Origin of the sequence: Streptomyces sp. NPDC058086 (assembly GCF_042885015.1) — a bacterium.
GTDB lineage: Bacteria > Actinomycetota > Actinomycetes > Streptomycetales > Streptomycetaceae > Streptomyces.
Window position 1 is genome coordinate 282,004 of record NZ_JBHVST010000001.1, and the last position, 43,126, is coordinate 325,129.

Here is a 43,126-nt window from a genome sequence, read left to right on the forward strand (position 1 = left end):
CCGGGCCGTCGGCCGCGACGCGCACCGTGTGCGTGCCGGAGGCCAGCTCCATGAGCTTGGACTGCGGGTCGGCGGAGGAGCCGCCGGATCCCTTGGTGGCGCCGGACAGCATGCCGCTCTCCAGGCCGCCCAGGCTGGGCAGTCCGAGATCGGTGCTGACCTTGACCGTGCCGGACAGCTGCTGGACGTCCGATTTGGCGATCTTCTCGATGAGCTGCTCTGCGGTGATCTTCGGCAGGCTGGGGTCGCCGGAGTCGGCGAGCGCCGGGACGAGCCCGATGGTCGCGGCCGCCACCCCCACCACTGCGACCGGAACGACGTAACGAGCCGCCTTGCGCCGACCGGCGCGGACGTCGTCGGCCTCGTCGGGCAGCCCTTCCGCCCCGGCGGTCCTGTCGGATTCGTACGGTGCCATGTGTGCCTTACCTCCGTCGTCGGCGGCGGCCTACCGTCCTCACTTCTCCACCCCTATAGCCGCCATTCTCACCCGAACCGGTGAGGAGTGGTGTTCTCAATCTGACCAAATCGGCCGACGAGAAGCGTCAGACCCCGGACTCAACTCCACGTAGTCCTGCGGTATGACGTGAGGAGGCGGTGGCTCCCCCGACCCGTAGGGGTTGGGGAAACCACCGCATGAGCCTCACTGCGCCTCGGTACCCGTCAGCACCGCACGAAGCCCGTACCCGTCAGCGCTGCACGAAGCCCGTGTCCGTCGGCACCGCACGAAGCCCGTGTCCGTCAGCGCTGCACGAACACGTAGTCCGCCCGGTAGGGCACGCCCACGATCGTGCCCGGCGAGCAGGAGCCGGCCGGGGCGACGCCGCCCACGGTGTTGAGCCGCAGGATCTCCTGCGTGTCGGCCAGCAGACCGCGGTGCTTGCCGGACTGGGTGGCCTTGAGGTCCAGCTCGGCGATGTTCTTGTCCCCGTTCGGAGTCTTGGAGATCACCGCTCCGGTGACCGCGCTGCGGTCGGGCGCGACCCACTGCGGCGTACCGGAGTTGGGCTTCACGAACGTGTGCACGATGTCGCCACCGAGCAGCGCCGCGACGTCACGCTGCGCGAAGGCGTAGCCACCACCCTCGGCGGGCTTGCACTCGTAGATCTGCTTGCCCTTGACCACGGACGCCTGGAAGTTGTCGAGGGCGTCACGGAAGTCGAAGGAGCCGGTGACCTTGTGGAGCTGGCCGCGGACGGCTCCGCCCGGGAACTCGGCCGTGTGCAGATTGGCGTAGAACGCGCCCGGGTCGTTCTTCAACCGCTCCAGCAGCGCGGCGTCCTTCACCTTCACGGTGCCGACCACGTGGTGGCCCTTGATCTTGCCGAGCAGCTTGGTGAAGTCGATCTTGACGCCGCCGTTGGTGCCCTTGGCGCCCTGGTGGATGTGGAGCATGGTCGGCCTGCCGGTGCCGCGCCAGGTCACGGCGACGGACACCTTGTCCCCCTTGACCTTGATGAACTCCAGTGCCGCGCCGTCCTTGTCGCCGACGGCGGGGCCACCCTGGACGGGCACCTCGTTGGCGCCACGGAGGCTGGTGGCGAGGATGGTGCCGCCGCTGCCGCCGACGACTCCGCTCTGCGCGACGATGGTCTGGTCGCCGTGCGCCGATTGGCTCATGCCGCCGTGGTCACTGTGGTGGCTGCCGCCGGCGGCGACCGCCGGGATGACGGCGGCGGCCACACCGGCCGCGGCTGCCACCGCGACACCGGCCAGGACCAGGCCCTTGCGACGCATGTCCGACATGGCATTGAACGTGGCGTTCGATTCCATGATTCTTTTTTCTCCCCGTAATGCAGCTGACGCCCCCTGCGTCAGCTTCTGCACGGGAATACGGACCGATTCCTACCCTGGACTCAATCCAATAGTGTGACGTGCGTCACATCCGAGAGCGTGCGCGTCGACGCCGGGGAGGGCGTACGCCAGTGGCGCGCTCCGGGCGCCTATCCGGCCCGGTGCACCACCGCGTCCACCAGCTCCACGAGCGCGGCCTTCGCATCGCACTCGGGGAGCGGAACGAGCGCGGCCCGGGCCTCCTCCGCGTACCGCACGGTGTCACGGCGGGCCTGCTCCAGCGCGGGATGCGCCCGCAGCAGGGCCAGCGCCTCCGCGTGTCGGTCGTCGTCCGTGAGGTCGGAGTCGAGCAGCTCGCACAGCGCGATGTCCTCGGCGAGACCGAGCCGCTCCGCCCGCTCACGCAGCCGCAGCACCGGCAGCGTGGCGATGCCCTCGCGCAGGTCCGTACCCGGCGTCTTCCCGGACTCGTGCGAGTCGGAGGCGATGTCCAGCACGTCGTCCGCGAGCTGGAAGGCGACGCCCAGCCGCTCCCCGTACTGCGTCAGCACGTCCACGACCGTCTCGTCGGCGCCCGACATCATCGCGCCGAACCGGCACGCCACGGCGACCAGCGAGCCGGTCTTGCCGCCGAGCACGTCGAGGTAGTGGTCGACCGGGTCGCGCCCGTCGCGGGGCCCCGCCGTCTCCAGGATCTGTCCGGTGACGAGCCGCTCGAACGCCTCGGCCTGGATGCGCACGGCCTCGGGCCCGAGGTCGGCCAGGGTGTGGGACGCGCGCGCGAAGAGGAAGTCGCCGGTGAGCACGGCGACCGAGTTGCCCCAGCGGGTGTTCGCGCTGGGCACGCCGCGCCGCGCGTCGGCCTCGTCCATCACGTCGTCGTGGTACAGGGTGGCGAGATGGGTCAGTTCGACGACCACGGCCGAGGGCACGACACCCGGCGCGTAGGGGTCACCGAACTGCGCGGCGAGCATCACGAGCAGCGGACGGAACCGCTTCCCGCCGGCGCGCAGCAGATGCTGCGCGGCCTCTGTGATGAAGGGGACCTCACTCTTGGTGACTTCGAGCAAGCCCTCCTCCACAGCCGTCAATCCGGCCTGGACATCGGCTTCGAGAGCCTGGTCCCGCACGCTCAGCCCGAACGGCCCGACGACGGTCACGAGAGGTTCTCCTGTCTGCTGACGATCACATGGCGAACTCGGTCGATCATTCGGTCGATGACACGGTTTGTCGATGTGTCGCTGCCATCACTCAAGTCAGCGTATCCGGTCACGTTTCGATCACCACGAGCGCCCACCGTCCCCACTGCCGACTTCCTCCCGACTTCCCTCTCCCCCGCTACCCGATGTCCCCCGAGCGGCAGACAGTCCCACACCCGGGCGGTACGGGATCACGGACGGTATGTTCTTGATCGGTCGATTCGGCCGGATATCGGACGTATTGGCTGATCGGACAGGTTGAGAGCCGACCGCCGAAGACGACCGGGGCACCGAGGACGACCGCAGGGCGCTGAGGACGCAGAGGACACCGAGGACACCGAGGACACCGAGGACACCGAGGACACCGTGATGAGCATGCACATCCGTACGTCCTTCTCGCACGAGACGACTCACGAGGATCTGTGGATCCCTCTCCCGGACGGCACCCGCTTGCACGCGCGCGTGTGGCGCCCGCTGACCGACGCGCCCGTCCCCGCGCTCCTCGAATATCTCCCGGACCGGCTCACCGACCGGACCGCGCCACGCGACTGGCAGCGCCACCCCTGGTACGCGGGCCACGGCTACGCCTCCGTCCGGGTGGATGCGCGCGGTTACGGCAATTCGGAGGGCGTGCCGGCGGACCCGTACGGGGAGGGCGAGCGGGCCGACGGGGTGGAAGTGATCCACTGGCTGGCGGACCAGCCCTGGTGCAGCGGCGCGGTGGGCATGTTCGGCGTCTCCCGGGGCGGCTTCACCTCCCTCCGGATCGCGGCCCTCGCGCCCGAACCGCTCAAGGCGATCGTCACGGTCTGCTCGACCGACGATCCCTATGACAACGACGGGCACCGCATGGGAGGTTCCGTCCTCGCCCTCGAGACGCACGCCCGGGCGGCCACGGCGCTCGCCAACGTCGCCCGTCCGCCGGATCCGGCACACGTGGGCCGGGTGATGTGGCGCGACATGTGGGTGAAGCGCCTGGAGACGGTGGAGCCGTTCATCCATACGTGGCTGTCCCACCCGACCCGGGACGCGTACTGGCGCCACGCCGGTGTGCGCGAGGACGGGGGATACGGAGGGATCCGGGCCGCCGTGCTCGCGGTGGGCGGCTGGCACGACCCGTACCGCGACACGGTGCTGCGGCTGGTCGAGAGCCTTCCCGCCGACCGCGTGCGCGGCCTGATCGGCCCTTGGTGCCACCAGTACCCGGACCGGGGCCTGCCGCCGGGCCCGGCGATCGGCTTCCTCCAGGAGACGCTGAGGTGGTGGGACCACTGGCTCAGGCCGACCGATACCAGCGTCCCAGAGCCCGAGCCCGACGTGATCGGTCATCCCGACCTCTATGTGATCGGCAATCCCGACCTCGGTGCGATCAACAATCCCGGCCCCGACGGGACCGCCGATCGGGGCCCCGGCGCAACCGCCCACCCGAACCCCGGCACGACCCCCGAACCGGACCCCGACGCAACCGCCCACCCGAACCCCGGCACGACCGCCCACCCGAACCCCGGCGTGAACAACCGTGACGTGATGGCGCAGCCCCTCCTGCGCTCCTACGTCATGGCCGCGCACCCCCCGGCGACGACGTACCCGTCCCTCCCCGGCCGCTGGGTGGGCGACACCGCCTGGCCCTCACCTTCCGTGACCCCGATCGCGTACGCGCTGCGGGGCGCACCGGTGCTGGTGCGCTCCCCTCAGCACACGGGCGTGGACGCGGGCAGTTTCCATCCCGTCGGGAACGACGCGGACCTGCCGCCGAACCAGCGGGAGGAGGACGCGAGATCGGCCTGCTTCGAGTTCGAGGTCCCGGGGGAGACCTGGGTCCTGGGGCGCCCGAGGGTCCGCCTCCGTCTGACGTCCCGCTCCCCCCGGGGCCAGGTGATCGCCCGGGTGTGCGACGTCGCTGCCGACGGTTCCTCGACGCTGGTGACCCGGGGTGCTCTGAACCTGTCAGCGCGCTACGGCTCCGACCAGGCGGTCTCCTGGAAACCCGGCTCTACGGAGGACGTGGTTTTCGACCTGACCGCCATCGGCTACGCATTCCCGCCCGGCCACCGCATCCGGCTCTCCCTCTCCTCCGCCTACTGGCCGTGGATCTGGCCCCAGCCGGGCTCGGCGGTGGGGTTCATCCTGGACCCGGCGGCCAGTTCCCTCGAACTTCCGGTGCGAGCGCGGGAGTCGGACCCGGGGATCACCTTCGAGGAGCCGGAGCAGTCCGAACCCCTGGGAGTGACGTCCCCGGCCACCCTTGACGAACCCCGCCCCGAACGCCTGGTCGCCCGTGATGTGGCGAGGGGCGAGTGGCGTGTGGAGGTCGTCCCTCGCCAGGACGGCACCCGTGTCCACCCGGACGGCCTCGAATGCACGGAGGACGCCCTGGACACGTACACCATCGACGAGTCGGACCCGCTCTCCGCCCGCACCCGCTCGACGAGGTCGATCCGTCTGCACCGCCCGGAGCTGCCCTGGGACGCCCGGGTCGAGACACGCTCCGAACTCAGCTGCGACGCCCGGGAGTTCATCACCTCGAACGAGCTGATCTGCAAGGACGGCAACGAGGTGGTCTTCCATCGGACGTGGGAGAGGAGAATCCCCCGGACGGCGGACTCGAGTCCCGGCGGCGGCATGGGCAACCCTGAGGAGCATGGCGCGGACCGGTGAGTTCCTGATGGCCCTGGACGAGGGGATGCTCGCGTACTTCCGCGAGATGGCCGATGAGATGGTCACGCGCTTCGGGATCCCTCGGGCCGAGGCGGTGGCGAGGATCAACAGGGCTTACGCGGGGCAGGAGTTCGGCCCCTACCCGGACCTGATGTGCCACGAACTCCCCGAATACCGGGCCTACGGCCTCTACTTCAAGCCCAACGCCGGCCGGCTCCCCGGCGACGACCCCGACACGGACCTGTCCGTGTGGGAGGTGCGCCCGGCTCCGCCCGCGGCCTCACCGGCCCGGACACTCGAAGCCTGATGTCCGATTTGCCGCCAGTGCCGCTTTATTTCTGCTTGGTCGCGTGAGTTGGGTCACGCCCATGCGAGGTGGGCTCTTTATCCCCTCTTGACGACTTTCCCTTTGCGTAAGGCAAGTTGAGTGTCACGTTCCGGATTAATCGGGCATTTTCTCCCCCGTATTTCGCAGGTGAAAGCGATCTACACCGGGAAATCAGGGCTTGTTCCGGACATGTGCTCTCGCATACGTTCACGTCGATCCGGACGGACCGCCCAATCCTGCCGCCGACCGGAATCTCCCAGCCACCCACACACGCACGGCAGGAGCGGGGGACCCAGGTAAGCCGCCGATCCGGACACCGGAACGGCTAGGGGTGAAGTCGCACACACCGTGCGGCCGGGCAGCTCCCGCCCGAACCCGACAGCTCACCTCGCAGGCACCGGAGAGGAATTCGCCATGTCCGCACGAGGCAAACGCCACAGCTTCAAGACCCACAGCACCCTCACTCGGGGCATCCTCGCCGCGGGACTGGGCGGAGTCACGCTCGCCCTTCCGATCGTGGGCGCGACCTGCGCACAGGCCGCCACCCCCACCGCCGCCGCCACCACCACCAACGACGTCCGGCTCATCACGTACAAGGTGGTCGCGGGCGACACCCTGGCCAAGATCGCTCAGAAGTACCCCACGAGCGGTGGCGCGGCGAAGCTGTACGTCGCCAACCGCGCGGTCATAGGCCCCAACCCGACGACGCTCCGCCCGGGCCTCACTCTGACCGTGGGCACCAAAAGGGTCAAAACCCCCACCAAGGCGACCCCGGCGCCCACCGCCGCCAAGGCCTCCGCGAAGACGTACGCGAACAACCTCGACGGATGGATCAAGCACTCGCTGGACATCATGGCCCGCGCCAAGATCCCCGGCACCTACAACGGCATCCACCGCAACGTCATGCGCGAGTCCTCCGGGAACCCCCTGGCCATCAACAACTGGGACTCCAACGCCAAGGCCGGCATCCCCTCCAAGGGGCTCCTCCAGGTCATCGACCCGACGTTCAAGGCCTACCACGTGCCGGGCACGTCGATGAACCCCTACGACCCGGTCGCGAACATCACGGCGGCCTGCAACTACGCGGCGGCGAAGTACGGCTCGATCGACAACGTCAACGGGCCCTACTGATAGGACTGGTGGGGCTGGTTGGGCCGGTAGGGCTGGTACGACTGCCAGGGCTGATGGGGCTGATGGGGTCGAGGAGACTCGGACGGCTGCCGGGGCCCACGGGGCTCTCCGGACTCCCGGAACCGATCCGGCCGGCACGGGAACAACCGCTCCAGTACCACCGCGATACCGTCGTCCTCGTTCGACAGCGTCACCTCGTCGGCCACCGCCTTCAGCTCCGGATGAGCGTTGGCCATGGCGACCCCCCGGGCGGCCCAGTCGAACATGGGGATGTCGTTGGGCATGTCACCGAAGGCGATGGTGGCGGCGGGAGTGAGACCGAGGTGGGCGGCGGCGAGCGCCAGACCGGTCGCCTTGGTCACGCCGCATGGCTGGAGTTCGACGGTCCCGGGCCCCGACATGGTGACGGTGGCAAGCGAGCCCACCACACCGCGGGCCGCCGATGCCAACTCGTCGTCGGACAGCGACGGGTGACGGAGCAACACCTTGCTGATCGGCTCCGTCCACAGGTCGTCGCGGCGGTGCACCCGTACCGCCGGAAGCGTCGGATGCGGCATCACGTACCCCGGCTCGATGAGCGTCAGCCCGTCCACGCCGTCCTGGTCCACCGCGGCGTAGAGCAGCCCGACCTCCGCCTCGATCTTGCCGAGCGCGGTCTCCGCGAGTTCCCTGTCCAGGGTCACCGACCACAGCAGGCGGTCCGCCGCCGCGTCGTACAACTGCGCCCCCTGCCCGCACACCGCCAGCCCCGCGCCGCCGAGTTCGTCGAGCAGCGGTCGAACTCTCGGCGCCGGGCGCCCCGTCACGACCAGGTGCCGGGCGCCCGCCTCGGCCACCCTCGCCAACGCGGCCCGGGACCGGTCGGAGAGGGTGTCGTCGCCGCGGAGCAGCGTTCCGTCCAGGTCAGTGGCGATAAGTGAATATGCAGTCGGAGCGGCCATGATCCGAAGAATACGGATCGAACGACTCATCGGCCCGGCGGGAACCGGACGACGTCCGGTATCCCGTCAGCAACGCCGTTCACCGTACGGGGCGTTCCGGGCGTACAGAGTGCACTTCCGCCCCGCCCGCCGAAGCGGGCGGTACGAAAAGACTCCGAGCGGAATGTCACTCCAGAGGATGACGCGGCTGCGGTGACTGTGGCTGCCTGAGCCCAACACGAGCTCTGACGCGGCCGGTTGGGCCCGGCCCGGGGCGTGGCTCACGAGCCGCCGCCCCCTCGGCCGTACGGACCCTGGCCACCTCACCCGTGCGCGCCCGCCAAGTGCTTGGCAAGCCGCGGCGAAGCGAACTCCGTACCGCACACGAACCGCATCACCGGCCCGTAGGAAGCCGCCGCCGGCAACCCCGTGAAGTACAGCCCGGGCACCGAGGAGCAGTACCCGGCACCGAGCTTGGGAGTGCCGCGGCTCACCGCGAGTGCCGTACGCAACTCGTGTCCCAGGAAGTCCATCGCGGCGATGTCGACGCGGTAGCCGGTCGCCGCGATGACATGGTCGGCGGAAACCTCCTCGGTCCGGCCGCCCAGGGTCTGCACGGAGAGGACCGGACGCCCGTCGGAGACGTCGGCGCGAACGATCCCGGAGATCTCGCTGACCTCGACCTTGCCCTCGAAGCGGTCGCGCAGCCACCACGCGCCGAGCGGGCCGAGGACTCGGCGGACCAGATAGTGCCGGGTCTCGGCGGGCAGATAGCGGTAGGGGTGCGGGTAGTAGCTGAGCGCCCACAGGGACCAGGCGCGCCCGAAGGGCGACTCGGGGCGCAGCTTCGGCTGCTTCCAGGGCGGCGCGCCGAAGGCGACCCTGCCTCGTCCCCGGGACACCACCCGCACCTGCGCGCCCGCCTCCGCCGCGAGCGCGGCCGTCTCCAGCGCGGACTGGCCCGCGCCGACGACGATCAGCTCCTTGCCGGAGAACCGGGTGAGGTCGTGGTGCTGGGAGCTGTGCGAGACGGGGCCGGTGGGTGTGGGTCCGTCCGCCGCCGCGCCGCCGAGTTCGGGCGGCAGATGGGCGAGTCCGTACAGTCCCGTGGCCACGACGACCGCCCGCGCCGTGAACGACTCCCCCGAGTCCAGCTTGAGTTCGAAGCCCTCGCCGCCCCGGCGGTCGACGGACACCACCCGCACCCGCTCCAGCTCGGGCACCAGCTGCTGCTGGAACCACTCGCCGTACGCGATGAACGTCTCGACCGGAATGATGTCCTCGTCCGTGACGAGCCGGCGGATCCCCGCCGCGTCGCAGTAGTCGGCGATCGTGTGGCCGGGCTGCGGGGCGTCGAGGCTGGACGCGACCGGAGTCGACTTGAGAAGCATCCCCTCGGGCATGTGGTCACGCCAGCTCACCATGGGCTCGCCGAACACGCGCACCGGGATACCGCGCGCCCGCAGATGGGCGGCGGTGGACAGGCCGAACGGGCCGGCACCGATGACTGCTACCGGATGAATCACGAAGTCCCTCCCCAGGACGTACTTTCGTCACTTCGTGGTCGTACTGGTGCTGTTGCCACGGCGGTTGGTCCGCCACAGCTGATACAGATGCCTCGCGCCCGGCCGCACGAAGCGCGCGAGCATCGTGAAGAACGGCCGCAGGTCGTCACCCGCGAGCCAGGCCAACTCCGTACCGCTCGCGCGAGCCGGCGCGTGCGGGGTCGTATAACCGCTGCGCCGGTAGGCGAGCAGGGCCGGCAGGTCGATGTTCTCCACGATGTACCGGTGACCGGCCCGCTGTTCACCTTCGGGAACGGTGCGCCCGGTCAGGTCGAGATGCATGGCACGGACGACGTCGATCCCCGACTCGTTCTCGAAGAGCCGGAACTGCGCGCCCATCCGGGGGTTGAAGTCGAGAAGTTTGTACTGCCCGTCGCGCCGGTCGAAGCGCAGGTCGAGGTCGATGACGCCGCTGAAGCCGATCTGTTTGATGAAACGCGCGGCGAGGTCCGCGAGTTCCGGATTGTCGACGACGTACGCGTTCGCCGTCATTCCCGCGTGCGGCGGCCAGGAGCGGACCTTCACGCCCGTGAACATCGCGAGCGGCGTCGAGTCCGCGTCGAAGTACGCGTGCACGATCCAGTCCTCCGCCTCCTCCCTGGGCAGGTACTCCTGGAGGATCACGCCAGGCTGATCACCCCAGTCCCGGGCGAGTGACAGAAGCCCCTCCCGGGTCGCGATCCTCGTCGTCCCGTTCACCGCCGGCTGGCTGCGGCGTACGAACGCCTCCCGGTTCTTGGCGACGATCGGAAACCGGGCGCTCTCGGCGAACGCCACAATCTCCTCGTACGACTGCGGAAAGGCCGCCGCCGGACTGGGGATGCCGTGTTCCACACAGAGTTCGTGCAGGCCCTGCTTGCTGGCGAGGCGCCGGGGCAGTTTGGCGTCCACCCGAGGGAAGAGGAACCGCTCCCCTAGCTCCTCCTGGTGCTCGGCGATCAGGACGGCCGCCTCCTCGTCCGTCGGGACGAGCACCGTCGGCCGCCCGATGCGGGCCCCGATGCGCAGCAGCCCCTCGACGAGACGCTCCGGCTCCTCCGTCCCCGTCGTCGGCCAGACGAAGGCACGGCGCAGATAGCGCGAGGCCGCGGCAGGCGTGTAACGGTCCTCGGTGATCGCATACATCGGTATGCCGAGGCGGCCCAGACTTCGGATGGCGCCCACACCGCCGTGGTGCAGCGGATAGTCACCAAACTTCACGATCAAGCCCGGAACGTTCCGGTCGGCGTCGACCGGTACTCCGCTGACGCTCCTGGCCACGGGTCCCCCCACGTGTCCCCCCTACGGACCGGACCCACCCCGTCCGTGTCCCCAAAGGACGCTAAGCCGGAACTACCGCGTCCGACAAGGCCTATTCGGACATTGCGAACTCTTTAGGCACTGCCGAGGCAACTCTTCGGGTACGGCCACTGCGACTCAAGACAGCTCGCGGCGACTCACGGCAACTCTCTGGGCACTGCCACAGCACGTCACTCCCCCGTAACCTGTGCCGCGACCACCCGGAACACGTGAAACACCCACACGTGCACCGCGCGGATCACACGGCCAAGCCAGATCACACGGATCACACAGCGCGCACGACCACGAAAGCGAGGCACCACCCGATGCCCCCCTTCGACGTCCCCGAGGGCGATCCCTTCGGCCCGCACAACCTCCCCTACGGCGTCTTCTCCCGGGCCGGAGCGTCCGAGCGGAGCGTCGGCGTCCGGCTCGGCGACCACGTCCTCGACGCGGGAGCGACCGCCCGGGCACTCGGCTCCCCGTACGCCGAACTGCTCGCGCAGCCCACCCTGAACCCGCTGCTCGCCGCCGGCCGCACGGCCTGGTCCGACGTACGCCGCGCACTCACCGCCTGGGTGACGGTCCCGGCCCACCGGGAGACCATCGCGCCCCTCCTGTACCCCCTGTCCGAGGTGACCCTGCACCTCCCCTTCGAGGTCGCGGACTACGTCGACTTCTACGCTTCCGAGAACCACGCCCGGAACGTCGGCCAGATCTTCCGCCCCGACGCCACCGACTCCCTCACCCCCAACTGGAAGCACCTGCCGATCGGTTACCACGGCCGCTCAGGCACGGTCGTGGTGTCGGGCACGGAGGTGGTCCGCCCCTCGGGCCAGCGCAAGGCCCCTTCCGACACCGCCCCCGTCTTCGGCCCCTCCGTCCGGCTCGACATCGAGGCGGAGGTCGGCTTCGTGGTCGGCGCACCCTCGACCAGGGGCACGCCTGTCCCTCTCTCCTCCTTCCGCGATCACGTCTTCGGACTCTGCCTCCTCAACGACTGGTCGGCGCGCGACATCCAGGCCTGGGAGTACGTCCCTCTCGGCCCCTTCCTCGGCAAGTCCTTCGCCACCTCGGTGTCGGCCTGGATCACCCCGCTCGACGCGCTGGACGACGCACGGGTCGCGCCCCCGGCCCGCACGCACCCCCTCCTCCCCTACCTGGACGACTCCGAGGACGAGCCCGGCGGCTACGACCTCCGTATCTCCGTCGCCGTCAACGGCCACGTCGTCTCCGAACCCCCCTTCTCCACCATGTACTGGACGGCCGCCCAGCAACTGGCCCACATGACGGTCAACGGAGCCTCCCTGCGCACCGGCGACCTGTACGGCTCGGGAACAGTCAGCGGCCCCTCCGAGCACGAGCGCGGCTCCCTCCTGGAACTCACCTGGAACGGCCGCGACACCCTCGACCTCCCCGACGGCAAGCGCGCCTTCCTGGAGGACGGCGACGAGGTCACCCTGACCGCCTGGGCCCCGGGCCCCGGCGGCACGCGGGTGGGGCTGGGCGAGGTGAGGGGCCGCATCACCCCGGCCCCGAACCTCTAAGGCCGGGGCCCGGAACGGCAGCTCGGCGAGGAGTGGGGTCAGTCGGCCCAGTGGGGTCCGGGGGCGCGGCCCTGGCGGAGTGCAGGGGCGAGGCCCTGCGGCGGCCCCCCACGGGTGGCAGATCTCCCCTCCTCCCGGCCAAAACCGCAGGCCAACCCCCGGCCCTCACCATCGACAGGTGGCGCAACACTCCAGCAACACCACCACCCGCACCCCGTCGGTATGGTCCGTCGCATGCCCACCGAACGCATCCGAGAGCACGCCGGCCCCGGCGCGACCACCGTCGCCGCCCACCGGCGTCGGCTGCGCGCGGACCGGGCGAGGCAACTCGCCGACCTGCTCCGCCACCAGGTGCTGACCGGCAGCTTCCCGGACGGCACCCTGCCGCACGAAGCCGCCCTCGGCACCGACTACCGCGCCTCGCGCAACACCGTCCGCCAGGCCCTCGACCTGCTCCGCGCGGAGGGCCTGGTCGAACGCTTTCCCGGCGTCGGCACCGTCGTCGTCGCCCAGAAGTACCCGCACGGACTCGACCGGCTGATGGGACTCGCGGAGACCCTGCGCGAACACGGCCAGGTCACCAACGAGGTCCGCACGGTCGGCCCCGTGGCCGCGCCCACCCCCGTGGCCGACCGCCTCCGTATCGCCCCCGGCGCCGACGTCCTCTACATCGAACGACTCCGCCGCCTCGACGGACTCCCCCTCTCCCTCGACCTCACCTACATCCCGCTCGACCTGGGCACCGACCTGCTAGGCGCCGACCTGGAGAACACCGATGTCTTCCGCCTCCTGGAAGCCATCGCAGGCCAGCCGCTGGGGCACGCCGAGATCACCCTGGAGGCGGTCAACTCCGACGCACACTCGGCGGCCGTCCTGCAAGCGCCCCGCGGTGCGGCCGTCCTCATGCTGGAGCGGCTCACCCACCTCGCCGACGGCCGCCCCGTGGACCTGGAGTTCATCCGCTTCCGCGGCGACCGCATCACGATGAGCGGCCAGCTCCGCCGCACGCTCTGACGCCTCTCTTCACCACATCACCGTCACCCCCCTTCCTCACCGCGCCCCTTCCTCACCGCGCCCCCTCACCACCGCGCCCCTCCACCCCTTCATCGTTTCGAAGGGCCCTTCCGGTTCATCCCACGCACGACTTTTCTGGAGACAGCCATGCCCTTGGCGCCCCAGCGGGCCGACGTGCCCGTGACCATCGACGAGTCGAAGTGCATCGACGGCTGCACGCTCTGCGTGGACATGTGCCCCCTGGACTCCCTCGCCATCGACGAGAGCAACGGCAAGGCGTACATGCACGTCGACGAGTGCTGGTACTGCGGCCCCTGCGCGGCCCGCTGCCCCACCGGGGCCGTCACGGTCAACATGCCCTACCTGCTCCGGTGAGAGGACCGACTCCCATGAAACTCAAGGCATTCGCCGCCCTCGCCACGGCGGCCCTCGTACTTCCTCTCACCGCCTGCGGCGGCAGCGCCACGACCGGCGCCGGTTCCACGGTCACCATCACGGTCGGCTACCAGTCCAAGACCATCAACACCGTCACCGCGGGAACCCTGCTTCGTTCCCTCGGCTCCTTCGAGAAGGAGTTGAACTCCCTGAGGGACGGCACCACGTACGAGGTGAACTGGCAGGACTACGCGACCGGCGCCCCGATCACCGCCCAGATGACCGCCGGTAAGATCGACATCGGCTCGATGGGCGACTTCCCGCTGCTGATCAACGCGGCCCGCGGCAAACAGCTCGGCCGCCCCACCCGCCTCGTCTCCGTCACCGGCTACAACCTCCGAGGCGGCCTCAACACCATTGTCACGGCACCGGACTCGAAGCTCGCCACCCTCGACGACCTGCGCGGCAAGAAGGTGTCGACCAGCATCGGTTCGGCGGCCGACGGCACCCTCGTACGAGCCCTGCAGCGCACCGGAATCGACCCGGACAAGGGCATCCAAAAGCTCAACCAGCAGCCCGCGGTGGGCGCTTCGGCCCTCGCCGCGGGCAGCACCGACGCGCTCTCGCAGTTCGTCGCCTGGCCCGGCCTGCTCGCCTTCCAGGGCAAGGCGAAGGCCCTGTACGACGGCGCCGCACTCGATCTGCCGACCTTCCACGGCGTCACCGCCCGCGAGGACTTCGCGAAGAAGCGCCCGGCCGTGCTGGAGGCCTTCCTCAAGGCCCAGGCGGAGGCGACGACCTACCTGCACGACCACCCGCTGGCCGCCGCCCAGAAGGTCGCGAAGGCGACCGATCTGCCCGCCGAGGTCGTCTACCTCTACAACGGCGCTCACGGCATCGCCACCTTCGACCCGGCCCTCAAGCCCCAGCTGATCTCCGCGCTGAAGAAGGACGTCTCCGTCCTGAAGTCGGCGAAGCTCGTAGGAGACGTCGACGTGGACGCCTTCGTCGACGACCAGTACGTCAAGCGCGCCCTCGGCCCGACCGCGTACGCCGATCAGCTCGCCGCGTCACCTCCACCGGCCGCGAGCGAGGTGTGGCCCAAGGGCGCCTCCTCGACCCGTACCTTCGCCTCTCCCTCCGCTCTCCTCCACTACGTGTCCTCCCACCGCGACGCCGTCCGCGCCGCGTACGTCCCCGACGCCACGACCGGCACCCTGTGGTTCGCCGACCGGGCGGTGTGGGTGGCCGACGGCAGCGACCTGCGCCCGTTCGTCACGGCGGAGACCGCCCGGGCATACCTCGCCGACCACCAGGGCGCGCACACGATCTCGTACGCCTCCGCGCTGGAGCGGGCGTCATGACCCGGTATCTCGTCAGGGCCGCGTCGCTCGCCGCGGCCCTGACCGCCTGGCAACTGCTGACCAGCCTGAACGTCGACCTCTGGCTGCGCTTCTCGCAGTTCCCCACCGTCGCCGACGTGGCCCGTGCCTTCGGTGACCGCCTCGGCGGCCACGACTACTGGACGGACCTCACCGACAGCCTCACCCGGATCCTCACCGGCTTCCTGCTGGCGGCCGTCCTCGGGGTGGCCACGGGCGTGCTCGTGGCCCGCTCGCGCCTCGCCGAGGACCTGCTCGGCCCGCTGGTGGAAGTGGTCAGGCCGATCCCCGCCATCGCGCTCGTCCCGGTGGCGATCCTCCTCTTCCCCGACAACGAACAGGGCATCGTCTTCATCACCTGCGCCGCCGCCTTCTTCCCGGTCCTGGTCTCCACCCGGCACGCGGTTCGTGCCCTGGCCCCCGTGTGGGAGGAGGCGGTGCGCACCATGGGCGGCGGCCGATGGCGGATCCTCGGCTCGGTCGTCCTGCCCGGCGCCCTTCCCGGGATCTTCGGCGGTCTCTCGGTCGGCATCGGCGTCTCGTGGATCTGTGTGATCTCCGCCGAGATGATCTCCGGCCAGTACGGCGTCGGCTACCGCACCTGGCAGGACTACACCGTCGTCGACTATCCCGGTGTCTTCGTCGGCATGGTCACGATCGGTGTGCTGGGCTGGGTCACCTCCACGGCCGTCGAGCGCGTGGGGCGGTGGCTCACCCGGTGGCTGCCACGCACCGAGTACGTCGCCGGGGCGCGCCCGCGCAAGGCCCCCGCCCCGGTCTCGTCCGTCCCGGAGCCTGTCCGCGAGGAGGGGGTGCGCGATGAGCACCTCGTCTGAGACCGGAACGCCCGTCTCCGCGCGCGGCACCCGGCTGTCCCTCGCACGCGCCTCGCTCGGCCGCCCCGGCGCGCCCGTCCTCGAAGGCGTCGACCTTGACATCACCCCCGGCGAGATCATCACCGTCGTAGGCCCCTCCGGCTGCGGCAAGTCGACCCTCCTGCGCACCCTCGCCGGGCTGCTGCCCGCACTCGCCGGAACCGTCGCCCAGGACGGTCGCCCTCTGGCGGGCCCCGGTGCCGACCGGGCGCTCGTCTTCCAGGAGGACGCCCTTCTTCCCTGGCGCACCCTGCGCGCCAACGTAGAGCTCCCGCTGGCCATCAAGGGCTCGTCCCGCACCGAGCGACGCGCGCAGGCCTCGGCCTGGCTCGCCCGCGTCGGACTCGCCGACCGCGAAAGGCAGTTGCCGCACCGCGTCTCCGGCGGCCAGCGCCAGCGCGTCCAGCTCGCCCGCGCCCTCGCCGGAGCACCCCGCGCCGTCCTCATGGACGAACCCTTCGGAGCCCTCGACGCCCAGACCCGCGCCGGCATGCAGGACCTGCTCGTCGAAGTACTGCACGGCACCGGAGCGACCGTCGTCTTCGTCACCCACGACGTGGACGAGGCGCTGTTCCTGGGCGACCGGGTCGCGCTCCTCGGCTCCGGACACCCGGCCGACGACGGCGGCGGTCCCGGCAGCCCGGGCCGACTTCTCTGCGTACGTGAAGTTCCGCGCCCGCGTGAGCGATCCGCACTCGACGACCCGGCGCGGCTCACCCTGCGCCGCGAGATCCTCACGTCCCTCAGCACCTGAAAGGCACCCTCGTGGACACCCTCGTGGACACCCTCGTGGAGATCCCCGCGCTCGCGGACGCCGAAGAGCTGTCCTGCGACGTACTCGTCATCGGCGGCGGCACGGCCGGCACGATGGCGGCCCTCACCGCCGCCGAGCACGGGGCCGACGTCCTCCTCCTGGAGAAGGCCCACGTCCGCCACTCCGGCGCGCTCGCCATGGGCATGGACGGCGTCAACAACGCGGTCATCCCCGGCCGCGCCGAACCCGACGACTATGTCGCCGAGATCACCCGCGCCAACGACGGCATCGTCGACCAGTCCACCGTCCGCCAGACCGCGACCCGCGGCTTCGCGATGGTGCGGCGCCTGGAGTCGTACGGCGTGAAGTTCGAGAAGGACGAGCACGGTGAGTACGCGGTCCGCCAGGTGCACCGCTCCGGCTCGTACGTGCTGCCGATGCCCGAGGGCAAGGACGTCAAGAAGGTCCTCTACCGGCAGTTGCGGCGCCGCGAGATGCGCGAGCGCATCCGCATCGAGAACCGGGTGATGCCGGTACGGGTCCTCACGGCGGAGGGGCGTGCGGTGGGTGCCGCGGGCTTCAACACCCGCACGGGGCGGTTCGTCTCCGTACGCGCCGGGGCGGTGATCCTCGCGACCGGCGCCTGCGGCCGCCTCGGCCTGCCCGCCTCCGGCTACCTCTACGGCACGTACGAGAACCCCACCAACGCCGGTGACGGCTACGCCATGGCCTATCACGCCGGCGCCGAACTCACCGGCATCGAGTGCTTCCAGATCAACCCGCTGATCAAGGACTACAACGGTCCCGCCTGCGCCTACGTCGCCAACCCCTTCGGCGGCTACCAGGTCAACCGGCACGGCGAACGCTTCGTCGACTCCGACTACTGGTCGGGCCAGATGATGGCCGAGTTCGCCGCCGAGATCGCCTCGGACCGGGGCCCGGTGTACCTCAAGCTCAGCCACCTCCCCGAGGAGTCGATCAGCGCCCTCGAGTCCATCCTGCACACCACCGAACGCCCCACGCGCGGTACCTTCCACGCCGGTCGCGGCCACGACTACCGCACCCATGACATCGAGATGCACATCTCCGAGATCGGCCTGTGCGGCGGCCACTCCGCTTCGGGCGTACGGGTCGACGACCACGCCCGTACGACCGTGCCCCGCCTGTACGCCGCCGGGGATCTGGCCTGTGTCCCCCACAACTACATGATCGGCGCGTTCGTCTTCGGCGACCTCGCGGGAGCGGACGCCGCCCAGTACAAGCCCTACGAGGGCGAGTTGCCTCAGGACCAGCTGCGCGACGCGCACGAACTGGTCTACCGCCCGTTGCACCACCCGGACGGACCCCCGCAGTCCCAGGTCGAGTACAAACTCCGCCGCTTCGTGAACGACTACGTGGCACCGCCGAAGTCCGGCGCCCGGCTCTCCCTCGCCCTGGAGGCGTTCGAACGGATGCGCACGGACATCGCGGAGATGGGTGCCCGTACTCCGCACGAGCTGATGCGGTGCGCCGAGGTCACGTTCATCCGCGACTGCGCGGAGATGGCGGCCCGCGCCTCCCTGGCCCGCACGGAGTCCCGCTGGGGCCTGTACCACGACCGCACGGACCATCCCACGCGCGACGACGACTCCTGGTTCCACCACCTCGACCTGCACAAGTCCCCCTCCGGCTCCATGGAGTTCACGGCCCGTCCCGTGGCCCCCTATCTCGTCCCGGTTCCCGACTTCGCCCCGACGGGCGGCCCCTCCCGACACCTCGGCGAGGTCCACCCGGAGGCGGTCGCCACGGCGGGGGCACGAGACGCCGCGCCGGTGGCCTCGGCGCCCCCTTCCGTCACGGTCGCCGTCACCGATCCCGACGGCAGGGGACTCGACCACACCGGCGGCGGCACCTCGCCCCGCCTCCTCGCACTCCTCACCCTCACGGAACACGAGCCCGAACTCAGCGCGCTGCTGCCCTACTTGGACGACCCGTCCCCCGCTGTCCGACACTCGGCCGTCGGCGTCCTCACCGAGACCGTGCCGCCCGGCACCGGTCCCGCCCTCGCCGCCGCACTCCGGGACCCGCACGGCGACGTCCGGGCCACCGCCGCGGCCTCGCTGCGCGAGCTGGTGGAGACCCTGCCGGCCGAGCCGGACCTGCGCGAGGGCCTCGCCGCCGCCTTGACCGAGGACGATCCCGTCGTACGCGCCGCCGCCCTGGACGTCCTGCGCGCGCTGCGCCTGGGCGACGCGCAACTGTTCGCGAACGCCCTCGCCGATCCCGAAACCGCCGTCCGCGTCGAAGCCGTGCGCGCCCTGGTCTCCGTCGACGCCACGGAGCCCCTGAGCCGGGCAGCGACCGACCCGTCCCGCGAGGTCCGCGTCACGGTGGCCAAGGCCCTCGCCAACGTGACCCCGGGAAAGCTCGTCGAGGACACCCTCGACCGGCTCACCACCGACCCGGACGCTCTGGCCCGGGCAGCGGCCTTCGCGACGCTGGCCGTCACCGGCTGCCCCGCGTCCCTGGCCGCGCGTGCCGTCGCCGCTCAGGCCGACCCCGCCTGGCAGGTGCGCTCCGGCGCCGCGACCGCGCTGTCCGCCGCGGAGGCCGGGGTCGCCGTCCCGGCGCTCGCCCGGTCCCTGGAAGACCCGAACGCCGACGTCCGCAAGGCGGCGGTCCTGGCCCTCGTACGGCACTCCGCGATCGACGAGGGCGCCCGCGCGGCCCTGGCCACGGCCACGGCGGACTCCGACGCGGACGTCAGGGCGTACGCGTCACGGGCCCTGTGATCACAGCGTCGGGCAGAGGGCCGGGACGCCCTATGTCCAGTCCTCCGGCTCGGGTTCCGCGTCCATCTCGGGCCAGTCCGGGTCCGGTGCCTCACCGGCCGCGGGAGCCGGTGCTGCTCCGGGGGCGCCGCCGCCCAGGGAGGCGAGCACTCCGACCACGCCCTCTCCGTACGTCGCGAGCTTCTTCTCGCCCACCCCGCTGATGCCGCCGAGTCCTTCGACCGAGGTGGGCCACACCGTGGCGATCTCCCGGAGCGTGGCGTCGTGGAAGATGACGTACGCCGGGACGCCCTGTTCCTTGGCCTGTTCGGCGCGCCAGGAGCGCAGGGCCTCGAAGGCGGGGACGAGCTCCTGGGGCAGGTCGGCCGCAGCGGCCTTGGCCTTGCGCTCGCCCCGGGAGGACGAGCGGGAGACGGTCGGCTTCGGCGGCTCCTTGCGGAGCGGCACCTCGCGCTCGCGCCGCAGCACCGTCCCGCTCTCCTCGGTCAGCACCAGCGTCCCGTACTCGCCCTCGACCGCGAGCAGGCCTTGCGCCAGCAACTGCCTCACCACGCCGCGCCATTCGGACTCGGCGAGGTCCTCACCGATGCCGAACACGGACAGCTGGTCGTGATCGAACTGGATCACCTTGGCGGTGCGCCGCCCCAGCAGGATGTCGATGATCTGGCCGGCACCGAACTTCTGTCCGCGCTCTCGCTGCAGCCGTACCACCGTGGACAGCAGCTTCTGTGCCACGACCGTGCCGTCCGAGGTCTCGGGCGGTGCGAGGCACGTGTCGCAGTTGCCGCATGCCGGGGTGTGCGGGTCCTGGCCGAAGTAGGCGAGGAGCTGGGAGCGCCGGCACTGGACCGTCTCGCACAGGGCCAGCATCGAGTCCAGGTGGGAGGCGGCCCGGCGGCGGAACGCCTCGTCGCCCTCGGAGCCCTGGATCATTTTGCGCTGCTGGACGACGTCCTGAAGCCCGTACGCCATCCATGCGGTGGACGGCAGTCCGTCACGGCCCGCGCGTCCCGTCTCCTGGTAGTAGCCCTCGACCGACTTGGGCAGGTCGAGGTGGGCGACGAACCGCACGTCCGGCTTGTCGATACCCATGCCGAAGGCGATGGTGGCGACCACGACCAGGCCCTCTTCGCGCAGGAAGCGCGACTGGTGGGTGGCGCGGGTGCCCGCGTCAAGACCCGCGTGGTACGGCACCGCCTCGACGCCGTTGCGGGAGAGGAACTCGGCCGTCTTCTCGACCGAGTTGCGCGAGAGGCAGTACACGATGCCCGCGTCGCCCGCGTGCTCGTCGCGCAGGAAGGACAGCAGCTGCTTCTTGGGGTCGGCCTTCGGGACGATCCGGTACTGGATGTTGGGACGGTCGAAGCTCGCCTCGAAGTGACGGGCGGTCGGCATGGCCAGGCGCTGGGTGATCTCCTTGTGCGTCGCGCGGGTGGCCGTGGCCGTCAGCGCGATACGCGGGACGTCCGGCCAGCGCTCGCCGAGCAGTGAGAGCGCCAGATAGTCGGGGCGGAAGTCGTGGCCCCACTGGGCCACGCAGTGCGCCTCGTCGATCGCGAAGACGGAGATCTTCCCGCGTGACAGCAGGTCCAGCGTGGTCTCCAGACGCAGCCGCTCCGGGGCCAGGTAGAGCACGTCGAGCTCCCCCGACAGGAACTCGGCCTCCACCACGCGCCGCTCGTCGAAGTCCTGCGTGGAGTTCATGAACCCGGCGCGCACGCCCAGCGCGCGCAGCGCGTCCACCTGATCCTGCATCAGCGCGATGAGGGGCGAGACCACGACTCCCGTACCCGGTCTGACCAGGGCCGGAATCTGGTAGCAGAGCGACTTGCCGCCACCCGTCGGCATCAGGACGACAGCGTCACCGCCCGCCACCACGTGCTCGATGATCGCTTCCTGCTCGCCGCGGAAGGCGTCGTACCCGAAGACCCGGTGGAGCGTGGCCAGTGCCTCGCTCTCGCCCAGCGTCCCCGTCGCGTCCGCTTCGGTCATCACACCCGTCCCGCCCATCGTCCTGTCCCCCGTACGTCGCGCCTCGACCACTGCGTCCACGATAGGGGTCCGCGCCGACAGCCCGAGAGTTATCCACAGGCTGCGACCGATCGGCTTCCCTACGCACTCGCGTCCCGCCGGTCTCACTCCCCCGCACGGCGCGCCCTGCGCGCGTTCAATCCGTTGGCCCCACTCGCATGCCGACGCCTCTCCAGCCGGGAACATGCTGCTCGGGCGGGAGGAGCGGGCCCGCGACCGACGGACCGGCACCGTCACGTATGCCTCTCACGCCTCTAGGAGCCCCCGCATGTCCCATGTCCCAGCGTCCCCTCAGGACCGCCCTCGCCGCGAAGTACCTCGATGAGTCGATCGCCATCGCCGACGGATACGTCCCCCATCCGTGCTCCTCGGACTCAGGGGGCCACGGCAACATGGGCTACCACTACTTCAATGAGTCCCTCTTCGGCTCGGTCGACCCGGCGAAGCCCGCATCTCTCCTCTATGAGGACGGGCAGCACGGGAAGCGCGAGCTCGTCGGGGTGGAGTGGATCGTTCCGGACGCCGACCGGTAGCTGAAGACGAGCGACGACAGACCCTCGATGTTCGGAGGGCGGAAGCTCGACGGGCCGATGGGCTGATCACAGCTCGGGCCCCGCTCCCTCACGAGGAGGGAGCGGGGCCCGGCCCGTGCGTGGTTCAGCGGACGAAGACTCCCGCCTGGCTCGCCAGGTTCAGGAAGTACTGCGGCGCCACACCGAGCACCAGCGTGACCGCCACGCCGAACCCGATCGCCGTCATGGTCAGCGGCGAGGGCACGGCGACCGTCGGTCCCTCCGGCCGGGGCTCGCTGAAGAACATGAGCACGATCACGCGGATGTAGAAGAACGCCGCGATCGCCGACGAGATCACACCGACCACGACCAGCGGTCCCGCGCCGCCCTCCGCCGCCGCCTTGAATACGGCGAACTTCCCGGCGAAGCCGGAGGTCAGCGGGATGCCCGCGAACGCCAGCAGGAAGACCGCGAAGACTGCCGCCACCAGCGGGGAGCGGCGTCCGAGGCCCGCCCACTTGGACAGGTGCGTGGCCTCGCCGCCCGCGTCCCGGACCAGGGTCACGACCGCGAAGGCCCCGATCGTCACGAACGAGTACGCGCCCAGGTAGAAGAGGACCGACGAGACGCCGTCCGGCGAGGTCGCGATGACGCCCGCGAGGATGAATCCGGCGTGCGCGATGGACGAGTACGCCAGGAGCCGCTTGATGTCGGTCTGGGTGATCGCGACGATCGCACCGCCCAGCATGGTGACGATCGCGATGGCCCACATGACCGGCCGCCAGTCCCAGCGCAGGCCCGGCAGGACGACGTACAGCAGTCGCAGCAGCGCCCCGAAGGCGGCCACCTTCGTCGCCGCGGCCATGAAGCCGGTGACCGGTGTGGGCGCGCCCTGGTAGACGTCGGGCGTCCACATGTGGAACGGCACCGCGCCGACCTTGAAGAGCAGGCCCATGACGACCATCGCGGCGCCGATGAGCAGCAGCACGTCGTTGCCCATGGTGCCGGCGAGCGCCAGGTCGACGTTCGGGATCGTGCCGTCCACGACCTGCGCGATCGTCGCATACGACACGGAGCCCGCGTAGCCGTAGAGCAGGGCGATACCGAAGAGGGTGAACGCGGAGGCGAAGGCGCCGAGCAGGAAGTACTTGACCGCGGCCTCCTGCGACATGAGCCGCTTGCGGCGGGCCACGGCGCACAGCAGGTAGAGGGGCAGCGAGAAGACTTCCAGCGCGATGAACAGCGTCAGCAGGTCGTTGGCCGACGGGAAGACCAGCATGCCGCCGATCGCGAAGAGCAGCAGCGGGAACACCTCGGTGGTGGTGAACCCGGCCTTCACCGCGGCCTTCTCGCTGTCGCTGCCGGGCACGGAGGCGGCCTGTGCGGCGAACGAGTCGACGCGGTTGCCGTGCGCCTCCGGGTCGAGCCGTCGCTCGGCGAAGGTGAAGACACCGAGGATGCCCGCCAGCAGGATCGTGCCCTGCAGGAACAGGGACGGTCCGTCGACGGCGATCGCGCCCATGGCCGCGATATGCGCCTTTGTGGTGCCGTATCCGCCCGCCGCCAGTGCGATCACCGCGGCGAAGGCGGCGGCGAGCGCGACGACGGACAGGAAGACCTGTGTGTAGTAGCGGAACTTGCGCGGCACGAAGGCCTCGACGAGCACCCCTACGAGCGCCGCCCCGATCACGATCAGGGTGGGCGACAATTGTCCATATTCGATCTTCGGCGCGTTGATCTTGGAGATCGGTTCGGCCGCGGTTGTCCACAGGCTGTGGACGGCTGCTGCGCTCACTTGGCCGCCTCCACCTCGGGCTTGGGGTCCGTCTTATGGACGTCGGACATGGTCTGCTGGACCGCCGGGTTGACGATGTCGGTGACCGGCTTCGGATAGACGCCCAGGAAGATCAGCAGGGCGATCAGCGGGGCGACCACCAGGAGCTCACGCACCCTGAGGTCGGGCATTTCGGCGACCTCCGCCTTCACCGGGCCCGTCATCGTCCGCTGATAGAGGACGAGCGTGTAGAGCGCGGCGAGGACGATGCCGAAGGTGGCGACGATGCCGACGGCCGGGTAGCGCTCGAACGCGCCCACCAGGACCAGGAATTCACTCACGAAGGGCGCGAGTCCGGGGAGCGAGAGGGTCGCGAGGCCGCCGATCAGGAAGGTGCCCGCGAGCACCGGGGCGACTTTCTGCACCCCTCCGTAGTCGGCGATCAGACGCGAGCCGCGCCGCGAGATCAGGAAGCCCGCCACCAGCATCAGGGCGGCGGTCGAGATCCCGTGGTTGACCATGTAGAGCGTCGCGCCCGACTGGCCCTGGCTGGTCATCGCGAAGATGCCCAGGATGATGAACCCGAAGTGCGAGATCGACGCGTACGCCACCAGCCGCTTGATGTCCCGCTGGCCGACCGCGAGCAGCGCCCCGTAGATGATGCTGATGAGGGCGAGGACGAGGATGACCGGCGTCGCCCACTTGCTCGCCTCCGGGAAGAGCTGGAGGCAGAAGCGGAGCATCGCGAAGGTGCCGACCTTGTCGACCACCGCCGTGATCAGTACCGCGACCGGGGCCGTGGCCTCTCCCATGGCGTTGGGCAGCCAGGTGTGCAGCGGCCACAGGGGCGCCTTCACCGCGAACGCGAAGAAGAAGCCGAGGAACAGCCACCGCTCCGTGCTGGTCGCCATGTGCAGCGATCCGCTGGCGCGGGCCTGCACGATCTCCTGGAGCGAGAAGTTTCCGGCCACTACGTAGAGGCCGATGACGGCGGCCAGCATGATCAGGCCGCCGACCAGGTTGTAAAGGAGGAACTTCACCGCGGCGTACGAGCGTTGGGTCGCCGCCGCGTCGTCCCCGTGCTCGTGGGCACGGTCACCGAAGCCGCCGATGAGGAAGTACATCGGGATCAGCATGGCTTCGAAGAAGATGTAGAAGAGGAAGACGTCGGTGGCCTCGAAGGAGATGATCACCATCGCCTCGACGGCCAGGATCAGGCCGAAGAAGCCCTGGGTCGGCCGCCAGCGCCTGTTTCCTGTCTCCTGCGGGTCGGCGTCGTGCCAGCCCGCCAGGATCACGAACGGGATCAGCAGCGCGGTCAGCGCGACGAGCGCCACCCCGATGCCGTCCACGCCCAGCTCGTACCGCACTCCGAAGTCCTTGATCCAGGCATGGGATTCGGTGAGCTGGTAGCGGTCGCCGCCGGGGTCGAAGCGTACGAGCACGATCGCGGCCAGGACGAGCGTGGCGAGCGAGACGAGCAGCGCCAGCCACTTGGCGGCGACGCGTTGCGCGGCCGGCACGGCGGCCGTGGCGATCGCCCCGATCGCCGGGAGCGCCGCCGTCGCTGTCAGCAGAGGAAAGGACATCGGTATCAGACCGCCCTCATCAGCAGGGTCGCGGCGACGAGGATCGCCACACCGCCGAACATCGAGACCGCGTAACTGCGCGCATAGCCGTTCTGCAACTTGCGCAGCCGCCCGGAGAGGCCGCCCATGGAGGCCGCGGTGCCGTTGACGACCCCGTCGACCAGGGTGTGGTCGACGTACACCAGGGAGCGGGTGAGGTGCTCCCCGCCGCGTACCAGCACGACGTGGTTGAAGTCGTCCTGGAGCAGGTCGCGCCGGGCGGCCCGGGTGAGCAGGGAACCGCGCGGGGCGACGACCGGGACGGGGCTGCGCCCGTACTGGGCGTACGCGATTCCGGCGCCGACGACGAGCAGCACCATGGTGGCCAGCGTGACGGTGAGGGCGCTGACGGGCGAGTTGCCCTCCGAGTGCCCGGTGACCGGCTCCAGCCAGTTGAGGAAGCGGTCGCCGATGCTGAAGAAACCGCCCGCGAAGACCGATCCGAAGGCCAGCACGATCATGGGGATCGTCATGGACCGCGGGGACTCGTGCGGGTGCGGCTCATGGCCTTCGGCGTCCGGCTGCCAGCGCTTCTCCCCGAAGAAGGTCATGATCATCACGCGGGTCATGTAGTACGCCGTGATGGCCGCGCCCAGCAGGGCCGCCCCGCCGAGGATCCAGCCCTCGGTGCCGCCCTTCGCGAAGGCCGCCTCGATGATCTTGTCCTTGGAGAAGAAGCCGGACAGGCCCGGGAAGCCGATGATGGCAAGATAGCCGAGGCCGAAGGTGACGAAGGTGATCGGCATGTATGTGCGGAGGCCGCCGTACTTGCGCATGTCGACCTCGTCGTTCATGCCGTGCATGACCGAGCCGGCGCCGAGGAACAGTCCGGCCTTGAAGAAGCCGTGCGTCACCAGGTGCATGATCGCGAAGACGTAGCCGATGGGGCCGAGGCCCGCGGCCAGCACCATGTAGCCGATCTGCGACATCGTCGATCCGGCGAGCGCCTTCTTGATGTCGTCCTTCGCACAACCGACGATCGCACCGAACAGGAGTGTGACGGCGCCGACCACGGTGACGACGAGCTGGGCGTCGGGCGCGGCGTTGAAGATCGCGGCGGAGCGGACGATCAGGTAGACACCCGCGGTCACCATGGTCGCGGCGTGGATGAGGGCCGAGACCGGGGTCGGGCCCTCCATCGCGTCTCCGAGCCAGGACTGCAGCGGCACCTGGGCGGACTTGCCGCAGGCGGCGAGCAGCAGCATCAGGGCGACAGCGGTGAGCTTGCCCTCGGTCGCGCCACCGACGAGCCCCGGGTGCCCCTCGGTACCGAGCACCGGCCCGAAGGCGAAGGACCCGAAGGTGGTGAACATCAGCATGATGGCGATCGACAGGCCCATGTCGCCGACGCGGTTGACCAGGAAGGCCTTCTTCGCGGCGGTGGCGGCGCTGGGCTTGTGCTGCCAGAAGCCGATCAGCAGGTACGAGGCGAGGCCGACGCCCTCCCAGCCGACGTACAGCAGCAGGTAGTTGTCGGCGAGGACGAGCAGCAGCATCGCCGCGAGGAACAGGTTCAGGTAGCCGAAGAAGCGGCGGCGCCGCTCGTCGTGCTCCATGTACCCGATCGAGTACAGGTGGATCAGTGAGCCGACGCCGGTGATCAGCAGGACGAACGTCATCGACAGCTGGTCGAGCTGGAAGGAGACGTCCGCCTGGAAGCCCTCGACGGGGACCCAGCTGAACAGGTACTGGCTCATGGCCCGGTGGTCCGCGCTCTTGCCCAGCATGTCGACGAAGAGGATCGCGCCGATCACGAAGGACGCGGCCGCGAGCGCCGTGCCGATCCATTGGCCGACGGCATCGAGCCGCCGGCCGCCGCACAGCAGTACGGCCGCTCCGAGCAGAGGCGCCGCTACCAGCAGCGCAATCAGGTTCTCCACGATTCAGCGACCCCTTACAGCTTCATCAGGCTGGCGTCGTCGACCGAGGCCGAGTGGCGGGAACGGAAGAGCGACACGATGATCGCGAGCCCGACCACGACCTCCGCGGCGGCGACGACCATCGTGAAGAAGGCGATGATCTGGCCGTCGAGATTGCCGTGCAGGCGGGAGAAGACGACGAACGCGAGGTTGCAGGCGTTGAGCATGAGCTCGACGCACATGAACACCACGATCGCGTTGCGTCTGATCAGCACGCCGGTGGCGCCGATCGTGAACAACAGGGCGGCGAGATAGAGGTAGTTGACCGGGTTCACTTGGACGCCTCCTCCGTCTTCGTGCGCTCCAGGCGTTCTTCGGCTCGCTGCTCCAGCGCCTTCAGATCGCTCAGCGCCTCGGTGGACACGTCACGGATCTGGCCGCGGTCCCGCAGCGTCTTGCTGACGGTCAGCTCGGACGGGGTGCCGTCCGGGAGGAGGCCAGCGATGTCCACCGCGTTGTGCCGGGCGTAGACACCGGGGGCCGGCAGCGGCGGTACGTGCTTGCCTTCCCGTACGCGCTGCTCGGACAGCTCGCGCTGGGTCTTGGCGCGCTCGGTGCGCTCGCGGTGCGTGAGCACCATCGCGCCGACGGCAGCGGTGATGAGCAGGGCGCCGGTGATTTCGAAGGCGAACACGTACTTCGTGAAGATGAGGGCGGCGAGGCCCTCCACGTTCCCGTTCGCGTTGGCCTTGCTCAGGCCGTTGAAGTCCTTCAGGGACGCGTTGCCGATGCCCGCGATCAGCAGGACACCGAAGCCGAGTCCGCACACCAGGGCCAGCCAGCGCTGCCCCTTGATGGTCTCCTTCAGGGAGTCCGCCGCGGTGACACCGACGAGCATGACCACGAAGAGGAACAGCATCATGATCGCGCCGGTGTAGACGACGATCTGCACGACGCCCAGGAAGTAGGCGCCGTTGGCGAGGTAGAACACCGCCAGGATGATCATGGTGCCGGCGAGACAGAGCGCGCTGTGCACGGTCTTCTTCATGAAGACGGTGCACAGGGCGCCGATCACAGCGACCGTGCCGAGGACCCAGAACTGGAAGGCCTCTCCGGTGGAGGTGGAGTAGGCGGCGAGCTGCGCGCTCATGCCCCCACCCCCTCTTCCGTGGGCTTCTCACCCTTGGAGACGGCGACTTGGCGCTGCGTGCCCGGCGCCGCCTCGGTCACCAGACCCTGGTAGTAGTCCTGCTCATCCGTGCCGGGGAAGATCGAGTGCGGTGTGTCGACCATGCCCTCGTCGAGCCCGGCGAGCAGCTGCTCCTTGGTGTAGATGAGGTTGGCGCGGCTGGAGTCGGCGAGCTCGAACTCGTTCGTCATCGTGAGCGCGCGGGTGGGGCACGCCTCGATGCACAGGCCGCACAGGATGCAGCGGGCGTAGTTGATCTGGTAGACACGGCCGTACCGCTCGCCCGGCGAGTAGCGCTCCTCGTCGGTGTTGTCCGCGCCCTCCACATAGATGGCGTCCGCGGGGCAGGCCCAGGCGCACAGCTCGCAGCCGACGCACTTCTCCAGACCGTCCGGGTGGCGGTTGAGCTGGTGCCGGCCGTGGAACCGCGGGGCGGTGGTCTTCTGCTGCTCCGGGTACTGCTCCGTCAGGCGCTTCTTGAACATGGCCTTGAAGGTCACGCCGAAGCCGGCGACGGGGTTCTGGAAACCGGGCTTGGTCTCCTTCGGCTCCTCAGCCATCGGACCCCTCCTTTCCGTCACGAGTTCCGCCATTCGATCCGTCACTCGCAGTATCGGACCCGCCACTGACAATCAACTCGCGCTCGCGGCGCGGGCGGCGCCGTGGCACGGGTGGCAGCTCCTGTCCCGGCAGTGGCGGCACCGGGAATCCACCGGCCATCGGGTCGAAGGCCGCGGGCTCGGCAGGCGCTTCCTGCGCTCCCTGTTTGTCGCGGAAGATGTCCACGGCGAACGAGAGCAGCAGCAGCACGAGGACGCCACCGCCGACGTACAGGGCGATGTCGGCGAAGTCGTAGTTCTCGTTCCTGAGGGTCCGTACGGTCGCGACGAGCATCAGCCAGACCACGGAGACCGGGATGAGGACCTTCCAGCCGAGCTTCATCAGCTGGTCGTAGCGGACGCGCGGCAGCGTGCCGCGCAGCCAGATGAAGAAGAACAGCAGCAACTGCACCTTCACCACGAACCAGAGCATCGGCCACCAGCCGTGGTTGGCACCCTCCCAGAAGGTGCTGATGGGCCACGGGGCCCGCCAGCCGCCCAGGAAGAGCGTGGTCGACACGGCCGAGACCGTCACCATGTTCACGTACTCGGCGAGCATGAACAGCGCGAACTTGATGGACGAGTACTCGGTGTTGAAACCGCCGACGAGGTCGCCCTCGGACTCCGGCATGTCGAAGGGGGCGCGGTTGGTCTCGCCGACCATTGTGATGATGTAGATCACGAACGAGACCGGCAGCAGGATGATGTACCAGCGGTCGTGCTGCTGTTCGACGATCGTCGAGGTCGACATCGACCCGGAGTAGAGGAACACCGAGGCGAAGGCGGCGCCCATGGCGATCTCGTACGAGATCATCTGCGCGCAGGACCGCAGACCGCCCAGCAGCGGGTAGGTGGATCCAGAACTCCAACCCGCCAGCACGATCCCGTAGATGCCCACCGAGGCGACCGCGAGGATGTAGAGCATCGCGATCGGCAGGTCCGTGAGCTGCATCGTGGTGCGATGGCCGAAGATCGAGATCTCGTTGTCGGCGGGTCCGAAGGGGATCACCGCGATCGCCATGAAGGCCGGGATGGCCGCGACGATCGGCGCGAGGACGTAGACCACCTTGTCCGCGCGTTTGACGATGACGTCTTCCTTGAGCATCAGTTTGACGCCGTCGGCGAGCGACTGGAGCATGCCCCAGGGGCCGTGCCGGTTGGGTCCGATGCGCAGCTGCATCCAGGCGACGACCTTGCGCTCCCACACGATGGAGAAGAGCACGGTCACCATCAGGAAGGCGAAGCAGAAGACCGCCTTGACGACGACCAGCCACCAGGGGTCGCGGCCGAACATGGAGAGGTCTTCAGCGGCGAGGTACGGCGTCATGCCTCCACCTCCTTGGGGGCCTCGGTGGCGAGCGTCGCCGGGCCGATGCGGACGAGTGCGCCGGGCAGCGCCCCCGTGTCGGAGGCGACGCCCCCTCCGGTGGAGTTCAGCGGGAGCCAGACCACGCGGTCGGGCATCTCGGTGATCTGCAGCGGGAGTTCGACGGTTCCGGCGATGCTGGTGACCGCGAGGAGGTCGCCTTCCTTGACGCCCGCCTCGGCGGCCGTGGCGGCCGACACACGCGCGCGTGCGGCATGCCGGGTCCCGGCGAGCGCATCGTCGCCTTCCTGGAGACGTCCCTGGTCGAGCAGCAGCCGGTGGCCCGCGAGCACGGCCTCCCCCGCGGCGGGACGCGGCAGCGATGCCGCGATCTCCACGGGCCCGGTGGCCCGCAGGCCACCCCAGGGACCGAGCCGGTCCAGCTCCCCGCGCGTGGTGCGCAGATCCGGCAGACCCAGGTGTACGTCCATGGCGTCGGCGAGCATCTGCAGGACGCGCGCGTCGGTGGGCGCCAGGCGGCGGGTCATCTGGTCGGGCTTGAGGGCGGCCTCGAAGAAGCGCACCCTGCCTTCCCAGTTCAGGAAGGCGCCCGCCTTCTCGGCGACCGCGGCCACCGGGAGGACGACATCCGCGTGCTCGGTGACCTCGCCGGGCCGCAGTTCGAGCGACACAAGGAAGCCGACTTCGGAAAGGGCCGCACGCGCGCGTGCCGGGTCGGGAAGGTCGGCGACCTCCACGCCCGCCACCACCAGGGCTCGCAGCTCCCCGCCGACGGCGGCCTCGACGATCTGGCCCGTGTCGCGCCCGTAGCGGTGCGGGAGCTCGGAGACGCCCCAGGCGGCCGCGACCTCCTCCCGCGCGCGTGGGTCGGTGGCCGGACGCCCGCCCGGCAGCAGCGACGGCAGCGCGCCCGCCTCGATCGCGCCGCGCTCCCCGGCCCGGCGCGGGATCCACACCAGTGTGGCGCCGGTCGCGGACGCGGCCCGTACGGCGGCGGTGAGTCCGCCCGCCACGCCCGCGAGCCGCTCGCCGACGACGATCACCGCGCCCTCGGTGTGCAGCGCCTCGGCGGCCTTGGCACCGTCGCCCTCCAGACCGACGCCGCTCGCGAGGGCGTCCAGCCACTCGGTCTCGGTACCGGGCGCGGCGGGCAGCAGCGTGCCGCCCGCCTTGTCCAGGCCGCGTGTCGCGTACGTGGCGAGCGAGAAGGTCTTCTGTCCGTGTCCGCGCCAGGCCTTGCGCAGCCGCAGGAAGACTCCGGGCGCCTCCTCCTCGGCCTCGAAGCCGACGAGCAGGACGGCGGGCGCCTTCTCCAAAGAGGTGTAGGTCAGGCCCGTACCGTCGAGGTCCCGTCCGTGTCCGGCGACCCGGGAGGCCAGGAAGTCGGCCTCCTCGGCGCTGTGCACACGCGCGCGGAAGTCGATGTCGTTCGTGTCGAGGGCCACGCGCGCGAACTTGCTGTAGGCGTAGGCGTCCTCGATTGTGAGGCGGCCACCGGTCAGGACGCCGGTCCGGCCGCGTGCCGCCGACAGGCCTCGAGCCGCCGCCTCCAGGGCCTCGGGCCAGGAAGCGGGCTCCAGTTCACCCGACTCACCCCGTACCAGGGGTGTGTCGAGCCGGTCACGCTGCTGCGCGTACCGGAACCCGAACCGTCCCTTGTCGCAGAGCCACTCCTCGTTGACCTCGGGGTCGGGGGAGGCCAGGCGCCGCATGACCTTGCCGCGCCGGTGGTCGGTGCGGGTCGCGCAGCCGCCCGCGCAGTGCTCGCACACCGAGTGCGAGGAGACGAGGTCGAACGGACGCGAGCGGAAGCGATACGCCGCTGAGGTCAGCGCGCCCACCGGGCAGATCTGGATGGTGTTCCCGGAGAAGTACGACTCGAACGGGTCGCCCTCGCCGGTGCCGACCTGCTGGAGCGCGCCCCGCTCGATCAGCTCGATCATCGGGTCGCCCGCGATCTGGTTGGAGAAGCGGGTGCAGCGGGCGCACAGCACGCACCGCTCGCGGTCGAGCAGCACCTGCGTGGAGATCGGGACCGGCTTCTCGTAGGTCCGCTTCTTGCCCTCGAAGCGGGATTCGGCGTTGCCGTGCGACATCGCCTGGTTCTGCAGCGGGCACTCGCCGCCCTTGTCGCAGACCGGGCAGTCCAGCGGGTGGTTGATGAGCAGCAGCTCCATCACACCGTGCTGGGCCTTTTCGGCGGCGGGCGAGGTGAGGTGAGTCTTCACCACCATTCCGTCCGTACACGTGATCGTGCAGGACGCCATGGGCTTGCGCTGGCCCTCGACCTCGACGATGCACTGGCGGCAGGCGCCGGCCGGGTCGAGCAGCGGATGGTCGCAGAATCGGGGGATCTCGATGCCGAGCTGTTCGGCGGCCCGGATGACCAGGGTGCCCTTGGGCACGCTGATCTCGGCTCCGTCGATCGTCAGCGAGACGAGATCCTCCGGCGGAACCGCCGCCTCTCCCCCTCCCGAGGGAGCGCTGGTGGTCACCGTCATGCGTTCACCTCCGTGCGGTCGGCCCAAGCGGTGGACTTGGCCGGATCAAAGGGGCAGCCGCGGCCCGTGATGTGCTCCTCGTACTCCCCGCGGAAGTACTTGAGCGAGGAGAAGATCGGCGAGGCGGCGCCGTCGCCGAGGGCGCAGAACGACTTGCCATTGATGTTGTCGGCGATGTCGTTGAGCTTGTCGAGGTCCGACATGACGCCCTTGCCGGCCTCGATGTCGCGCAGCAACTGCACGAGCCAGTAGGTTCCTTCGCGGCAGGGTGTGCACTTGCCGCAGGACTCGTGGGCGTAGAACTCGGTCCACCGGGTGACCGCCCGCACGACGCAGGTCGTCTCGTCGAAGCACTGGAGTGCTTTTGTGCCGAGCATGGAACCCGCGGCACCCACTCCTTCGTAATCAAGAGGGACGTCGAGGTGCTCGTCGGTGAACATCGGGGTCGAGGAGCCGCCCGGCGTCCAGAACTTCAACCGGTGGCCGGGGCGCATCCCGCCGCTCATCTCGAGGAGTTGACGGAGCGTGATGCCGAGCGGAGCTTCGTACTGGCCGGGGCTGGCGACATGGCCGCTGAGCGAGTAGAGCGTGAAGCCCGGGGACTTCTCGCTGCCCATCGACCTGAACCATTCCTTGCCTTTTCGGAGAATGGCGGGAACTGACGCGATCGACTCGACGTTATTCACCACAGTCGGGCACGCATAGAGGCCCGCGACGGCTGGGAAGGGGGGACGGAGCCGCGGTTGACCACGGCGGCCTTCGAGCGAGTCGAGCAGTGCGGTCTCCTCACCGCAGATGTACGCGCCCGCGCCCGCGTGCACGGTGAGCTTGAGGTCGAGTCCGCTGCCCAGGATGTTCTCGCCCAGGTAGCCCGCCTCGTAGGCCTCTCGGACGGCCTCGTGCAACCGCCGCAATACGGGGACGACTTCACCGCGGAGATAGATGAACGCATGCGAAGACCGGATGGCATAACACGCGATCACCATGCCCTCGATGAGGCTGTGCGGGTTCGCGAAGAGGAGCGGGATGTCCTTGCAGGTTCCCGGCTCCGATTCGTCGGCGTTGACAACTAGATAGTGAGGTTTGCCATCGCCCTGAGGAATGAACTGCCACTTCATTCCGGTGGGGAATCCCGCGCCGCCCCGGCCGCGCAGACCGGAGTCCTTGACGTACGCGATCAGGTCGTCCGGCGACATGGCCAGCGCCTTGCGCAGCCCCTCGTACCCCTCGTGCCTCCGGTAGACGTCCAGCGTCCAGGACTTCTCCTCGTCCCAGAAGGCCGACAGCACGGGTGCGAGCAGCTTCTCCGGGCTGGTCTCGTCGATCTCGGGTGCCAACGTCATCACTCCCCCTCCTCGGCTGCGGGACCCGCCGGGTGCGACGGATCAGAGGCCGATGTGTCCTGCGGCGCGTCGTGCGAGCTCAGGTGCTCGGCCGGCGGCTGGTCCTGCGGTGCCCCGCCGCCTCGTGGGTGGACCACGCGCGCGTGGACGCTCTCCCCCTTGGCCAGGCGGAGACCGATCAGTGAGGCGGGGCCCGCGCTGCCGCCCGCCTCCACGGCTCCCTCGCGCTCGTCGGGGAAGCCCGCCAGGATCCGCGCGGTGTCCTTGAAGCTGCACAAGGGGGCGCCGCGGGTGGGTGCGACCTGTGCTCCCGTGCGCAGGTCGTCGACGAGGCGCTTCGCGGAGGCCACGGTCTGGTTGTCGAAGAACTCCCAGTTGACCATCACGACCGGCGCGAAGTCGCAGGCCGCGTTGCACTCGATGTGCTCCAGCGTGACCTTGCCGTCGTCGGTGGTCTCGCCGTTGCCGACGCCCAGGTGGTCCTGCAGGGCCTCGAAGATCGCGTCGCCGCCCATGACCGCGCACAGGGTGTTGGTGCACACACCCACCTGGTAGTCACCGCTCGGCTTGCGCCGGTACATCGAGTAGAAGGTCGCAACGGCGGTGACCTCGGCCGTGGTCAGGTTCAGTACGTCGGCACAGAACCGCTGCCCCGTGCGCGTGACGTGGCCCTCCTCCGACTGCACGAGATGCAGCAACGGAAGGAGCGCCGAACGGGAGTCCGGGTAGCGGGCGACGATCTCGCGCGCGTCCGCTTCGAGCCGGGCTCGAACGTCGTCCGGATAGTCGGGCGCAGGCAGTTGGGGCATGCCCAGGCTGACGCCCTCGGGGGTGGTGGTCACCGGTCGACGCCTCCCATCACGGGGTCGATGGACGCGACGGCGACGATGACGTCGGCGACCTGGCCGCCCTCGCACATCGCCGCCATGGCCTGCAGATTGGTGAAGGACGGGTCGCGGAAGTGGACCCGGTAGGGGCGGGTGCCTCCGTCGGACACGGCGTGCACCCCGAGCTCGCCCTTGGGCGACTCGACCGCCGCGTACGCCTGTCCCGGCGGGACGCGGAAGCCCTCGGTCACCAGCTTGAAGTGGTGGATCAGGGCCTCCATGGAGGTGCCCATGATCTTCTTGATGTGGTCGAGGGAGTTGCCGAGACCGTCGGGGCCCAGTGCGAGCTGGGCGGGCCAGGCGATCTTCTTGTCGGCGACCATGACCGGGCCGGGCTGCAGCCGGTCCAGGCACTGCTCGACGATGTGCAGCGACTGGCGCATTTCCTCCAGGCGGATCAGGAAGCGCCCGTAGGAGTCGCAGGTGTCGGCGGTCGGGATCTCGAAGTCGTACGTCTCGTAGCCGCAGTACGGCTGGGCCTTGCGCAGGTCGTGCGGCAGGCCCGCGGAGCGCAGGATCGGGCCGGTGGCGCCGAGGGCCATGCAGCCGGCCAGGTCGAGGTAGCCGACGTCCTGCATACGGGCCTTGAAGATGGGGTTCCCGGTGGCGAGCTTGTCGTACTCGGGAAGGTTCTTGTGCATCTTCTTCACGAACTCGCGGATCTGGTCCACCGCGCCGGGCGGCAGGTCCTGGGCGAGTCCGCCGGGGCGGATGTACGCGTGGTTCATCCGCAGGCCGGTGATCAGCTCGTAGATGTCGAGAATGAGTTCACGATCACGGAAGCCGTAGATCATGATCGTGGTGGCGCCGAGTTCCATGCCTCCGGTGGCGATGCACACCAGGTGGGAGGAGATTCGGTTCAGCTCCATCAGGAGGACGCGGATGATCGAGGCGCGGTCGGGGATCTGGTCCTCGATGCCGAGGAGTTTCTCGACGGCGAGACAGTAGGCCGTCTCGTTGAAGAACGGCGTCAGATAGTCCATGCGCGTCACGAACGTGGTGCCCTGGGTCCACGTGCGGAACTCGAGGTTCTTCTCGATGCCGGTGTGGAGGTAGCCGATGCCGCAGCGGGCCTCGGTGACCGTCTCGCCGTCGATCTCCAGGATCAGCCGGAGCACGCCGTGGGTGGACGGGTGCTGCGGGCCCATGTTGACGATGATGCGCTCGTCGTCGGACTTCGCCGCGGACTGGGCGATCTCGTCCCAGTCGCCGCCGGTGACCGTATATACGGTGCCCTCGGTCGTCTCCCGCGCCGCCGCGGCGGACGCGCCGGAAGAAGGGGTCTGCGTGCTCATGAGTACGACCTCCGCTGGTCCGGAGCAGGGATCTGGGCGCCCTTGTACTCGATGGGGATGCCACCGAGGGGGTAGTCCTTGCGCTGCGGGTGGCCCTGCCAGTCGTCCGGCATCATGATCCGCGTCAGGGCCGGGTGGCCGTCGAAGATCAGGCCGAAGAAGTCGTACGTCTCGCGCTCGTGCCAGTCGTTCGTCGGGTAGACGGAGACGAGCGAGGGGACGTGCGGGTCGGCGTCGGGGGCGCTGACTTCGAGGCGGATCAGCCGGTTGTGGGTGATCGAACGCAGGTGATAGACGGCGTGCAGCTCCCGGCCCTTGTCGCTCGGGTAGTGCACTGCGCTCACCCCCGTGCACAGTTCGAAGCGGAGAGCCGGGTCGTCGCGGAGGGTCTGGGCGACCCGAAGCAGGTACTCGCGTTCGATGTGGAACGTGAGCTCGTCGCGGTCGACGATCGTCTTCTCGATGGCGTTGTCGGGGACGAGTCCCTGTTCCTCCAGGGCGCCTTCCAGTTCGTCGGCGACCTCGTCGAACCAGCCGCCGTAGGGGCGGGTGGCCGGGCCGGGGAGCCGGACGGAGCGGACCAGGCCTCCGTAGCCGGTGGTGTCGCCGCCGTTGTTGGCGCCGAACATGCCGCGCTGGACGCGGATCTCCTCGCCGCCCTCGCCGCGCTGGCCGGGGAGGTTGGAGGCGCCGAGGTCCTTCTCGGGGTTCACCCCGTTGCCGTTCGCGTCGCTCACCGCAGCAGGCCCTTCATCTCGATGGTGGGGAGCGCCTTGAGCGCCGCTTCCTCCGCCTCGCGGGCCGCCTCCTCGGCGTTCACGCCGAGCTTGGAGGTCTGGATCTTCTGGTGGAGCTTGAGGATCGCGTCCATCAGCATCTCGGGGCGCGGCGGACAGCCGGGCAAATAGATGTCGACCGGGACGATGTGGTCGACGCCCTGCACAATGGCGTAGTTGTTGAACATTCCACCCGATGAGGCACAGACCCCCATGGAGATCACCCACTTGGGGTTGGGCATCTGGTCATAGACCTGCCGCAGTACCGGCGCCATCTTCTGACTGACGCGGCCGGCCACGATCATGAGGTCGGCCTGGCGCGGTGAGCCGCGGAAGACCTCCATGCCGAAGCGCGCGAGGTCGTAGCGGCCCGCGCCGGTCGTCATCATCTCGATGGCGCAGCAGGCGAGTCCGAACGTGGCGGGGAAGACGGACGCCTTGCGCACCCAGCCCGCGGCCTGCTCGACGGTGGTCAGCAGGAATCCGCTCGGCAGCTTTTCTTCGAGTCCCATGTCTTAAAGGCCCCTCAGTCCCATTCCAGGCCGCCGCGCCGCCATACGTACGCGTACGCGACGAAGACGGTGAGCACGAAGAGCAGCATCTCCACGAGCCCGAAAACACCCAGGGCGTCGAAGGTGACGGCCCAGGGGTAGAGGAAGACGATCTCGATGTCGAAGACGATGAAGAGCATCGCCGTCAGGTAGTACTTGATGGGGAAGCGCCCGCCGCCGGCCGGCGTGGGGGTCGGCTCGATACCGCACTCGTAGGCCTCGAGCTTGGCCCGGTTGTATCGCTTTGGACCGATAAGCGTGGCCATGACCACGGAGAAGATCGCAAAGCCTGCCCCGAGGGCTCCCAGTACGAGGATCGGCGCATACGCGTTCACGCTCCTCGCTCCTCTCAGTCGGCACTGACTGCTGGCGGTTGCGTCAGGCAAGCACTTCTGCCCCACCCGTCCCACGAACCCCGTGCGTCCCGACGAAGATCGCGTACATGTGAAGCAGGTCACAAGCCCAACTGCCTCGCATCTTATGCCCGCCGGTCTGTGATCTGCGACACGGGGTATTGCACAAGCTTTGTGATCTCCACCACCTGACGAACGATCATGAAGTCGGATGAGCAGTGATCTTCATACGCGAAGCGTCCGTGCGATCACCAGATGTGACATTTCCGCTCGTCACCACAGGTCCGGGGCGGCGTCTCAATATCAAGAGACTTCCGACGCATGCAAATTGGTGCTGGACGCGGGGGCTTGATAGAGGAGCGCGTTCACACATCAGGGGGAGGGGTGTGGACGGTGTGGACGAGCATCGGCGCGTGCATGCGTTCACGAGCACGGGGCAGTCAGGAGGTGCGCGCGAGACGCCGCTAGCCCGGTGACCGTTCCGTGACCTGCGTCACATCGACCTATGGGTCGGATAAGCCGGTCTTGGCCACAGGCTGCAACCAGTGGTAGGCAGAGGGCAATTCGGACGTAATACGGAAACAGCATGATCACAGGCTTGATCACCTCTGTCCAGAATGCCCGTTACGGCGTCAATAAGAAGTGACGCGCCCCGGATTCGGCCGCGGATTGAACAACTGTGGCGCACCACACGTTTCTTGAAGGTATGAGGGAGTCCCTGATACCGGTTGTACTCATGTCCCACACCGCTCACATACGCAACCACCGGAAGCCCCGCCGCAACGCGTCGACGCTAGCGATGCGCGCCGGAGTTGCCGGTGGCGTTCTCAGCACCTTGGCCGTGGCCGGTGCGGCTGGTTCGGCGAACGCTGCCGAGCCCGTGACCCAGACCCTCGAACTGCCCACCCTGACGGCCGACCTGGCCACTCAGGTGGCGCAGTCCGCGGACGCCACGCAGCAGGCAGCCGCCAACTACGAGCTGCAGGCCGAGCGCGACGCGGCCGCCGCAAAGGCCGCGAAGCAGGCCAAGGCGGACCTCGCGGACGCCAAGAAGAAGGCCGAGGCCAAGAAGCAGGCCGAGGACGCGCGCAAGGCCGCAGCCGCCCAGGCCGCCTCTCGGTCGTCCACGCGGACCGTCCTGTCCAGCTCCGCGGGCTCCTCGAGTTCGACCGCCTCCGCCCCGGCCAGCGGCAGTGTCGCCACCGTCATCGCCTTCCTCAAGGCTCAGGTCGGCGACGCGTACGTGATGGGCGGTACGGGCCCCAACGCCTGGGACTGCTCCGGCCTCGTGCAGGCCGCGTTCCGGCAGGTCGGTGTCGACCTGCCGCGCGTCTCGCAGGACCAGTCGACGTCCGGTACGCCGGTCTCGCTGTCCAACATCCAGGTCGGCGACATCCTGTACTGGGGTTCGGCCGGTTCGGCTTACCACGTGGGTGTGTACATCGGTAACGGCCAGTACCTGGACGCGGCCAACCCCTCCAAGGGTGTGGTGATTCAGGACCTTTCGGGCTACCCGGCCACGGGCGCGGTGCGCGTTCTCTGAGTCGCGGGACCTTGTGAGTCATACGGCATGAAGGCCGCCACCCGAGTGGGTGGCGGCCTCGTCGTGCTGTCCTGGGGGCAAGGCCGCTCCCGGACGACCCCGGAACGCCCCCGGAGGCCCCCGGAGGTCCCCCGGGCGCCCCCGTGATGGCATCAGGCCTTCGGTGCCACCTTCGAGAGGCCGTTGATGATGCGGTCCATCGCGTCGCCGCCGGTCGGGTCCGTGAGGTTCGCGAGCATCTTGAGGGTGAACTTCATCAGCAGCGGGTGGGTCAGGCCGCGCTGGGTCGCGATCTTCATGACCTTCGGGTTGCCGATGAGCTTCACGAAGGCGCGGCCGAGGGTGTAGTAGCCGCCGTAGGTGTCCTTGAGGACACGGGGGTAGCGCTGGAGGGCCAGTTCTCGCTGGCTCGGCGTCGAGCGGGCGTGGGCCTGCACGATGACGTCCGCGGCGATCTGGCCGGACTCCATGGCGTAGGCGATGCCCTCGCCGTTGAAGGGATTGACCAGGCCGCCGGCGTCGCCGACCAGCAGCAGACCCTTGGTGTAGTGCGGTTGGCGGTTGAAGGCCATGGGGAGGGCGGCGCCGCGGATCGGGCCGGTCATGTTCTCCGGCGTGTAGCCCCAGTCCTCCGGCATGGACGCGCACCAGGCCTTCAGGACCTCGCGCCAGTCCAGCTCCTTGAAGGAGTCTGAGGTGTTGAGCACGCCGAGGCCGACGTTCGAGGTGCCGTCGCCCATGCCGAAGATCCAGCCGTAGCCGGGCAGCAGACGGTCCTCGGCGCCCCGGCGGTCCCACAGCTCCAGCCAGGACTCCAGGTAGTCGTCCTCGTGGCGCGGGGACGTGAAGTACGTACGGACCGCGACACCCATCGGGCGGTCCTCGCGGCGGTGCAGGCCCATCGCCAATGACAGGCGGGTCGAGTTGCCGTCGGCGGCGACGACCAGCGGCGCGTGGAAGGTGACCTCGCGCTTCTCCCCCGCGTCGCCCAGCTTCGCGTGCACACCCGTGATGCGGCCGGTGCGGTCGTCGATGATCGGGGCGCCGACGTTGCAGCGCTCGTACAGCCGCGCGCCCGCCTTCTGCGCCTGCCGGGCCAACTGCTCGTCGAAGTCGTCGCGCTTGCGGACGAGTCCGTAGTCCGGGTAGGAGGCGAGATCCGGCCAGTCCAGCTGGAGGCGGACGCCGCCGCCGATGATGCGCAGGCCCTTGTTGCGCAGCCAGCCGGCCTCTTCGGAGATGTCGATCCCCATGGAGACGAGCTGCTTGGTGGCGCGCGGGGTCAGGCCGTCACCGCAGACCTTCTCCCTCGGGAACGCGGTCTTCTCCAGGAGCAGGACGTCGAGTCCGGCCTTCGCCAGGTAGTACGCGGTCGTGGAACCGGCTGGTCCAGCCCCGACGACGATCACATCTGCGGTGTTTTCGGAGAGGGGTTGGGGCTCGGTCACGGCGGGGTCTCCCCAAGACTCGAAATCTGCGTGCTGACGGGCACTGGACATGGGCAGTCTATGCAGCGGTACTGATCACCTGGCTGAAGGGTTGCCCCCCGTGAACCGAGCTCTCCCCGACGTACGGCTGCGTGTCCCCACCGACGAGGACGCGTTCGCCTGGCACCGGATCTTCGCCGACCCCGAGGTCATGGAGTTCCACGGTGGGAAGGCGGCCGAACTGTCGGTGTACGAGGAGCTCACCGCGCGGCAGCGCCGGCACGACGCCGAACTCGGTTTCTGTCTGTGGACCCTGGTCGACGCGGAGGGTGAGGTGCTCGGCTTCACCGGGGCGCAGCCGTGGCCTCGCGAGTGGGGGCCGAAGGGTGAGATCGAGATCGGGTGGCGGCTCGGCAGGGCGCATTGGGGCAAGGGGTACGTCACCGCCGCCGCGCTCACCACCCTGGAGCGGGTGCGCGCGGCGGGCGTCTCGGATGTCGTCGCCATGGTCAGACCGGGCAACGAGCGCTCCATCGCCGTGACCCGACGCGTCGGCATGGAACTGGCCGAGGTCGTCACCCATCCCACGACGGCCGAACCCGCGCACTGCTACCGCCTCGCCCTCTGACGACTTCCGGAAGGCCGCCTCACGGTTTCTGGCAGCCCCCCGACGGTTTCTGGCAGCCCCCCGACGGCTTCCGGAAGGGCCGGGCCCTGGCTTACCCTTCCGGTACCGCTGGGGGTGACGTCCGTGCGCCTGACACCCAAGACACCCGAAGTACGCGTGCCGAGGCTCATCGGCCTGATGGCCGTGGACGCACGCGAGACGGCCGACGCGCGAGGTGTGCTGCTCGCCGCGCCCGACCGGCCCGACTTCCATCTCACCGTCGTCGACTACGTCGTACGCCAATATCCGCCGCCCGGCTCCGAGGTGCCGCGCGGGGCCGTGGTCACCGTGTGGTTCGACCTCGGTGACGCGGAAGGCGGCGCGGGTGTGCGGGAGCCGCGGCTGCCGGGTCCGCCGTCGGGCGGCATGCGCCGTGAGCTCGACGAGCCCGGGGACCCGTTCGAAGTACTCAGGTGAGACAGGCGTTCTCCGGAACCGGGAGCGGCAGCTCGCCCGGAGAACGCGTCCGGCGGCGCTTGCCCGGAGGGCACGTCAGGCGGCGGGCGCTCGCTCGGAAGAGGCGTCAGGCGGCCTTGAAGCCCCGGTGCAGGGCCACCACGCCGCCCGTCAGGTTCCGCCAGGCCACCTTCGACCAGCCGGCCTTGCGCAGCTTCTCGGCGAGCTCGGGCTGGTTCGGCCAGGCGCGGATGGACTCGGCGAGATAGACGTACGCGTCGGGGCTGGAGGACACCGCACGGGCCACCGGCGGCAGCGCGCGCATCAGGTACTCGGTGTAGACCGTGCGGAACGGCGCCCAGGTGGGGTGCGAGAACTCGCAGATCACGACCCGGCCGCCGGGCTTGGTCACCCGGTACAGCTCGCTCAGCGCCGTGTCGGTCTCCTGGACGTTGCGCAGGCCGAAGGAGATCGTCACCGCGTCGAAGGTGTCGTCCTTGAAGGGCAGCTTCGTCGCGTCGCCCGCGGTCAGCGGCAGCCAGGGGTGGTTCTTCTTGCCGACCCGGAGCATGCCGAGGGAGAAGTCGCAGGGCACGACGTAGGCGCCGGTGCGGGCGAAGGGGAGGGACGAGGTCGCCGTACCGGCCGCCAGGTCCAGGATCTTCTGCGCGGGGCGCGCGTCGACCGCCTTCGCGACCTCCCTACGCCATACCCGGTCCTGGCCGAGCGACAGCACGTCGTTCGTCAGGTCGTACCGTTCCGCCACGTCGTCGAACATCGAGGCGACTTCGTGCGGCTGCTTGTCCAGGGATGCGCGGGTCACTCCCCCATTGTGGCAGTAGAGGGTGTCGCTGGGCTCGGGCGGGATCAGCCCGAGCCC

36 protein-coding genes, 1 pseudogene and 1 riboswitch (1 of these 38 cut by a window edge) are annotated in these 43,126 nt (G+C 69.5%); of the genes and pseudogenes, 14 read left to right on the forward strand and 23 right to left on the reverse strand.

All coding sequences use genetic code 11. From position 1 onward, the window contains the following. The 3 genes from ACFVWD_RS01345 to ACFVWD_RS01355 form a co-directional block, all read right to left on the reverse strand. Positions 1–415: the beginning of an outer membrane lipoprotein carrier protein LolA gene (locus tag ACFVWD_RS01345; protein WP_389593192.1), read on the reverse strand. The gene continues 818 nt to the left of window position 1, outside the view; the window shows 415 of its 1,233 coding nt (coding positions 1–415); its start codon is at positions 413–415; the stop codon falls past the left edge of the window. A gap of 323 nt (positions 416–738) precedes the next feature. Next, on the reverse strand, positions 739–1,770 hold the full coding sequence (locus tag ACFVWD_RS01350) for a CHRD domain-containing protein (protein WP_389593193.1): 1,032 nt from the start codon (positions 1,768–1,770) through the stop codon (positions 739–741). A gap of 170 nt (positions 1,771–1,940) precedes the next feature. Further along, positions 1,941–2,951, reverse strand: coding sequence for a polyprenyl synthetase family protein (locus ACFVWD_RS01355; protein ID WP_389593195.1), 1,011 nt, complete (start codon positions 2,949–2,951; stop codon positions 1,941–1,943). A 414-nt stretch (positions 2,952–3,365) separates the two neighbouring features. Between ACFVWD_RS01355 and ACFVWD_RS01360 the strand changes: the two genes are divergently transcribed. The 3 genes from ACFVWD_RS01360 to ACFVWD_RS01370 all read left to right on the forward strand — a co-directional run bounded on the left by ACFVWD_RS01360 (position 3,366) and on the right by ACFVWD_RS01370 (position 7,107). After that, positions 3,366–5,648, forward strand: a complete 2,283-nt coding sequence (locus ACFVWD_RS01360) for a CocE/NonD family hydrolase (RefSeq protein WP_389593248.1) — start codon at positions 3,366–3,368, stop codon at positions 5,646–5,648. After that, complete coding sequence (locus ACFVWD_RS01365; protein ID WP_389593197.1) at positions 5,632–5,955, forward strand: hypothetical protein; 324 nt, start codon at positions 5,632–5,634, stop codon at positions 5,953–5,955. Before ACFVWD_RS01360 ends, ACFVWD_RS01365 begins: the two co-directional genes overlap by 17 nt. A gap of 270 nt (positions 5,956–6,225) precedes the next feature. Continuing rightward, positions 6,226–6,386, forward strand: a riboswitch (cyclic di-AMP (ydaO/yuaA leader). Positions 6,387–6,390: 4 nt separating this feature from the next. Beyond that, the gene (locus ACFVWD_RS01370) at positions 6,391–7,107 is read left to right on the forward strand and encodes a transglycosylase SLT domain-containing protein (RefSeq protein WP_389593199.1); all 717 of its coding nucleotides are present in this window, start codon (positions 6,391–6,393) and stop codon (positions 7,105–7,107) included. Between the two features lie 137 nt (positions 7,108–7,244). Here ACFVWD_RS01370 and ACFVWD_RS01375 read toward each other — a convergent pair. From ACFVWD_RS01375 to ACFVWD_RS01385, 3 genes and pseudogenes are all read right to left on the reverse strand, one after another. Further along, positions 7,245–8,048 (reverse strand): annotated as a pseudogene (locus tag ACFVWD_RS01375) (HAD family hydrolase); the annotation flags it as partial. 302 nt (positions 8,049–8,350) lie between these two features. Further along, positions 8,351–9,553: an NAD(P)-binding domain-containing protein gene (locus ACFVWD_RS01380; protein ID WP_389593200.1), complete on the reverse strand. Its 1,203-nt coding sequence runs from the start codon at positions 9,551–9,553 to the stop codon at positions 8,351–8,353. A gap of 27 nt (positions 9,554–9,580) precedes the next feature. Continuing rightward, positions 9,581–10,864 (reverse strand): ATP-grasp domain-containing protein, encoded by a 1,284-nt coding sequence (locus tag ACFVWD_RS01385; RefSeq protein ID WP_389593202.1) that lies wholly within the window; start codon positions 10,862–10,864, stop codon positions 9,581–9,583. A 332-nt stretch (positions 10,865–11,196) separates the two neighbouring features. Here ACFVWD_RS01385 and fahA point away from each other — a divergent pair, with 332 nt between their 5' ends. The 7 genes from fahA to ACFVWD_RS01420 all read left to right on the forward strand — a co-directional run bounded on the left by fahA (position 11,197) and on the right by ACFVWD_RS01420 (position 19,588). Then, entirely contained in the window at positions 11,197–12,417 is a 1,221-nt protein-coding gene (gene fahA / locus ACFVWD_RS01390) for a fumarylacetoacetase (protein WP_389593203.1), read from the forward strand. A 234-nt stretch (positions 12,418–12,651) separates the two neighbouring features. Then, on the forward strand, positions 12,652–13,431 hold the full coding sequence (locus ACFVWD_RS01395) for a GntR family transcriptional regulator (RefSeq protein ID WP_389593205.1): 780 nt from the start codon (positions 12,652–12,654) through the stop codon (positions 13,429–13,431). A 147-nt stretch (positions 13,432–13,578) separates the two neighbouring features. After that, the gene (locus ACFVWD_RS01400) at positions 13,579–13,806 is read left to right on the forward strand and encodes a ferredoxin family protein (RefSeq protein WP_010986276.1); all 228 of its coding nucleotides are present in this window, start codon (positions 13,579–13,581) and stop codon (positions 13,804–13,806) included. A 14-nt stretch (positions 13,807–13,820) separates the two neighbouring features. After that, on the forward strand, positions 13,821–15,170 hold the full coding sequence (locus ACFVWD_RS01405) for an ABC transporter substrate-binding protein (RefSeq protein ID WP_389593207.1): 1,350 nt from the start codon (positions 13,821–13,823) through the stop codon (positions 15,168–15,170). Further along, positions 15,167–16,024, forward strand: coding sequence for an ABC transporter permease (locus ACFVWD_RS01410; protein WP_389593209.1), 858 nt, complete (start codon positions 15,167–15,169; stop codon positions 16,022–16,024). Before ACFVWD_RS01405 ends, ACFVWD_RS01410 begins: the two co-directional genes overlap by 4 nt. Then, positions 16,008–16,817 carry an ABC transporter ATP-binding protein gene (locus ACFVWD_RS01415; protein ID WP_389593211.1) on the forward strand — a complete coding sequence of 270 codons (810 nt, stop codon included), beginning with the start codon at positions 16,008–16,010 and terminating at the stop codon, positions 16,815–16,817. Before ACFVWD_RS01410 ends, ACFVWD_RS01415 begins: the two co-directional genes overlap by 17 nt. Before the next feature lie 11 nt (positions 16,818–16,828). Beyond that, on the forward strand, positions 16,829–19,588 hold the full coding sequence (locus ACFVWD_RS01420) for a fumarate reductase/succinate dehydrogenase flavoprotein subunit (protein WP_389593213.1): 2,760 nt from the start codon (positions 16,829–16,831) through the stop codon (positions 19,586–19,588). 30 nt (positions 19,589–19,618) lie between these two features. Here ACFVWD_RS01420 and recQ read toward each other — a convergent pair whose 3' ends face one another. Continuing rightward, the gene (gene recQ, locus ACFVWD_RS01425) at positions 19,619–21,598 is read right to left on the reverse strand and encodes a DNA helicase RecQ (protein WP_389593250.1); all 1,980 of its coding nucleotides are present in this window, start codon (positions 21,596–21,598) and stop codon (positions 19,619–19,621) included. A 296-nt stretch (positions 21,599–21,894) separates the two neighbouring features. On the opposite strand from recQ, the gene ACFVWD_RS01430 reads away from it, so the two are divergent. Beyond that, the gene (locus tag ACFVWD_RS01430; protein WP_389593215.1) at positions 21,895–22,152 is read left to right on the forward strand and encodes a hypothetical protein; all 258 of its coding nucleotides are present in this window, start codon (positions 21,895–21,897) and stop codon (positions 22,150–22,152) included. A 124-nt stretch (positions 22,153–22,276) separates the two neighbouring features. On the opposite strand, the gene nuoN is transcribed toward ACFVWD_RS01430, so the two are convergent. The 14 genes from nuoN to ACFVWD_RS01500 are packed head-to-tail and all read right to left on the reverse strand — an operon-like array spanning position 22,277 to position 38,195. Beyond that, a complete protein-coding gene (gene nuoN / locus ACFVWD_RS01435; RefSeq protein WP_389593216.1) occupies positions 22,277–23,926 on the reverse strand; it encodes an NADH-quinone oxidoreductase subunit NuoN in 1,650 nt (549 codons plus the stop codon). Further along, positions 23,923–25,494 (reverse strand): NADH-quinone oxidoreductase subunit M, encoded by a 1,572-nt coding sequence (locus tag ACFVWD_RS01440; RefSeq protein WP_389593217.1) that lies wholly within the window; start codon positions 25,492–25,494, stop codon positions 23,923–23,925. The genes nuoN and ACFVWD_RS01440 overlap by 4 nt, the downstream gene beginning before the upstream one ends. A 5-nt stretch (positions 25,495–25,499) precedes the next feature. Continuing rightward, on the reverse strand, positions 25,500–27,413 hold the full coding sequence (gene nuoL, locus ACFVWD_RS01445) for an NADH-quinone oxidoreductase subunit L (RefSeq protein WP_389593219.1): 1,914 nt from the start codon (positions 27,411–27,413) through the stop codon (positions 25,500–25,502). Positions 27,414–27,427: 14 nt separating this feature from the next. Next, the gene (gene nuoK / locus ACFVWD_RS01450) at positions 27,428–27,727 is read right to left on the reverse strand and encodes an NADH-quinone oxidoreductase subunit NuoK (RefSeq protein WP_095853175.1); all 300 of its coding nucleotides are present in this window, start codon (positions 27,725–27,727) and stop codon (positions 27,428–27,430) included. Then, a complete protein-coding gene (locus ACFVWD_RS01455; protein WP_168510172.1) occupies positions 27,724–28,542 on the reverse strand; it encodes an NADH-quinone oxidoreductase subunit J in 819 nt (272 codons plus the stop codon). Before ACFVWD_RS01455 ends, nuoK begins: the two co-directional genes overlap by 4 nt. Then, positions 28,539–29,141, reverse strand: coding sequence for an NADH-quinone oxidoreductase subunit NuoI (nuoI, locus tag ACFVWD_RS01460; protein WP_168510170.1), 603 nt, complete (start codon positions 29,139–29,141; stop codon positions 28,539–28,541). Before nuoI ends, ACFVWD_RS01455 begins: the two co-directional genes overlap by 4 nt. Next, complete coding sequence (gene nuoH, locus ACFVWD_RS01465) at positions 29,134–30,507, reverse strand: NADH-quinone oxidoreductase subunit NuoH (protein WP_389593221.1); 1,374 nt, start codon at positions 30,505–30,507, stop codon at positions 29,134–29,136. The genes nuoI and nuoH overlap by 8 nt, the downstream gene beginning before the upstream one ends. Then, positions 30,504–33,008 carry an NADH-quinone oxidoreductase subunit G gene (locus ACFVWD_RS01470; RefSeq protein ID WP_389593223.1) on the reverse strand — a complete coding sequence of 835 codons (2,505 nt, stop codon included), beginning with the start codon at positions 33,006–33,008 and terminating at the stop codon, positions 30,504–30,506. The genes nuoH and ACFVWD_RS01470 overlap by 4 nt, the downstream gene beginning before the upstream one ends. Beyond that, complete coding sequence (gene nuoF, locus ACFVWD_RS01475) at positions 33,005–34,354, reverse strand: NADH-quinone oxidoreductase subunit NuoF (protein WP_389593224.1); 1,350 nt, start codon at positions 34,352–34,354, stop codon at positions 33,005–33,007. Before nuoF ends, ACFVWD_RS01470 begins: the two co-directional genes overlap by 4 nt. Next, positions 34,351–35,160 (reverse strand): NADH-quinone oxidoreductase subunit NuoE, encoded by an 810-nt coding sequence (gene nuoE, locus ACFVWD_RS01480; RefSeq protein ID WP_101403667.1) that lies wholly within the window; start codon positions 35,158–35,160, stop codon positions 34,351–34,353. Before nuoE ends, nuoF begins: the two co-directional genes overlap by 4 nt. A gap of 29 nt (positions 35,161–35,189) precedes the next feature. Continuing rightward, complete coding sequence (locus ACFVWD_RS01485; protein WP_389593225.1) at positions 35,190–36,533, reverse strand: NADH-quinone oxidoreductase subunit D; 1,344 nt, start codon at positions 36,531–36,533, stop codon at positions 35,190–35,192. Next, positions 36,530–37,270 carry an NADH-quinone oxidoreductase subunit C gene (locus tag ACFVWD_RS01490; RefSeq protein WP_385370711.1) on the reverse strand — a complete coding sequence of 247 codons (741 nt, stop codon included), beginning with the start codon at positions 37,268–37,270 and terminating at the stop codon, positions 36,530–36,532. The genes ACFVWD_RS01485 and ACFVWD_RS01490 overlap by 4 nt, the downstream gene beginning before the upstream one ends. Beyond that, positions 37,267–37,821, reverse strand: coding sequence for an NADH-quinone oxidoreductase subunit B family protein (locus tag ACFVWD_RS01495; RefSeq protein ID WP_003998928.1), 555 nt, complete (start codon positions 37,819–37,821; stop codon positions 37,267–37,269). The genes ACFVWD_RS01490 and ACFVWD_RS01495 overlap by 4 nt, the downstream gene beginning before the upstream one ends. 14 nt (positions 37,822–37,835) lie before the next feature. Continuing rightward, positions 37,836–38,195 (reverse strand): NADH-quinone oxidoreductase subunit A, encoded by a 360-nt coding sequence (locus ACFVWD_RS01500; protein ID WP_007383963.1) that lies wholly within the window; start codon positions 38,193–38,195, stop codon positions 37,836–37,838. Positions 38,196–38,919: 724 nt separating this feature from the next. Here ACFVWD_RS01500 and ACFVWD_RS01505 point away from each other — a divergent pair. After that, positions 38,920–39,756 carry a C40 family peptidase gene (locus ACFVWD_RS01505; protein ID WP_389593226.1) on the forward strand — a complete coding sequence of 279 codons (837 nt, stop codon included), beginning with the start codon at positions 38,920–38,922 and terminating at the stop codon, positions 39,754–39,756. A gap of 152 nt (positions 39,757–39,908) precedes the next feature. On the opposite strand, the gene ACFVWD_RS01510 is transcribed toward ACFVWD_RS01505, so the two are convergent. Then, positions 39,909–41,204: a geranylgeranyl reductase family protein gene (locus ACFVWD_RS01510; protein WP_060901542.1), complete on the reverse strand. Its 1,296-nt coding sequence runs from the start codon at positions 41,202–41,204 to the stop codon at positions 39,909–39,911. A 100-nt stretch (positions 41,205–41,304) separates the two neighbouring features. Between ACFVWD_RS01510 and ACFVWD_RS01515 the strand changes: the two genes are divergently transcribed. Next, positions 41,305–41,811, forward strand: coding sequence for a GNAT family N-acetyltransferase (locus ACFVWD_RS01515; RefSeq protein ID WP_389593227.1), 507 nt, complete (start codon positions 41,305–41,307; stop codon positions 41,809–41,811). Positions 41,812–41,934: 123 nt separating this feature from the next. Then, entirely contained in the window at positions 41,935–42,267 is a 333-nt protein-coding gene (locus ACFVWD_RS01520; protein ID WP_054232190.1) for a PASTA domain-containing protein, read from the forward strand. Positions 42,268–42,373: 106 nt separating this feature from the next. On the opposite strand, the gene ACFVWD_RS01525 is transcribed toward ACFVWD_RS01520, so the two are convergent. Continuing rightward, positions 42,374–43,069 carry a demethylmenaquinone methyltransferase gene (locus ACFVWD_RS01525; protein ID WP_389593252.1) on the reverse strand — a complete coding sequence of 232 codons (696 nt, stop codon included), beginning with the start codon at positions 43,067–43,069 and terminating at the stop codon, positions 42,374–42,376. Positions 43,070–43,126 lie beyond the last annotated feature (57 nt).

Excerpts from the sequence above, each read along its gene's own strand:
- ACFVWD_RS01430 (WP_389593215.1), top strand. The coding sequence starts at position 21,895 with ATGTCCCAGCGTCCCCTCAGGACCGCCCTCGCCGCGAAGTACCTCGAT.
- ACFVWD_RS01410 (WP_389593209.1), top strand. The coding sequence starts at position 15,167 with ATGACCCGGTATCTCGTCAGGGCCGCGTCGCTCGCCGCGGCCCTGACC.
- ACFVWD_RS01350 (WP_389593193.1), bottom strand. The coding sequence starts at position 1,770 with ATGGAATCGAACGCCACGTTCAATGCCATGTCGGACATGCGTCGCAAG.
- ACFVWD_RS01360 (WP_389593248.1), top strand. The coding sequence starts at position 3,366 with ATGCACATCCGTACGTCCTTCTCGCACGAGACGACTCACGAGGATCTG.
- ACFVWD_RS01470 (WP_389593223.1), bottom strand. The coding sequence starts at position 33,008 with ATGACGGTGACCACCAGCGCTCCCTCGGGAGGGGGAGAGGCGGCGGTT.
- ACFVWD_RS01485 (WP_389593225.1), bottom strand. The coding sequence starts at position 36,533 with ATGAGCACGCAGACCCCTTCTTCCGGCGCGTCCGCCGCGGCGGCGCGG.
- fahA (WP_389593203.1), top strand. The coding sequence starts at position 11,197 with ATGCCCCCCTTCGACGTCCCCGAGGGCGATCCCTTCGGCCCGCACAAC.
- ACFVWD_RS01415 (WP_389593211.1), top strand. The coding sequence starts at position 16,008 with ATGAGCACCTCGTCTGAGACCGGAACGCCCGTCTCCGCGCGCGGCACC.
- nuoE (WP_101403667.1), bottom strand. The coding sequence starts at position 35,160 with ATGCCCCAACTGCCTGCGCCCGACTATCCGGACGACGTTCGAGCCCGG.
- ACFVWD_RS01365 (WP_389593197.1), top strand. The coding sequence starts at position 5,632 with ATGGCGCGGACCGGTGAGTTCCTGATGGCCCTGGACGAGGGGATGCTC.
- ACFVWD_RS01495 (WP_003998928.1), bottom strand. The coding sequence starts at position 37,821 with ATGGGACTCGAAGAAAAGCTGCCGAGCGGATTCCTGCTGACCACCGTC.
- ACFVWD_RS01440 (WP_389593217.1), bottom strand. The coding sequence starts at position 25,494 with ATGTCCTTTCCTCTGCTGACAGCGACGGCGGCGCTCCCGGCGATCGGG.
- recQ (WP_389593250.1), bottom strand. The coding sequence starts at position 21,598 with ATGGGCGGGACGGGTGTGATGACCGAAGCGGACGCGACGGGGACGCTG.
- nuoI (WP_168510170.1), bottom strand. The coding sequence starts at position 29,141 with ATGGCTGAGGAGCCGAAGGAGACCAAGCCCGGTTTCCAGAACCCCGTC.
- nuoH (WP_389593221.1), bottom strand. The coding sequence starts at position 30,507 with ATGACGCCGTACCTCGCCGCTGAAGACCTCTCCATGTTCGGCCGCGAC.
- ACFVWD_RS01370 (WP_389593199.1), top strand. The coding sequence starts at position 6,391 with ATGTCCGCACGAGGCAAACGCCACAGCTTCAAGACCCACAGCACCCTC.
- ACFVWD_RS01455 (WP_168510172.1), bottom strand. The coding sequence starts at position 28,542 with ATGAGCGCGCAGCTCGCCGCCTACTCCACCTCCACCGGAGAGGCCTTC.
- ACFVWD_RS01405 (WP_389593207.1), top strand. The coding sequence starts at position 13,821 with ATGAAACTCAAGGCATTCGCCGCCCTCGCCACGGCGGCCCTCGTACTT.
- ACFVWD_RS01505 (WP_389593226.1), top strand. The coding sequence starts at position 38,920 with ATGAGGGAGTCCCTGATACCGGTTGTACTCATGTCCCACACCGCTCAC.
- ACFVWD_RS01395 (WP_389593205.1), top strand. The coding sequence starts at position 12,652 with ATGCCCACCGAACGCATCCGAGAGCACGCCGGCCCCGGCGCGACCACC.
- ACFVWD_RS01400 (WP_010986276.1), top strand. The coding sequence starts at position 13,579 with ATGCCCTTGGCGCCCCAGCGGGCCGACGTGCCCGTGACCATCGACGAG.